This window comes from Pseudomonas sp. NY8896 (genome assembly GCF_039634505.1).
Genome location: NZ_CP132350.1, coordinates 172,268 through 229,938, shown reverse-complemented (window position 1 = coordinate 229,938; position 57,671 = coordinate 172,268). Strand labels below are relative to the sequence as shown.

The window sequence follows — 57,671 nt, the reverse complement described above, 5'->3', positions numbered from 1 at the left end:
AGGCCAATACGAGCACCCGGGGTGAGCTGCAGCTTGACCTTTTCAAGGATGGCCTTGTCGCCATAGCCAAGGCAGCCTTCGGACAGGCTCAGCAACGGGCTGGAAATTTTCTGCGATTCGCGGAAGACAAAGTCGAACGGCGAATCGACATGCGCCGCCGACAACTCCTCCATGCGCTCAAGGGCCTTGATCCGGCTTTGCGCCTGGCGGGCCTTGGTGGCCTGAGCCTTGAAGCGGGCGATGTACTTTTCCATGTGCGCGCGCTGCGCCTGCTGCTTTTCGTAGGCCTGCTGCTGCTGCGCCAGGCGTTCGGCACGGGTGCGCTCGAAGGCGGTGTAGCCGCCTTTGTACAGGTTCAACTTACGCTGCTCGACGTGCAGCACATGGTCGACCACGGCATCGAGGAAGTCACGGTCGTGGGAGATCAGCAACAGCGTACCGGGGTAGCCCTTGAGCCAGTCTTCCAGCCACAGGATGGCGTCCAGGTCGAGGTGGTTGGTGGGTTCGTCGAGCAACAGCAGGTCGGACGGGCACATCAGTGCCTGGGCCAGGTTCAGGCGCATCCGCCAGCCACCGGAGAAGTCGCCGACGCGGCGGTCCATCTGTTCGTTGGTGAAGCCCAGGCCGGCCAGCAACTTGCGCGCGCGGGCGTCGGCGGTGTAGCCGTCGGCGCTTTCCAGTTCACTGTGCAGGCGCGCCAGGGCGGTGCCGTCGTGGGCCTGCTCGGCCGCGGCCAGTTCGGCTTGGACCTTGCGCAGGCGCACGTCGCCGTCGAGCACATAGTCCACGGCCAGGCGGTCGAGGGTGTCGACCTCCTGGCGCATATGGGCGATGCGCCAGTCACCGGGCAGTTGGCAGTCACCGGCATCGGGCGACAGCTCACCGCGCAGCAGGGCGAACAGGCTGGATTTTCCGGCGCCGTTGGCGCCGATCAGGCCGGCCTTGTGACCGGCGTGCAGGGTCATCTCGGCGCCTTCTAGCAAGCGCTGCGGACCACGCTGTAAAGTGAGGTTGGATAGTCTGATCATGATGGTCGCGGAGTCTACCAGCTTCCTCGGCCCATAGCGCGAGTGGAACCATGCACAACGACCTGTGGAGTTACGCCCTGGCCCTGTATGCCAGGCCCGGCGTGGAAGCCGCGTGCCTTGAGCTGCAAGCGCAAGGTGGCGATGTCTGCCTGCTGTTGTGCGCAACCTGGCTGCAGGCACGTGGCGTGGTCCTGCTGGAAGAGCGCGCGCAAGCGCTGCAGGAAGTTGTCGAGCCCTGGCAGCGTGAAGTGGTGGCCCCGTTACGCAGCCTGCGCCAACAATGGCGGGCGGCAGCGTCGCATGATGCGCAACTGGCTGCGTTGCGTGAGCAGGTGAAGGGGTTGGAGTTGCAGGCAGAAAAAACGTTGCTGGAGCGCTTGCAGGAACGCTCGCGACAGTGGCCCGGGGGCTCCCATGAGCCCTCGGACGACTGGCTGGCCCGGCTGGCGCCGGCCCCTGCCCGGCACCACGACGCGCTGGATCAACTGCGCGTCGCGGCGGCTGCGCTTCAGGACGCCGAAGACGGTGCCTGAGCCGGGGTGCTGGCGGGTGTCGACGCGGCTGCCGAAGTGGCCGGGGTCGCCGAGTTGGTTGCAACGGCCGGGGTGCTGGCGGCTGGCGTAGCGGGTTTGGCTTCGGCTGGCTTGCTGGCAACAGGCTTGGCGGCTGGCTTGGTGGCTGTGCGTGCAGGTGCCTTGGCGGTAGCTGGCTTGGCAGCTGGGGCTTTGGCGGCGGGCTTGGCTGCAGGTTTGGCGGCAGCGGTCGCTTTGGCGGCGGGCTTGGCTGCAGGTTTAGCAGCAGCGGTCGCTTTGGCGGCGGGCTTGGCTGCAGGTTTGGCAGCAGCGGTCGCTTTGGCGGCGGGCTTGGCTGCAGGTTTGGCGGCAGCGGTCGCTTTGGCGGCTGGCTTGGCTGCAGGTTTGGCGGCAGCCGTCGCTTTGGCGGCGGGCTTGGCTGCAGGTTTAGCAGCGGCGGTCGCTTTGGCGGCGGGTTTGGCTGCAGGTTTGGCAGCAGCGGTCGCTTTAGCGGCGGGTTTGGCTGCAGGTTTGGCAGCAGCGGTCGCTTTGGCGGCGGGCTTGGCTGCAGGTTTCGCAGCAGCGGTCGCTTTGACGGCTGGCTTGGCCGCAGGTTTGGCAGCAGTAGTCGCTTTGGCAGCGGGCTTGGCCGCAGGTTTGGTAGCACGCAGGTCAAGAGCCTTGGCTGCGGCCTCGCGAACTTTACCTACACCTTGGGCCAGTTTGAGGCTGTCCTGGGCGTCGCGCTTGAGTTGCTGAATGTAAGAACGAGTCTGGGTTTGACGTTCCTTGAGGGCGTCGAGCAACTGTTCAAGTTCGCCAATGGCTTTTTGCGCCTTGGTTTGCGCCTTGGCTTTACCCGCCTTGGCCGCGTCTTGCAGTTTCAGGCGACCGTTGTGCAGTTTTTCCTGCGCCTTGCCACGCTGTTTTTCCAACTTGGCCAACAGTTTTTCCGCATCAGCCAGCGCTTGCGAGCAGGCTTCTTCCAAGTGTTCGAGCAAGCTGCCCGAAAGTTGCTGGAGCAGGTGTAACGGCGTACTTACTGGCTTCTTTTTGGCCGACATGGTTTACCTCCTGGCTGACGAGATTGCGGCTCATACTATGCTTCTGCTGCTACCGCCGCTAGGGCATGTTGACCGTAATATTTACGCCGCGTTGCATGCCTGGGCAAAGTTGTTATCTTGCAGCTGCGTGAAAGTGTAGTTGCTGAATTAATCACTGCTGGTATTTGGGAGTCAGGCGTTGCCTCGATATCTTGTTTTAGGTTTATGCCTGCTGGCCCCCATCGCCTTGGCCGACAGCGACGACCATGACCTGGCCTACAGCCTGGGCGCCAGCCTGGGTGAGCGGCTGCGTCAGGAGATGCCGGGCTTGCAGCTGGATGCACTGGTCGAAGGCCTGAAGCAGTCCTATCAGGGGCAACCCCTCAAGCTCGACAAGGCACGCATGCAGGCGGTGCTCCAGCAGCATGAAGCGCAGGAAGGTGACGCCTCGGTGCAAAAGCTGCAGGCCGCAGAAACACGCTTCATGGCCAACGAGCGTGGGCGTTACGGGGTACACGAACTAGCGGAAGGTGTGCTCTACAGCGAACTGCAAGCAGGTACGGGTGCGCAGCCAAAAGCAGGCGGCAAGGTGCAGGTGCGTTATGTGGGCAGGTTGCCTGATGGTTCGGTGTTCGACCAGAACCAAACGCCCCAGTGGTTCAACCTGGATTCTGTAATCGAGGGCTGGCAGGTGGCCTTGCCGAAGATGCACGCGGGCGCCAAATGGCGCCTGGTGATTCCTTCAGCGCAAGCCTATGGCGCCGAGGGGGCGGGTGATTTGATTGCCCCCTACACCCCCCTGGTGTTCGAGATCGAACTGCTGGCGGTTGGCGACTGACGCCAACCTTCAGGCCTGCACCGCGCCTTCTTCCTTGTGCGCGTTGTGCAGCACCTCGATCAGGCAATCCTCAAGTTCGAAGCGCTCATGCAACAGCCCGCCCAACTTGGCCAGTTTTTCGGCAAAGCGCTCGGTGTCCTTGCACTCACCCTTGGCGCAATGGTCATTGAAGGCCAGTGCGATCTGTGTGCTGTCGTTGATCCGTGGGTTGATTTCTTCGGCCAGCTTCAGCGCCTTCTCGTCCCCGAAAGCCTTGGCCTCGCTGGCCAATTGCTCGCAGACTTCGAAGTGCCACGCCGAAACGTAATCGACCAGGAGCGCGCAAAAGTCCCCGTTGGTGTCCTTGTCGGCAAAGGCTGGCTTCACATCGCGCAGGGCGCGAAAAGCCTGCACCAGTTCCTGGCGCTCCTCCAGCCAACGGTCGATCAGCTTGTGAACCCCACCCCAGCGTTCCTGGGCGTTTTGACAACTATCGAGCATGGCGATCTCTTCCCTTCTGGGTAGATGCCGCTGCACCTCGCACCACGACCGCGCAGCACAAAGGTGTCATCAGCAGGACGGCATCGAGCAGTTGTGTTTTCGGTATGCGTGCTGGGAGATTATTCCCGCGCGTGCTGGCCTTCAAGGTACGCAGCACACAAAGTTCATACAAGTGTTTAATACACTGTTATATCGCCATTGGTCGCGCTAATGGCGCAACCTTGCGCCAAGTCATGTTCTTGCCAGGGTGCGGAAACGATACGCCAGCAGGCAACTCAAGGGCAGCACCGCCAGCAGCAGGAAGGCCAACAGGCTCCACTCCGGCAGTGTCAGGTCGAGAAAGCTCCAGGTAAGCGAGCTGCAATCGGGCCCCCCCAGCAACAGTTGCCGCGCCGCCTCGGCCCAGGAGTGCTCGAACACCCGCCCGATCGGCGCCGGGCACATATGGATGACCCCATGAGCACCCTGCAACCAGACATGCCGCGCGGCCAGCACCGCGCCGGCCAGCGAGCAGCCCAGCGCCACCCGCGCATAACGAAGGGTGCCCCGCGTGCCCGGTGCCTGCAGCACCGCCGCGAGGCACAGCAGCGCGTAAAGGCCAAGCAGTAACCGCTGGCTGAAGCACAAGGGGCAAGGCACCAACCCCAGTGTGTTTTCCAGGTGGAATGAAACAACCAGTACCGCCATTGCAGCCAGGCAGGCAGGAAGAAAAAGGGTGCGCAAATGGGCCGGAAGCATGGGCTGGGTAAGTCCCGGGGAGATGTTGTGGTTTGAAACGGTAGAGGAAAGACACGCTTTGTTTCAAGGCACGACAGCAGCGACAAGTCGCTGAATCGCGTAGGAAATTTCCAGCGATGGAGTGGGAAGCGCCGGAAGGAATGGACTACGGATCTAACTGACAGCAATCGATAAATTACCCGCTCCCGAAGCCCGCACCTTGGCGCGGGCCTTGGGGTGGGTCAGGCGCGTACGCCTTCGGGCAAAGGCAGCGCCAGCAGGCGTTCGTCCAGCAGGCCAAGGCCCTCCTGGAACAGCTGGTTGCTGCGCTCGGTCTCGCCCAGCCCCGCGAGCAAGCGAGCCAGCTCGGCACAGGCCTCGGGGTTGCGCTCCATGCGCAGGCTGCTTTCCAGGTAATCACGCGCCTTGCCCCACAGGCGGTTCTGCAGGCTCAGACGGCCCAAGGTCAGCAGCAGGCTGGCGTCTTGCGGGTGGGCCTTGAGCCAACCTTCTGCGGTTTGCAGCTGACGCGCCGGATCATCACCGCGCACCAAGCCATAAAGGCGGGCCAGGTGGCTTTCGTATTCGCGCTTGAGGGCAGTGCGCAGCACGTGCTCGGCCTCGCTCTGGGCACCTACCTGGCGCAATTGCTCGGCGTACGCCAATACCAGCTGTGGCTCTTGGCGCTGGGCTGCGGTCAGCTGTTGCCAGGCGCGCTCCAGGGCCTGACGTGCAGTTTGCGCGTCCTCGCCACGGGTGGTGGCCAGGCTCAGGTTCTGGCCCCAGGCACGCTGCTCCAGGGCGGCCAGCTCGGCGGGCGGCAACACCTTGCCCTTGCGCAGGTCGGGCAGCAGGCGGATCAGTGCGGACCAGTCGCCGCGCTCCAGGTACAGGCGTTGCAGCAGGCGCAACACCTGGCTGTTGTGCGGGTGGCGCTCCTGCATGGCCAGCAGGGTTTCCAGAGCCCCATCGGTTTCACCACGGTCCATTTGCAACTGGGCATGGGTCAGGGCAATGGCCAGTTCCGCTTGCGGCTGGCGCTCCAAGGCACGCTCCAGCAGGTTGTCGCTGTCTTCGGTGCGGCCTTGCTCGTTGGCAGCACGCGCGGCACCGAGGTAATACAGCAGCGGTTGGCGCTCGGCCTCGGCGGCGCGGTGCAGGTGACGCTGAGCGCTGGCCCAGCGACCCTCGGCGAGATCGAGCTGGCCCTGCTCGATGGCCACGCGGATGCGCCGGCTGCGGTTACGCCGCGACCACGGGTTGACCACACCGCTGGAGGTCAGCACCAGGCCGACCAGGTAGCGCAACAGCCACAACAGCGCGACCACGGCCAGCAAGCCGGCCAGGGCCGCCCACAGCCCCGATTGATAGCGGAAACCACCATAGGAAATCAGCACGTAACCGCTGTGCTTGGCGACTGCGATGCCCAGCGCGGCGGCAACCACGATTGCCAGCACGGCCAGCAGGTAGACACGCTTCATGGCTTGCCCCCTTCAGCCTCGGCCGGCAGATGACGCCGCTGAATGTAGGCCTGCACTGCCGCCAGGCTTTCGCTGAGGTCGGGGGTAACCACGGACACGGGCTGATCGGCCAACGCATTGAGGCTGTCGAGCATGGCCTTGCTTTGCGGGTTGTCGGCGTTGAAGTTCGCCAGCAGCACGCTGCGGGCATCATCCAGCGCCTGTGTGTAGACCTTGGCGTCACCATTGAGCGCCGCCCACTGGGCCTGTTCGATGGTCAGGCTCAGGGCCAGGCGCAGCTGGTTCAGCTGCTGCCCGGCCAGCAGTGGCCGCACGTTTTCATCGGCGTTGAAGTCGATCTGGAAGTACTTGGAGATTTCTGCCCACCACTGCGACAGCCGGCTGGCACCATCACCATCGGCGGTCAGGGCGCCAAGCGCATCGGCATTGGTGTCGAATTCGGGCGACTGGGCGCTTAGCTGCTGTACCAGCTCACGCTGTGCTGCCAGTTTCAGGAACAGGCCAGTACGGTCCGGTTGCTGGGTGCTGCCGAGCGTGGCCAGGCTGCGTGCCAGTTGCTCCCGGGCGGCGAAAGCACCCGGGTCGCTCTGCTCGCGCAGAATTTCGTCGGCGCCTTCGACCAAGGCTTTGGCACTGGTGATGTCCTGCAAGGCCGAAAGGCGCAGGGTAGCCAGGCGCAAGAGGTGCTCGGCTTCTGCCAGGCGCCACTCCTTGCGGCTTTCTCCCAGCACGGTTTCCAGGCGCTGGCTGAGGCGCTGCTGGTCGCCCTGCAATTGCGCCACCAGGCGTCGGCGGTCTTCCAGCTCGCTGGCTGCAGGCAAGCTGGCCAGTTGCGCGCTGATCTGCTGTTCGCGCTGCTGCAGGGCTTCGGCGCGCTGGGTCAGCGCCTCGATGTGCTGGCCCTGGTTGAACTCGCTGCCTTGCAGTTGACGCACCTGCCAGACACCCCAGCCACCTACCGCCACCCCGGCCGCGCCAAGCAACAGGGCCAGCGCTGCCAGGCCACTGCCGGAGCGCTTGGCAGGTGGGGCGGTAACGGGTTCCGCCGGCGTCTGTGCCGACGGCTGATCGTTATTGGACAAGACAGTCTCGCTCACGTATCCATCCTTTGCATGGGGGCGCATCGCGTACAGCTTAGCGCCTTAAGAGGCAGGTGCAGCGCTACGCTGCACGGCTGCCAGCAAGGCCGTGGCACTGGCGCCACGGCAATCCACAACCTGTTGGGCCCCGGCGGCCCTGGCCTGCTCGGCGACCCGTGGGCTGGGCACGAACAGCGGCAGGCGTGCCAGCTGCGGCCAATCCGCACCGGCCAGCTGCTGCAAATGTTCAAAACCCTGCCCACTGCTGACCACCAGGCCATTGAGGCGTTCCGCTTCGATGCGGCGCATCAGCGTACCCGCCGGGTATACCGGCAGGCAGCGACGATACAGTTCCAGATATTCGACACTAGCACCTTGCTCTGCAAGACGCTCTGCCAGCAGTTCGCGACCTCCGACGCCGCGAACGATCAACACACGCGGTGCCGGCGCGGCAACTGCCTGGCGCAGGGCCGGCAGCGCCAGCAAGGCTTCGCTGTCATCGCCACGCGGCGGAGCGCTCACCTCCAACCCCGCCCCCTGCAGCACCGCAGCGGTTGCCTCGCCCACCGTGAACCAGCCTTGGCGTGGCGGCTGAAGGCTGGCCTTGGCCAGTTGCTCAAGCAACAGGCGGGCGGCCGGCTTGCTAACCACGATGATTGCCTGGAAGCCGTGCAGGCCTTCCAGTAACAATCGCTGCGGGGTCTCTAACGTAACGGGCTCAATCGCCAGCAGTGGCAGGCAACTGCTGCCCACGCCCTCCTCCGCCAGGCTTTGCGCCAGTGCCGCGCAGTCCTCGGCAGGCCGGGTCAGCAACAGGCGCCATTGGCTCACGGGTGGCCGGCCTCGCCATAGACTTCCTTGAGGATGGCCTCGGCGCCCTGGCTCAGTAAGTCCTCGGCTACCTGTACGCCCAAGGTTTCGGCAGCAGTGCGAGGGGCGCGGGCATCGGCCACCAGCAGCGTTCCGCCACTCGGCTGGCCGACCAGGCCACGCAGCCACAGCTGGTCGCCTTCAAGCACCGCATAGCAGGCGATCGGCACCTGGCAGCCGCCATTCAGGTGCTTGTTCAGGGCACGTTCGGCCACCACCCGGTCGGCGGTATCGGCATGGTGCAGTGGCGCCAGCAATGCATGAATCTCAACGTCGGCACTGCGGCACTCGATACCCACGGCGCCCTGGCCGCCAGCCGGCAGGCTGTCATCGACGCTGATGGTGGAGGTGATGCGGTCTTCGAAGCCCAGACGGATCAGGCCAGCAGCGGCGAGGATGATGGCGTCGTACTCGCCGGCATCCAGCTTGGCCAGGCGGGTGTTGACGTTGCCCCGCAGAAAGCGGATTTGCAGGTCTGGCCGGCGCGCCAGCAACTGGGCCTGGCGGCGCAGGCTGGAGGTGCCGACGATGCTGCCGGCAGGTAGTGCTTCGAGGCTGTCGAACGTATTGGAAACGAAGGCGTCACGCGGGTCTTCACGCTCGCAGATGCAGTACAGGCCCAGGCCTTCGGGGAAGTCCATGGGCACGTCCTTCATCGAATGCACGGCGATGTCGGCTTCGTTGTCCAGCAGGGCGGTTTCCAGCTCCTTGACGAACAGGCCTTTGCCGCCGATTTTCGCCAGCGGCGCGTCGAGTAGCTTGTCACCACGGCTGACCATGGGCACCAGGGTCACCAGCAGACCCGGGTGAGCCTGCTCGAGACGGGCTTTGACGTATTCGGCCTGCCACAGGGCCAAGGCACTTTTACGGGTGGCAATGCGGATTTCGCGAGTGGACATGGAACGCCCCGATCCAGAGAAATACCACCGATGATAACAGCATCGCCGGTATCGCTTGCAGATACGGATCAACAGGTCATGTGCGGCTTTGTGTGAAAGCGGCCTTGCGGCCCTTTCGCGACACAAGGCCGCTCCCACAAGGGCAGAACCAGGCCACAGGTTTGCGCAGACGGCCTCAGAGCGTCTGCATCATCTTGCGCACCCCAGCCACATGCCGGCGGCTGACGGTCAGGGCGTCGCCGTCCAGGCCTTTCAGGTACAGCTGAAAGTGCCCCAGCGGGGTGCGCTGCAGGCGTTCGATGCGCTCGCGGGCGACCAACGCATTGCGGTGGATGCGCACGAAGCGTTCGCCAAACTCGTCTTCCAGGGCCTTGAGTGGCTCATCGAGCAGTACTTCCCCGGCTTCGTGGCGCAAGGTCACGTACTTGTGGTCGGCGATGAAATAGATCACCTGGGGTATAGGGATCAATTCGATGCCTTTACGTGTACGGGCACTGATGTGGCTGCGTGGGCCACCACCTTCGTTGGCTGGCCGGGTAAGCGCCGCCAATTGGGCACGGTTGGGTTTTTCGGCCTTGCGCAAGGCATCGCGCAACGCCTGGGGCTGGAAAGGCTTGGTCACATGGCTGAGGGTACTGTCCTTGAATGCCTCGGCACCGTATTCATCGTCCCCGGTGCAAAACACCACCGCCGGCGGCGCCTCGCGTTCGCACAGGCGAGCGGCGACCTGCAGGCCATCCAGGCCTGGCATGCCGATGTCCAGCAGGACCACATCGGGCTTGAGGCTTTCGATCAGCGCCAGGGCCTCCTCGCCGTTGGTGGCGCTGGGCTCCAGCACGGTGTAACCCTCCAGTTCGCCGAGCAGCCGGGTGAGGCGTTCACGGCCTTGGGGTTCGTCATCAACGATCAGGACATTCATAATTGCGCTGGATTCCTGAATGAGTCTCGCACAGGTATAGCGTAGACAGGTGTGGTTCGAGCGACACTGCGGTCACGCTCTAGACCGGTGCGATGGCCAAAGATTCACTCGGACGGCAGATTCACCGCCAGTCCCTTGTCCAACTGTAGACGGTCCGTGGAACACTGCCGTTCATTCCTTAAAATCCTTCTCTGCCATTTTCCGGGCATTTCTCTCGACCGGCGCCCTGCGGCAGCCAGCCCAACCCTGCTATTATCGGCGCCACTTTTTCGTTCACGCCTGCAATGAGTGAATCCATGAGCACCGACAAGACCAATCAGTCCTGGGGCGGCCGCTTCAGTGAGCCCGTCGACGCCTTCGTCGCCCGTTTCACCGCCTCGGTCGATTTCGACAAGCGCCTGTACCGCCACGACATCATGGGTTCGATCGCCCATGCCACCATGCTGGCGCAGGTCGGCGTGCTCAGCGATGCCGAGCGCGACACCATCATCGATGGCCTGAAAACCATCCAGGGCGAGATCGAAGCCGGTAACTTCGACTGGCGCGTCGACCTCGAAGACGTGCACATGAACATCGAAGCACGCCTGACTGACCGCATCGGCATCACCGGTAAGAAGCTGCACACAGGCCGTAGCCGCAACGACCAGGTGGCCACCGACATCCGCCTGTGGCTGCGCGACGAAATCGACCTGATCCTGGCCGAAATAACCCGCCTGCAGCAGGGCCTGCTGGAGCAGGCCGAGCGCGAAGCCGAAACCATCATGCCCGGCTTCACTCACCTGCAAACCGCGCAGCCGGTCACCTTCGGCCACCACCTGCTGGCCTGGTTCGAAATGCTCAGCCGCGACTACGAGCGCCTGGTCGACTGCCGCAAGCGCGCCAATCGCATGCCACTGGGCAGCGCGGCGTTGGCTGGTACCACCTACCCGATCGACCGCGAGCTCACCTGCAAGCTGCTGGGCTTCGAAGCCGTGGCCGGCAACTCGCTGGACGGCGTGTCGGACCGTGACTTCGCCATCGAATTCTGCGCTGCTGCCAGCGTGGCGATGATGCACCTGTCGCGCTTCTCCGAAGAGCTGGTGCTGTGGACCAGCGCGCAGTTCCAGTTCATCGACCTGCCCGACCGCTTCTGCACCGGCAGCTCGATCATGCCGCAGAAAAAGAACCCGGACGTGCCAGAGCTGGTGCGCGGCAAGACCGGCCGCGTGTTTGGCGCTTTGACCGGCCTGCTGACCCTGATGAAAGGCCAGCCGTTGGCCTACAACAAGGACAACCAGGAAGACAAGGAACCGCTGTTCGACGCCGCCGACACCCTGCGCGACTCGCTGCGTGCCTTTGCCGACATGATCCCGGCGATCAAGCCCAAGCACGCCATCATGCGTGAAGCGGCCCTGCGCGGCTTCTCCACCGCCACCGACCTGGCCGACTACCTGGTACGCCGTGGCCTGCCGTTCCGTGACTGCCACGAAATCGTTGGCCACGCGGTGAAGTATGGTGTGGACACCGGCAAGGACCTGGCCGAGATGAGCCTGGACGAACTGCGCCAGTTCAGCGACCAGATCGAGCAAGACGTGTTTGCCGTGCTCACTCTGGAAGGCTCGGTGAATGCCCGTAACCACATTGGTGGTACGGCGCCGGCGCAAGTGCGTGCGGCGGTGGTTCGCGGCAAGGCGCTGCTGGCTTCGCGCTGATCAGAGCCTGGGGCCGCTTTGCGGCCCCCGGCCGTTAGCGTTTACCGCTACGAATCATCTCCATGAAGGCCGGCATCGCCGCCTCTTTGTCCGCCACGACCCGCGCCATGTGCGGGTTCTCGCTCATCATCTGCAGCAACGCCTTGGCCTGCGGGAAGTCCGCCAGGAAGTCGATGTTCAGCACCTTCTTGCCCACGGCATACGCCAGGTCGACCGAGAAGCAGAACATCAGGTCTGCCAGCGTCAGTTGCTCACCCGCTACATAAGGTGCGAAACGCCCATTGCGTTTGAGGGTGGCAAAGCCAGCCAGCAGGTCGGCACGGGCTTTCTCCTTGATCAGTGGCTCCACCGACATGCCAAAGAACGCCTCGGCATAGCAGGTTCGTGCCGGCAGTTCGATATACAACTCGATTTCCTTGCGCAGCTCACGCACCTTGGCCTGCCCGAATGGGTCGGCCGGCAACAGCGCCTTGCCCCCCTGGGTCTGCTCGATGTAGTCGAGGATCACACTGGTTTCGCTGAGGAAGCCATGTTCGGTTTCAAGCACCGGCACCTTGCCACGTGGGCTCACTTTCAGTGCCTGTGGCGCCTGGCCGCCATAGAATGTGACTTCCTCGAAGGGCAGGCCTTTTTCCAGCAGGGCCAGTTTGACCATGTTGTAGTAGTTGCTGACCGAGAATCCATAAAGCTTGAGCATGAGGTAACAGCCTCCAGGCCGTAAGGGGTTGGCCCGGCTTTTATAGACCGTACGCCCGCCCCTGACTAGCGTCATGCACCCCATCAATGCCCAGGCATTGCCGCCACGGGCGTGGCACACTGTCGTATCCCATCACAGGAGTACCGCCATGAGCGAGCCCACCGACCTCGACAATGACGACGAAGCCTTCGCCGAGGCAACGCTGACCCAGGCCATCGAAAACCAGATCGAAAGCGGCGAACCGCCAGCGGCCAAAGCCACTTACAACAAGCTGACCCTGGTCGGCTATGAGCGTGAAGACATTCTCAACCTGATGGCCCATGTGCTGGCCTTCGAGATCGACAACATGCTGGTAGAGGACCGCGCGTTCAACGGCGAGTGGTATGAAAACGCTTTGCGGGCGCTGCCGGAGCTGCCGCCTGAGATGGATCAAGGCGAGGACGAATAACCCGACTACACTCGAAGATCAGGCACCGCTGACGGTGCCGCCATCCTTGTCTGGAAGTCAGGAGCTGCCATGCCTTTTACCCCCGATCTGATCGACGAACTGGAAGTACTCGCGCTGTTCAAACACGACAGCAGCCAGGAAGGCATCAAGATTAACAGTACCGCCGCCCCTGCCTTGATCGCGGCAGCGCAACGCCTGCATGAAAAGGGGCTGACCGATCAACCTGATGGCGGCTACCTGACCAGCCTGGGTCATGACGCCGTTGAAAGCGTGCAATTGCTGCAGAACATTCTCAAGGCGCCACAGCCGGCCTGAGCCGAGATTGAAAAGGGGCTGCCATGCAGCCCCTCGCTCAGTTTGCAGTTGCCCTGCGCTTTTCCGCCAGACGCGAACGCCCGTACAGGAACACGATGGCCAACAAGGCCACCGCCTGCGCCGACAACGAGTAGGCGTCGGCATGAATCCCCAACCAGTCGAACTCGAAGAACGCTACCGGTCGTGTGCCCAGCACCCCGGCCTCTTGCAGCGCCTTCACGCCATGCCCGGCGAACACCACCGACAGCGCGCACAGCAGCGCGGCGTTGATGCTGAAGAACAGCGAAAGCGGCAGCTTCGCAGAGCCACGCAGAATCACCCAAGCCAAGCCCACCAACAGCACCAGTGCCGTGGCGCCACCCGCCAGCACAGCCTGATGCCCAGCAGGGCCTGCCTGCAACCACAGGGTTTCGTAGAACAGGATCACTTCGAACAGTTCGCGGTACACCGAGAAAAACGCCAGCAGGGCGAAGCCGAAACGCCCGCCGCCGCTAACCAGGCTGCTCTTGATGTAGTTCTGCCAGGCAGCGGCGTGTCGACGGTCGTGCATCCATACCCCTAGCCACAACACCATCACCGCAGCGAACAAGGCCGTGCAGCCTTCCAGCAGCTCGCGCTGAGCCCCACCCACATCGATCACATAGGCCGCCAGCGCCCAGGTGGCGAAGCCGGCAACCAGCGCCAGGCCCCAGCCTATGTTGACGCTGCGTACCGCCGACTGCTGCCCGGTGTTACGCAGGAAGGCCAGAATCGCCGCCAGCACCAGAATCGCTTCCAGCCCTTCGCGCAACAGGATCAGCAAACCGGAGATATAGCTAAGCGACCAGCTCAGGCCATCGCTGCCCAACAGCTTGGCGGCCTGGTCCAGCTTGCGCTTGGCTTCGGCCAGCCGTTGCTCGGCCTGAGCCACGGGCAACCCGTCCTGCAGCGATTGGCGGTAGGCCATGAGGGATTTTTCGGTGTCCTTGCGCGCCTGGGTGTCGATATTGTCCAGTGAGCTTTCCACCAACTCGAAACCTTCCAGGTAGGCCGCCACCGACAGGTCATAGGCCTGGTCATGGTCACCTGCGCGGTAGGCCGCCAGGCTCTTGTCCAGCGTGCTGGCGGTGTATTCGAGCAGTTGCGCCGGGCCACGTTTGACCTGCGGCGGCTGGGCACGCTGCGCGCGGAATGCTTCCAGCACCGCCGCGCCTTCATTGGCAGCGACCTCAGCCGGGGTCTGGCGGGCCAGGTCGGCGATGTTCCAGGTCTTGTCACCTTTGCCAGCTTCTGGCTTGGCGGTGAAGCTGGCGATATAAGCGGCCACATCCCAGCGCTGGCGGTCGTCCAACTGGTCGGCAAAGGACGGCATTTCGGTACCGTCGATGCCCAGGGCCAGTGTGTTGTACAGGTCGAACAAGCTCAACTGGTCGAGGCGTGCCGCATCACGCAGGTTGGCCGGGGCAGGCTCCAGGCCCACGCCAGCCGGTCCGTCGCCAGCCCCCGTGTCACCGTGGCAGATGGCGCAGTTTTGCGCATACAGCGCCGCGCCACGGGCGGGGTCCGGGGTGATCACCGGGGCCTGACTGACCTCGTAGGCTACAGCCAGGCGCGCGCCCAGCTGGCGGGCCTGCTTGGCGACCGCTGTGCCCTCTTGGCGCTGATCGATGGCCTGGCGCAATGCCTGGACGCCCTGCTCCAGTGCCGCTTGCTCGGCATTTGCGGGAAGGCCTTTGACCAGGTCGCCCAATACCGCGCCAAACTCCTGTTGCTCACGGTATTCACCCTCGTCGATCACCTTGCCTTCTTGAACGGTCGGTGGGTAATCGGCGCCAATGTAGTCCAGCAGGTGCAAGGCTTTTGCGGCCTCGGCGGGCGACTCGGCCAGCGCCAAGGTGCTACACAGCGCCAGCACCGGGCCGAGCAATAGAGCCGGCAGCCAGGTGAGCAGACGGGAACGGGTATTCATGGCCAGTCTCGAAGGGAATGCGAAAGAGAACATTGTTCACTCCGACTTGGCTTCCCTCAAGGGTGCAGGGCGGATTTCATGAAAAATCTTGGTACAAATCAGATGAAGTGGGGCATGAACATCCCCCCCACAAGGATCTCATCAGTGCTTGGCGGTGTCCTTCCAGCCCCCGCCCAACGCCAGGAATACCCCGATTTGCCCCATCGCCACCTGGCTATTGGCCGCCGCCAGCTGAGCACGCATATCAGTGTAAGCCCGCGTCGCCTGCAAATCCGCCAGGAACGACTCACGCCCTGCCTGGTAATAGCGGTGCGTCTGGTCCGCCGCTTCCTTGGCCGATTTCTCCGCCTCGGCCAGCGCATCACGCCGGTCCAGTAAGGCGCTGTACTGCGCCAGGCGCGTCTGAGTTTCGCGAATGGCGTTGAGCACCACCCCATCGAAGTTCGCCAAGGCTGCCTGGGTAGAAGCTTCGGCCATGCGAATGCGCGCGCGGGTACCGTTGGTGGGGATACTCCAGCTGATCTGCGGGCCGAAGCCCCAGCGGTTGGTTGCAGGCTCGCCGAGGTTTTCCAGGATACCGATAGTGCCCACCTGAGCGCCGATGCTGATGTCCGGGTACAGTGCGCCCGTGGCGACGCCGATGGAGGCCGTGGCAGCAGCCAGCTGACGCTCGGCCTGGCGCACGTCGGGGCGGCGCTTGAGCAACGCGGCGCCATCGCCTACCGGAACCAGCTGGTTCAGGTGCGGCAGTTCGGCACAATCGGCGGTGCCTGCAGGCAGCTGGTCGACGGGTTTGGCCAACAGAGCCGCCAGGGTATACATGCCGGTCTCGCGCTCGGCTTTGAAACGTGGCAGTTCGGCGCGCAGGGATTTGAACTGAGTCTGCGAGCGGGTGACCTGGGTTTCATCACCACGCCCGGCATCACGCAGGCGCTGGTTGAGCGTCACGCTCTGTTCCTGCAAGTCGAGCGACTCGCGGGCAATGTGGTACTCCTCGTTGGCCGAGCACACCTGGGTGTAGGCCTTGACCACGTCTGCCACCAAGGTAATACGAGCAGTATCGGCAGCGGCCTGCACTGCGTCGGCGTTGGCCTTGGCCGCTTCGGTGCCGCGCTTGAAGGTGCCCCACAAGTCGAACTGGTACGAGGCGCTGATGATGGCCTCACCGATGTTGGCCACCGGTACTTTTTCCGGCAACAGGAAGGCTTCGCCCGACTCCTGCAGGCGCTGGGCGCCAAGCTTGACGCCACCGTTGAAGCCGCCTTGCGATTCGGCCACCTCCACTTGGGCCCGGGCCTTGGCGATGTTGGCCGCGGCCACGCGCAGCTCGGTGTTGGCACTCAGTGCCTGACGCACCAGCTCGTTCAGCCGTTGGTCCTGATACAGCTGCCACCAGTCTTCGGGCACCGGTGCCGAAACCACGCTGTCGGCATCCTGGCGCAGCGGGCCGTTCAGGTCGCTGCGTTGCACCGCCGCATCCTTCGGCACCTCATAGTCGGGCCCCACCATCATGCAGGCCCCCAACGACAGGCACAGGCCAGCCAGGATCAGCTGTTTCATGGGCGCTGGCCCTCGATGATCGACACCGTGGCAGTACGCCCGGCGATCATGCGGAAGTCTTGCGGCACTTCGTCAAAGGCGATGCGCACCGGAATGCGCTGAGCCAGGCGCACCCAGCTGAAGGCCGGGTTGACGTTGGGCAGCAGGTTGGCACCGCTGCTGCGGTCACGGTCTTCGATGCCAGCGGCAAAGCTCTGTACGTGGCCGCGCAGCCGGGTGTTGTCGCCCATGACGCGGATGTCCACGGCGTCGCCGATTTGGATGCCACCCAGCTTGGTTTCTTCGAAATAACCGTCGACGTGGTATGAGGCACTGTCGACCACCGACAGCACCGGGCGGCCAGCGGTGACGAATTCGTGGTTACGCGGCGCGCGGTCGTTGAGGTAGCCATCCACCGGGCTGCGCACGACCGAACGGTCAAGGTTGAGCTGGGCAGTATCGACCGCCACCTGCGCCTCGCTGACGGCCGAACGGGCGCGGGCCTCGCGAGACTGGCTTTCTTCCAATTGCTCGGCGGCCACCAGGTTGCCCAGCTTGCGGTTGCGCTGCGCTTCGCGCGAAGCCTGGGCCAGGGTTTCCTGGCGTTCGCCGAGGGTTGCCTTGGCCTGGCGCAGAGCCAGGCTGAAGCGGTCCTGGTCGATGGTGAACAGCACGTCGCCGCGCTTGACGGTCTGGTTGTCGCGCACCTCGACCTTCTGGATCAACCCCGACACGTCCGGGGCGATCTGGATCACGTCGGCGCGGATGTGGCCGTCGCGGGTCCAGGGGGCAAACATGTAGTACACCACCATCTGCCACACGAGCACGGCGGCGAAGGTCACTACCAGCAAGGTCAGGACCACACGGCCCAGGGTCAGCAAAGGTTTTTTCATGGCAGCATCAAGTTTCGGCAAAAGTGGTCCACCGCGCCAAGCAGCACGGCATACAGGGCAACGTTGAACAACGCCCGGTGCCAGACCAGGCGGTAGAAGTGCAGGCGCACCAGCACCGCATGCACCCCCAGGAACAGCAGGTAGGTGCCAAACATCATCACCAGCAGCGTAGGCAGGAACACCCCGCTGATATCCAGTTCACCAATCACAGGGGTGCTCCGTCGAGGCCGGGGGGCAGTTGCGGTTGTTCGGCGGGTTCGAGCATCACCTCCACACCTGGCAGCAACGCCAGGCGCAGGCCGCTCAGGGCATGCAGCAGGTGGGTGCGGGCATCGCCGCGCTCGTACAGCTCATCCAGGTTCAGCGCCAGCCGGGCGCGCTCCATGTTGCGCAGCAGCGCGGCTGGTGCGTGCAGGCGCTCGCCGGCACGCAGGCAGGCGGCATAGTGCGCGCCGACTTCCTCGACCACCGTGCTCAGGCGCTCGCGGGCCTGCTGGCCGGCGCGCGGCATATAGGCCAGCAGGTCGAGCAGGTTCAGCCCCACACGCAGGTCACGCAGTGCCACACCACTGTCCTGGCCGGTTTGCGACAGGCGCGGCAGGTGCTGCATCAGGCGGTCGAGCATCTGCACGCCAACCTGGCGGTGTTCGGCCAGGGTCGCCGGCTCGGTCATTTCGACGATGTCACGCCAGGCGAAGCGGGTCATGCGCTTGGCCGCCAGCTCCACGCCGAACGGGCGCATCACCAGGGTCCAGATGAAGGCGAACAACAAGCCAACGGGACCGGCAAGGTTGGAGTTGAGGAAGGTGAAGAAGTCGGCGTCGTAGGCGCCCTGGATGCTGATGAAGGTCGAGGTGTTGACGATGGTCAGCAAGGTGCCCAGGTAAAACCTCGGCTGCACGGTGAGGGTGCCGATGCAGATGAACGGCACGGCGAAAGCCAGCACCAGCATCGGGAAGTCGTGCAGGTTGGGCAACACCAGGAACAGGTACAGGCTGGAGAAGATGACCGACATCAGCGTCCAGAAGAAAAACCGGTAGATCTGCGGCGCCGGGTCGTCCATGGCGGCGAAGAAGCTGCACGACACGGCCGCGAGGATCACCGCGCTGGCGCCGTCGTTCCAGCCCAGGCCGATCCACAGGCCGCAAGCGACGACGATCGCCAATACGGTGGAGGCCACCGAATACAGCATCAGGCCACGGTCGAAGAAGGCCGTCAGGCGGCCCAGGCGCCAGTGGCGGTACACCGCGCGCCAGGGCTTGGCATCATCGGTACGCAGGGCGTGCTGCAGGGTGCAGCAGTCCTGCCACAGGTCAGCCCATTCGGTCAGGCGGTACAGGGCGTTGGACAGCAGCAGCTCGGCGCGCTGGTCTAGGGCCGCAGCACCTGGCTGCAGGCGGTCGATCTGCTCATGCAGCGTGGTCCAGCGTGCGACCGAGGGGCTGTCGGCAGTGCCTTTCAGCCATTCGCGAGCGGCCTCAAGCACAGGTTGAAGCTGAGCGAACTGGGCCGGGGCGCGGCCTTCCAGGGCCACCAAGGCGTCGTCGAGCGCGTCGATCACCGGCAGCAGGTGAATCATCCGCCCACGCAACTCGCGGGCGTTCTTCACGGTATGCGGGCCGGCACCTTCGTGGCCGAGCTGACCGATCATCAGCTCCAGCGAGTTGAAGGTAGCAACCATCGCCCCACGCATACCGCCGATCTTGTCGGCGCTGACCTCACGGGCCAGGTAGATGTCGCTGTAGCGGATCGCCTCGGTGAACCAGTTACTGGTGGCGCCGACCACCACCGGCGCCAGCCGGCGCGGCCAGAAAATGGCCCCGACCACCGCCGCGCAGACGATACCCAGGCAGATTTCCTGGGCGCGAGAAGACGCTACGTCGAACACCGCCAACGGGTTATCCACTACCGCCAGCGCAATCATCGGCAGGGTGTAGCCGGCCAGCATCAGCACGTAGTTGTTGGCCGTGCGCAGGTTCAGCGAAAGGAACAGCAAGGTGCCTGTCCACAGGGCAATGGCGATGCTCAGCAGCAACGGTGACTGCACCAGCGGCGGCACCAGGAAAATGGCCCCACCGGCGCCAAGCAACGTGCCCACGGCGCGGTACAGCGCCTTTGAGCTGGTCGGGCCGACGAACGGGCTGGAGACGATGTACACCGTGGCCATCGCCCAATAGGGGCGCGGCAGCTGCATGAGCAACGCGATGTACAAGGCGATCATGGAGGCAGCGAAAGTACGCACGCCGTAGAACCAGTCGCGGGCCGGGGGAACCGAGCTGAAGAAGCCGTTCATGCCGCCCCGCCCGAGTTGCCCAGGCCTGCAGCCTCGAAGGCGCGCAGCACGCGCAAGGCGGCTTCCAGGTCGGCCTGGTCGATACCGTGCAGCACATCGCGGCGCAGGCGCACCAGTTCGGCCTCGATGGCTTCGGCCAAGGCACGGCCTTCGGCGGTCAGGCTCAGGGCCTTGGCGCGGCGATCCAGTGGATCCTCGCTGCGGCACACCAGGCCGGCCTTGCACAGTTGATCGAGCAGACGCACCAGAGAAGGGCTTTCCAGGCCGGCAGCCTGTGCCACGGCCACCTGGTGCACACCGTCACCCAGGCGCACGATCATCAGCAGCGGCGCGGCGCAGGCCTCGGAAATGCCGTAACCGGTCAGGGCGGTATGGCAGATGCGCCGCCAGTGGCGGGCCGCAACCACCATGCCACTGCTGACTTGCAGGCGCAGGAGATCAAGGGACATGAGGGGAACCAAGCATATTCATAGTTTGCTAACTATCAATATACGCCTTGCCCTCCCCCCGCCGTCAACAGGGGGTGACGAGGGGTATGGATGAATTGTTGTTCATGCTGGAGCTTTTTACCTGCCGGCACAGGCTGCAGACGATCAGGATTGGATCTGATCTTCCAACTTCATGGTCAAAGCCAAGGTGCTACCCATTTGCACTGCCCGGTCCCGCCACTCCTGGTAGCGCACCACGTCACGGCTGCTGAAATGCACTGCCAATTCCTCTGCCGCCTGCACGACTCCCGCCGCTGCCGCCAGCTCCAGCCAGTACAGCGCCGCCTTGAGGTCGGCCTCTACATACAGCCCGTGCATCAACCGGTAGCCCACCTCGAAACGGCAACGCGCCTCGCCCCGCTCGGCCCCGCGCAGGAACCACTGGTAGGCCTGCACCAGGTCTACCTGCCAATCCAGGTCGCCATCGCACACCTCCTCCTCATACAGGTCTCCCAGCGCCGCCGCGGCATGCAGCATCCCGCGCTCGAAGGCCTGGCGGTAGCACTCCGCCGCCTGCACGTAGGAAGGCTCGATGCCCTTGCCGAAGTAGTGCTGCTGCCCAAGGTTGAACCAGGCAGCAGCATTGCCCTGCAGGGCCGCCATGCGCAACAGGTGCCCGGCCAATTCGGTATCGGCGCGCCAGTACTTGCCGTTGAGCCAGATCCAGCCAAGGTCATTCAGTGCCGCCACACTGCCTTGCAACGCCTGACGGCGAAGGTCGACATACACTGCCTGCAGGTCGCTGGCCTCATCCAGGCGGTTGACCAGCAGCGACCGCTGGCTGGGCAAGCCCACACCGGCAAACAGCCGCTGTCGCCTCCCGACGGGAGCCGGTGGGGCGATGACCCGCTCGGGTAGAAGGCGGGCAAGCAGCGAATGGATATTGCTGGCAGCAGACATGTTCATCCTCATTGAACGACGCACAACCCAACCTTCGGTTGTGATGAGGCGTGATTCTGCGTGACGTCACGTCAAAACCTGTCGCGAACGATTCGGCACGAGGCAACCAAATGCGACTTCCTTGATCTGAGCGGGCTGTGGCCAATTGCCACGCCCCTCGCGTGCCGCCATCCTATTGCGGCAAGCCTAGACAAGGACGTTATCTTTTGCCGTTCGCCACCACTCGCGCCACCCTCAGCCGACAGTGGGCGCTGCTGCGCCAGCTGCCCAGCCGCTCTCCAGGCATTACCAGCGCCGAGTTGGTGTGGCGCCTGCGTGACGTGGGCTTTACGGTCAGCAAACGCACCGTCGAGCGCGACCTCAATGAGCTGTCGCTGATCTTTCCGCTGGAACGTAATGACAAGAGTATTCCGTTTGGCTGGCACTGGTCGGCCAGTGCCGTGGGCGAGTTGCGCGGTAACTTCGACTTGCTCACGCATCTGCGAGGGGATGCGTTGCAACCGGCGCAGGGAGAAGGCATGGAGTTGGTGGCACGGATCAGCGATGCACTGGCGCGGCAGTTGCGGGTTGCCCCCTTGAGCAGCGATATGCAGCTGACAGCGCTGGAGCATGGGCATCGGTTACGCGCCACGGTGAGCGATGGTTGGCCATTGCGCTGGTGGCTGTTGAGCCATGGGGATGGGGTGGTGGTGGAGCAGCCTGCTGACTTGCGTGAAGAGATTGGCAAGATCCTGAGCAGTGCGGCGGCTCAGTACCAGAGTAGCCTCTGAGATAGCGCACTGCCCGAGCGGAATGTTGCACGCACTCCCTCAGTACCCGTCTAAAACCGTGCCAGCCCGACATTCCGTACCTAACCGGATAACTGCAGCGCAATCAGCGATTAAAAAGGCAAACCGAAAAACTTCATCACACCATTGAAAAAAGAAACAAGATTGTGAAAATCAACCCGTGGGGAGTGTCACATCCAACGCAACCCCGCTATAGGCACGTGTTTTGGTCTGAACCGCAGTCTTCCACTTCCATGTTTGCGTCACGAGTTCCTTCAAATTATTACCGCCCTTCTAAAAAGAACCGAGAAACAGGAAGACCATAGAAGAGATAAACATTGTGCACCATGCCCCGACCAAAACCCTTTTTATCGAATTTGGAAAATCTCGCAACTGATCCACATCAACCAATCTTCTACGCGCAAATACACCCGGCATCGTCAATACTGTTGATATGGTACAGATACGCATTATTTTTCCTATAACTCCTGCTGGCGCATAGAGTTTTTTGTTCCCGGAAACATAAACACTCTTCGACAGTAACTCTTCAATCTCATCAAGATACCGCACAGCCACGAACACAAGCACCAACAGCGCTGCCATACCCAAGAAGAAGAAACCCACAGCAACTAAGTTCATCTCAAATTGATTCACGATTTTTTATTCTCGTAGATAATTTCCCCGAGCCACTCGCCGCCCTCTTTACCTTTGTCACCGCCTACTTCACCTCCAACAACTCCACCGACAACGGCGCATACTAGAGCACCAGGCCCGCCAGTCGGTAGTCCGAATACTACCGTGCATATCAGGGATGCTGTGGCACCTCCCAAAGCACCCAGCATAGCGCTTCCACCTAGGCCCCCGATTAAGCCACTCCCCTCTATATACTTGGCTTTTCTGCATTCTTCCTCACGCCCAATGGTGCACGCCTTATGAATGGATAAACCTGTCGCGGCCACATCCAATGCAATGCCAATATAGGCTCCTTTCTTGATCAGACTCGCAGCCTTCGCCACTCCCGTTACCTTCTCGGCATATCCGGAAATCTCCCCGGTACTCAGATAGCGCTTGGTGGATAGCTGCAGCATCCGCTTGATCGATCCCTGATTGCGTAGACCAGAACCGTAAGCGGCAGTCTTCCCCAGCTGCTCATCCAACGTCCTGAACAGCGCCGCACGTTTGGCGTAGAACTCTTCTCGTACCCTGAACGCACCACCACTCATATGCACGTGGTGCAGTTGCTCGATCTGCTCCAGCGGTAATCGGCTGTTCATCGATTGCTGATCAGGAATGCTTTGCTGCAGCCGGCAGGGGTCGATACTTTTGGGGCGACTCTTGCTATGTGCAGCACCGGCCAGTGTAAGCTAACGCAAGTACAGCCAGGCGCGGAACACTAAGGAAGGTCTGAAAAAGACTTCCCGAATCTGGTGAAATACGCCGATCCCGCCAGCCGAGTTTTTCCATGAAGCAGATGACCTTCGCCGACGCCGAGTACGCCGGCAAGCGCAAGCAGACCCGTAAGGAATTGTTCCTGATCGAGATGGATCAGGTGGTGCCGTGGAAGGGATTGATTGCCCTGATCGAGCCACACTACCCAAAGGGTGAAGGTGGTCGTCCAGCCTATCCGCTGATGGCCATGTTACGTATCCATCTGATGCAGAACTGGTTCGGCTACAGCGACCCGGCCATGGAAGAAGCGCTCTACGAGACGACCATCCTGCGTCAGTTCGCCGGGCTGAGCCTGGAGCGCATTCCCGACGAAACCACCATCCTCAACTTCCGTCGTTTGCTGGAGAAACATGAGCTGGCAGCCGGCATCCTCGGCGTAATCAATGGCTACCTGGGGGATCGCGGCCTGTCGCTGCGCCAGGGCACTATCGTCGATGCCACACTGATCCACGCACCCAGCTCGACCAAGAACCAGGACGGCAAGCGCGACCCGGAAATGCACCAGAGCAAGAAAGGGAACCAGTATTACTTTGGCATGAAGGCGCACATCGGCGTGGATGATGAGTCGGGGCTGGTACACAGCGTGGTAGGCACGGCAGCCAACGTGGCGGATATCACCCAGGTCGACAAACTGCTGCACGGTAACGAGAACGTCGTCTGCGCCGATGCCGGCTACACCGGCGTCGAAAAGCGCCCCGAACATGCGGGCCGCGAAGTGATCTGGCAGGTCGCAGCACGCCGCAGCACCTACAAGAAGCTCGATAAACGCAGCGCCCTGTACAAAGCCAAGCGCAAGATCGAGAAGGCCAAGGCACAAGTGCGAGCGAAGGTCGAGCACCCGTTTCGAGTGATCAAGCGCCAGTTCGGTTACGTGAAGGTGCGCTTCCGTGGCCTGGCCAAGAACACCGCTCAGCTGGTGACGCTGTTCGCGCTGTCGAACCTATGGATGGCGCGCCGACATTTGCTGACTACCGCAGGACAGGTGCACCTGTAATGCGGAAAATGGCTGCTGCGAGGTGCTCGCGGCGGCCAAAAACGGAGAACTGAGCGGGTTACCTGGTCGATTTTGATCGACGGCCCGCTTTCAAAAGCAGCAAGGGCTGAAGTCGACCGGAAATACAGGGTTACTTCAGACCTTCCCTAACATGGATAGGATTTCGATAGTCAAAGCCAGCCAGAGCCCAATGAGTGTCCGTTTCATTTTTAGTGGGAAATTGTTTACTTCCTTCATGTTGATGAGCCCGCGACGGGCATAAATAGCCGGCATTGTCATCATGCAAGCAATACAGCATGTGCGTAAGACTTTCCCTGGTAGTCCAGCCCGGAGAAAGGTGCTCCTTATTCCTTGTATATAGCTTGATTTTTCTAGTAAGGATTCAATTCGTTCAACGTAAAAATGAGCAATATAAATAAGCAAAATTAGGATTATCAGCCCTGGGCTAAAAACAAGCAGCGCCACCCAACCGGGCTCAATTGGTATCATCTGAGACCTTGCGATAAATCAGATCGCCAATAAATTCTCCACCCGCATTTCCTATTTCGCCTCCAACGGCACCCCCTACTGCTCCGCCCACAACCCCACAGACTAGAGCACCAGGTCCGGTCACTGCACCAAGGACAACTGCGCAACCGGTCGTGGCAATTGCGCCACCGAATGCACCGCCTAGACTGCCTCCCGTCAAGCCTAATACTAATGAGCTACCTTCGACATATTTTGCTCTGGTGCATTCTTCTTCTCGCCCAAGTATACAAGCTTTGTGAATTTCCAACCCCGTAGCGGCGACATCCAATGCGACCCCGAGGTATCCCCCTTTCTTGATCATATCCGCAGCCCTAGCGACTCCGGCTACCTTGTCGGCATATTTTGAAATTTCCCCGGTACTCAAGTAGCTTTTGCTAGAGAGCTGCAACATCCGCTTGATCGACCCATGATTCTTTAGCCCTGTGCCGTATGCAGCGGCCCGCCCGAGCTGTTCATCCAGGGTTCCGAACAACACGCGCGCTTTGCATAAAACTCTTCGCGCTCCCTGAATGCACCCCCGCTCATATGCGCGCGGTGCAGTTGCTCGATCTGCTCCAGCGTCTTCTTGATCGCATCCAGATGCCTGGCCCAGCCATCGCTCGCTGCCCCTGCCCCTATCGACGCATGGGCCAGCAGACTCTGTAGCATCTCGAAGTTTTCCAGCAAGAACCCGTCGACACCGCCACCGTTGAGCATGATGTCGCGGTGGATGCCCGCCGCCTTGGCCATTAGAAAGGCTTCATGGCTGGTGCAGGAGGCAGTGTCGGGATCACCGACGATTACCAGTTCACCGGCCAAGACCACCGTATTGACGATATGCGCATTGAGCACATCGAACTTGGCCTGCTGGTTGGCGCTCATGGGCGTGCCATTTTTCAGGGTCGCGTAGTTCTGCGCCCTTGGATTTATAAAGCTGCGTGCCTCGGACATGGTCGTTCCTCACGCAAACTTCTTGTTGGCAATTCGGTCCCAGCCACCGGTCACATTGCCGCCAGCACTGCCGTCGACGCGCTGCTGCCGGGTGTAGGTAGTCTTGATACGGCCGTAGTTGAGCTGAACGATTTCAGTCGGCACACCGGCATGCGCGCTTTGTGCGTAGTCGGCGATGATCACTTCCTCGAGCACCACTTCGTAGTACTTGAGCTTGTCGCTACCGGCGCGGCAGACGACCAGCTTCACTTCCTTCAGGTGCTGCCCCGCGCAACTGGCTTCGAGCAGTTTGCAACTGGCGTTGTCCAGGTACTTGGTGAAGGTCAGATTGCTCAGCGTGGTGCGCCCGGAAGTGGCGCCGCCTGCAGAACTCGCGGTGACGGAGGTGCTTTGGCTGGCACCAAATGTGTAACCGAGGATCTCGATCCAGTTGCTGTATTGCTCGTCTTTTGCTTCGCCAGCGATTTCCGCGATTTGAATATAGGCATCGAAAGCCATGATTACTGTTCCTTGTAAATGACGGAGCGGAACAGGCTAGGCTCGGGAAAGAACGGCCGCAATCTTTCTATGGAGATCGATGCAAGATTCAGAAGTTTCCTACGAATTTCACGATGTTTTTGGATAACAGATGTTTGAAAGTATTTCTGGATTTGGTTAGCGGCCCGCACGCCGCAACAAACCTGCGTACGGCCGCCATGACGATACCGTTTACCGCTGCATCCCCCAACGCCGCACGGTCAGCCGCTCCAGTGTATTGAACACCAACCCTTCCACCAGCAAACCAATCAGGATCACCACCGCCAACCCGGCAAACACCTTGTCGGTATATAGCTCATTGCGGTTCTGGAAGATGTACCAGCCCAGCCCGCCTTTGCCGCTGCTGGCACCAAACACCAACTCGGCAGCGATCAGCGTGCGCCAGGCGAACGCCCAGCCGATCTTCAACCCCGACAAGATCGACGGCAAGGCTGCCGGCACCAGGATGTGCAGCACTAGCCGCAACCCTTTGAGGCCATAGTTACGCCCAGCCATGCGCAGCGTTTCCGACACACCAAGGAAACCGGCATAGGTATTCAGCGCCAGCGCCCACAGCACCGAATGCACCAGCACGAAGATCAGGCTGTTATCACCCAGCCCAAACCACAGCAAGGCCAACGGCAACAGGGCAATGGCCGGCAATGGGTTGAACATCGAGGTTAACGTGCCCAGCAAGTCCCGCCCCAGTTGGGTCGAAACCGCCAGGCTAGTCAAGCCGAAAGCCAGGACGATACCCAGCACATAGCCCTTGAGCAGTATCACCAGCGAAACCCCGACCTTGGCGGGCAGCTCGCCACTCACAAGGCCGTCCCACAGGGCCGCGGCGGTTTGCAGGAAGCTCGGCAACAGCAGGTCATTATCCTGATAGCGAGCAACGGCCTCCCATAGCACAGCGATTACCAGCAGGATCAGCGCCTTGCGCAGCCAGCCTTGCTGCCACAGGCGTTGGGCCAAGGGGAGTTGGCGTTCCAGGGGCACACTGAGCAGGGGCTCCAGCTGCACCTCGTATTCCTGGCGTACAGGTGTAGTGGTCATGGCTGAAGCTCCTGTCAGTAGGCGATGCGGATATCGTTGAAACCAAGGTCGTCGGGCTGTTCCGGGACGTCTGCCTCATCGAACAGCAAGCGGTGGATACGCCTTGCACTGGCCTGGAAATCGCTGCCGCCCAGGCTGCCCAGATCATATTGATGGCTGTGCACTTCCGCCCTCACCCGCCCCGGGTGCGGCGACAGCAGCAGGATGCGGTTGCCCACTACCAGCGCTTCTTCGATGGAATGGGTAACGAACAACAGGGTGAAACGCACCTCTTCCCACAGCAGCAGCAGTTCTTCCTGCATCTTGCGCCGGGTCAGCGCATCCAGTGCAGCGAACGGCTCATCCATCAGCAGGATCTTCGGCTGGGTGGCCAACGCCCTGGCAATCGCCACACGAGCCTTCATACCACCCGACAGCGTGTGCGGATAAGCATCGGCAAAGGCGGCCAGACCAACCTTTTCCAGGTAATGCAGCGCCCGCTCTTCGGCTTCGGCGCGCTTGAGCTGGCCTGCCACCAGCAACGGGAACATGACGTTCTGCTTCACCGTTTTCCACGGCGGCAGTTGGTCGAACTCCTGAAACACCACGATGCGGTCTGGACCTGGGCCATGCACCGCTTGGCCCTGCAGCAGAATCTGCCCTTCCTGCGGTTGAATGAAACCGGCGACGGCTTTGAGCAAGGTGGACTTGCCGCAACCAGAAGGCCCGAGCAGCACGAAACGGTCGGCACGGTCGACTTCGAAGCTGACCTGGTGGGTGGCCCGCACCACGCGCTGCGCGGTGCGGTATTCGAGGCTGAGGTTATCCACCTTGAGCAAAGGTGGCGTGGCGACACGGCTCAGGTTGCTGGCCGTGTGGCCTGGCAAAGGGGCGGTCATGATCGGTCAGCTCCCCTGCAGCGGGCGTTCGTCCTGGAAGAAGTAGTCCTTCCACGATGCCGGCTTGTTCTTGATAGCGCCTACCCGATAGAGGAAGTCGGCCAGCTTGTAGGTGTTCTTTGGCGTGACGGTGAACTCGTACTGCGGGTTGTCGATCAGCTTGATCAGCGCGTCGCGGTCGATCTTGGCCTTGGTCACACGGATGTAGGTATCGGCTGCGGCGGCTTTGTCCTTCTGAGCGAAGTCTGCGGCTTCGGCCAGGGCGTCGACAAAGGCCTTGTAGGTTTTGGGGTTGTCCTTGCGGAATTTCTCGGTAGCGAACAGCAAGGTCGGCGAGTTGGGGCCAAGCAGGTCGTAGCTGTTGAGCACCACATGCACGTCCTTGTTGGCCAGCACCTGGTCCTGGAACGGTGGGTTGGAGAAGTGCCCGTTCAGCTCAGTGCCACCGGCCAGCAGCGCGGCAGTGGCATCCGGGTGCGGTACTGCCAGGGTGTATTTGTCGAGGCGGTTGTATTCCTTGTCGCCCCACTGCTGGGCGGCGGCGTACTGCAGGAAGCGCGACTGCACCGAAACACCTACCGCGGGCACGGCGATGCGGTCCTTGTCGGAGATGTCGGCGATGGTCTTCACGTTGGGGTTACTGCTGACCAGGTAGTATGGAAAGTTACCCAGCGAAGCCACAGCCTTGACGTTCTGCCGCCCCTTGGTGCGGTCCCACACAGTAAGCAGCGGGCCGACGCCGGCACCGGCGATGTCCACCGAACCGGACAGCAGTGCATCGTTGATGGCCGAACCACCTGACAACTGCGCCCAGTCGACATCGATGTCGATGCCCTGCTCCTTGCCGTGCTTCTCGATCAGTTGCTGGTCACGCACCACGTTGAGCAGCAGGTAAACGATGCCGAACTGCTCGGCGATGCGGATTTTGCCTTCGGCCTGGGCCGCAGCGGGGGCGGCCAGGCTGCCGATGACCAGGCTCGCGCCGAGGCCGATGCTTGCCGCCAAGCGGCTGATGGAATTGCGCATGATGGGGTTCCTCAGTCGTCAGAACGGGGCATCGCCCTGGATGGTGGTGCGGTACAGCTTGCGCCGCAGGTGTGCGGGGCAGCCGGTGGCCAGGTGGATCAGCGAGCGGTTGTCCCAGAAGACCAGGTCGTGGGGCTGCCACTGGTGGCGGTAGATGTTCTTCTCCAGCACGCTCAAGGCGTACAGCTGTTGCAGCACGTCGCGGCTTTCGTCGTCTGGCAGGCCGACGATGCGGGTGGTGAAGCCTTCGCTGACGAACAGGGCCTTGCGGCCGTTTTCCGGGTGGGTGCGGACCACCGGGTGGATGACTTCCTGTACCTGCGCCAATTGCTCGGCGGTCAGGGTCGGGCGCCAGTTGCCTTCGAATTTGGTCTCGGCGTAACGGGCGGTGTAGGAGTGAGCAGCGCTGCGGCCCTCAACCACTTTGCGCAAGGCGTCGGGTACGGCGTCCCAGGCTTTGTGCATGTCCGCGAACAGGGTGTCGCCGCCTTCGCTGGGCAGCTCCTGGGCATGCAGCATGGAGCCGAGGCTGGGCAGCGCTTTGTACGACAGGTCCGAGTGCCAGAACTTGCCGGCATCACCCAGACCAATGTTTTGACCGTTTTCGACGATGTTGGAAACGATCAGGATCTCGGGATGGCCTGTCAGCAGGAACTGCTTGAGCACATGGATCTGCAACTCACCGAAGCGGCGGCTGAACGTAATCTGCTGTTGCGGGCTGATGCGCTGGTCGCGGAACACCAGTACATGGTGGTCGAGGTGGGCGCGATGAATACGGGCGAAATCCTCGACGTTGACCGGTCTGGCCAGGTCCAGGCCGATGATCTCGGCGCCGACGGCACCGGAGAACGGGCGGATTTCGAAGCATTGCGGCTGGGCGCTGTCGATGGTCGACAAGGCGTTCGAGGCGGCTGACATTTTTCACTCCCACGCAGTGCGCGACTTCAACGACGCGCAACGATCAGAAACGCACGGGGATTTCCCGTGTGGGTTCAAGTCGTGCGGCGCATCGATTGGTCGACGGGTACGCAGTGGAAGTGACTATAAAGTCATAAGAGCTATATTTTAAATACCTTTAAAGAATAACCATAGCACTGGGATTTGCTCGGTTCGCAATCAGATCAGCCCGCCCTGCTCTTCTTCATCGATGAGGTTGTTCAGGCTGCTGAGTGCCTTGCGCGCCGTGGAGCGGTTGAGCAGCTTGGCCTGGGCACCGGCGGGTAGGTCAGTGATCTTGAATACGCCTTTGGCAGTCAGCACATCGATCAGGTCCTCAAGCACGCGGATCATGTCCAGGTCGCTTTGCTTGAGCTGGTTGAGGCTGTTTTCCACGACGTCGTCGGCAAACCACTCCTGGATATCGGCATGGTCGGCAGGGAGCATTTCGGTGAACTGGTCAAAGGCGGCTGCTTCTACCCGCAGCAACTGGCCGGCAGCGTCGCGTTGCACGTAGAACATGGCGGTGTCCCTCGTCACGTTGGTTCCTTGTTGGTAGACAGCAGCATAGGCAAAGATCGCCGGGCACGCAGGCCCGGCGCCAGAGTATGCGCTGTTGGCGAAAGGCAGGAAAGAGCCGGGGCCGCTACGCGGCCCCGGGTTCCATCAGTTGTCCTTGTTGTGAATGATGATGGTCGGGTCAGCACCGCTGATCAACGAATTGATCGTGGTGTTGGACCAGTTCACCCCTTCCAGCTTGATGGTCACATCGGCATTTGCCAGGCCACCGGCGGCGTTGAGCTTGCCTTCGCTGCTGACCTGCAGCGTCGTCGTGCCGTCCACCGTAGTGAGCTTCAGGTAATTGTCGATGGTGCTGCCTTTCTCACCCTGCAGCAGATCGCTCAAGTCGATCTTGTCCTTGTCGCTCAGCTTGAAGTCCTTGATGACGTCGTTGCCGAAGTCGCCAGCCTTCCAAACGAAGGTGTCGGCACCGCTGCCACCGATCAGGATATCGTCGCCGTGGCCACCGATGAGGGTGTCATTGCCACTACCGCCCAGCAGGATGTCGTTACCTCTGCCACCATCGAGGGTGTCGTTACCACCTTGGCCGAAGAGGATATCGTTGCCGTTGCCGCCGGACAGAATGTCATTGCCGTCTTTGGCACCGGAGATATCGAACTCGGTGTAGTGCTCGGTGATGTACTGGTGGACATTGCTGGTGGTGACGGAGCTGACCTCGACACCGCTCTTCTGCGCAACGTAGGTCTGCAGGGCCTGGTAGCCCTCGCTGACAACGCCGTTGAGGGTGATCAAGTCACCGAAGATGATGTCGTTGCCGTTGCCACCGTCGATGGTGTCGGCACCTGGCACCGTTGCTTCGGAGTGGCCAAGAATCGCCTTCGCCAAGTCGGACGGATCGATGTTGGTCTGTGGCTTGCCAGCGCTGTCGTAAGGTTTCAGGTCGTTCAGCGTGACATCGCTGTTCAGGCCGATGGCCTGCACCTTACTCAAGCCGTTGGTGCCGCCCAGCACTGCGAAACTCGCAGTGGAACCCGCCGCCGAATCCACGTAGTTCCAGTAGTCGGCGTAGCCAGTACCACCCAGGCTGGAGAATTCATAGGTGCCATCCCCCTGTGCATGCAAGGTGCCAACCGTCTTGGTGGAGTCATACACCAACTCGCCTTTTTTCTCGGTGTAGGTCAGCACTTTGACTACGCCACTGCTACTGATCTCGACCTTGTGAGTGCTGTCGGCCCAGGCACTGAAGGTATCGCCCATCTTGTAGTTGTTGACGTTGACCACATCATCCAGGTTCTTGCCATTCTTCCACAGGCTAGGGTTGGTGGACTCCCCGCTCTGGTAATAGGTTGGCTTACCGTCGGTGATGAAGTAGGTCAGGTTCTCCGCACCTTTGTTGCTGGTGGCCATGGTGCTGTTGAAGAAGTTGGACGTGGTCTTGAACGCGTCTTCATAGTTGGTGCCGCCACCGTAGTAGCCACCCACCATCGAGTTCAATACCGCCTGCAGCTTGCTCAAGGCATCAGGGTCGGCAAGGTTGACCGCCACGTTCTTGTTCACCTGGGTATCGAAGTCCACCAGGAAGATGTTCACGGTACCGGAGGTGTCGGAACCCAGGCTGGCCTTGAGCGAATTGAACACCGAGGCCAACTGCGTCTTCGCATCGGCAATCGACTTGTCACTCATACTGCCCGAGCTGTCGACCATGAAGGCAATGTTGTAGTTCTTGCCCTGCACCACGTTCAGGCCCGACACGTCGGCGACGATGATGTCGTTGCCTTCGCTGCCGATCATGGTGTCATTGCCCGTGGTACCCACGCTGGCCTTGTAGGTCGCAGCGTATACCGTCACCGGGATGTTGCCGGTGGTGATGGCTGACCCGCCCAGGCTTTCGGTGGCCGTCGAGGTGACAGTGATGTCGAACGAGCCTTTGTAGTAGGCCGGCGGCGTGAGGGTCAACCCGCTGAGTTTCCAGCCAGTCACATCGACCGGGGTGCTGCCTACTGTGACGGTATGGCCTGCACCGTCACTCAGCACGGTACCTTTCGGAATACCGCTGAGGGTCACGTTCAGGGTTTCGGAGCCATCGGTATCGGTCAGGGCGGTGGTAATGCCGACCAGTTTCACCGAGCCACCTTCCGGCCCTTCGTTGAGTTTGTAGCCGTCGTAGTAGCTCTGACCATTGACGGTATGCAGGTCGGACACGCCCAGGCCAGCGTTGGCCATCTCGGTCACGTTCTGGTACATCTTGACGTTCGAGCTGCTCAGGTCGGTGACAGCACCCGAGCCTACCTGGATGTTCAGGTCATAGCTGCCTGGACCAGACTGGTTGGCATGGTAGACCTCGATCGGGTAGTAGCCGCTGGTATTCGGAGTGAAGGTGCCCGAAACCTGGCCACCCGCGCCCCAGGTGGCCGTGACCACAGTCTTACCACCGATGGTGACCACGAAGCTGTCGTCAGCCGTACCGCTGAAGGTGTAGGTCTTGCCGGCTTCCAGGTAGATCAGGCCCGACGTTTTCGAGCCGGTGCCAGCGGTGACGCTGCCATCGGACTGCACATTGGTGGTGGTGCTACTGGAGTTGGCATTGCCAGAGTTGGCAAATACTGCCTTCAGGTCCTCGCCGGTTATGCCATTGCCGCCCGTACCCAGGCCTTTGAGGCTGGTCCAGACTTCCTTGGTCAGGCCTTTGGAGTCGATATCCGCACTGCCGAAGCTCAGGGTCGGTTTATCGGCAACCGGGCTGATGTCGACCTTCATGGTCACTTCGCTGCCCAGGTTGGTGCCATCGTTCGGCTTGAACTTGAACTGCGCGTAGTCAGCCTGTTGGTTACCTACACCATTACCACCGTAGTTGTCCGCACCCGACTGGTTGAGGGCCGGGACGAACTTGAGGTTATTGGCAGTAATGTCAGCCTGGCTGATCACCTGGTTGACGGCCACATTCACCCACGCAGTACCGTTGAAGAACTGCAGGCTGCCAGCGGCCGGGAGTGAGGTAATGGTCACGAACAGGCCAGTGTTGCCATCGGCATCAGTGACTTTGAAATCGCTCCAGGCGAACACGTAGTCGGTGTCCTCCACGCCAAATACCGCACCGCCAGGCGAAACAGGCAGGTGGTCGTTGTCGAGGATGGTGGTCGTCACGCTCGACTTGCTGCTATCGACCTGCAGGTTCTCGAAGTTGCCACCGGTGGCAGTTTCGATTTTCACCACGAAGTTCTCGGTACCTTCGACCAGCTTGTCGTCGATGGTAGCGATGTTGAACGTCGTACCGGTGCTGTTGGCCGGGATCTTCACGGTGGTGACACCGCTGAAGTCCTCACCGTTTTTGGCGGTGCCGCTGTAGCTGAGGGTGATGGTGACTTCGGCCTTGGACGCGTTGCTCAGGGTCAGCGTGTACTGGCCGGTTTCGCCTTCGGTCAGCGAAGAGGTGCCAGTGATGCCAACTGTGGTGACGTCGCCCTGGTTGCCGGTACCCGGAGTACCCGAACCTGGCTCGTCGGTGACGCTGGTCGTGACCGAAGTCTTGTCCAGGGTCAGCTTCTCGAACTTGTCCACATCCGCCCCACTGACCGTAGCAATCGACTTGATCACAGGGTCGTTGGCACCGACGTAGACGTTGTCCGGGGCAATCACGGTGGCAGTGCCCACGGTACCGTTGGCCGGCACGGTGATGGTGGTCTTGCCATCGCTCAGCGTGAAAGTCAGCGCCGAGTGGTTGTTGATCGGCAGGCCGTCTTTATTGGTCAGCGTCACGGTGTAGGTGATCACGCCGCCTTCGGTGACCGATGGGGTCGCGGTCAGTTTCGCGATCACTTCATCGGTGGTGTCGGTGACACTGACCTTCGCCGCGTCGCCCAGTTGCAGGTTCTCGAACGGACGGTTGCCGATGTCAGCGGCCGACTTGATGCCCAGGCTGATTTCACCGGCATCTTTGTAGACGTCGTCGCCCTGCGCCGCGTGCTCGTACTTGACGCTGGTGTCGCCGGCTTTGATGGTGACCTGAGCGTTGTTGCTCAGGGTCACGACCAGGTCGTGGTCCAGTGGCTGGTTGACGTGCACGGTGAACGTCGGTTTGACGTTCTCGGCCACCGAGGCTTGGTCGGCGGTGATGGTGACCTTGACCAGGTCGCCCTGGTTGTTGTCGCCAGGCACACCCGAGCCAGGCTCGTCGGTTACCGAGGTGCTGACCGAGCTCTTGTCCAGGGTCAGCTTCTCGAACTTGTCCACATCAACGCCGCTGACCGTGGCGATCGCTTTGACGATCGCTGGGTTGGTGCCGACGTAGACGTTGTCCGGGGCGGTGACCGTGGCGGTGCCAGAAGTACCGTTGGCTGGGATGGTGATGGTGGTTTTGCCATCGTCCAGGGTAAAGGTCAGCGCTGCGTGCTTGTCGATCGGCAGGCCGTCTTTGTTGGTCAGCGTCACGGTGTAGGTGATCACGCCGCCTTCGGTGACCGATGGAGTCGCGGTCAGTTTCGCGATCACTTCGTCGGTGGTGTCGGTGACATCTACCTTCGCAGCGCCGCCCAACTCCAGGTTCTCGAAGGTGCGACCGTCGACGTCCACAGCCGACTTGATGCCGAGGCTGATTTCGCCGCTGTCCAGGTAGACGTCATCACCTTGCGCTGCGTGCTCGTACTTGACACTGGTGTCGCCCGCTTTGATGGTGACCGTGGCGTTGTTGCTCAGGGTCACGACCAGGTCGTGATCCAGCGGCTGGTTGACGTGCACGGTGAACGTCGGTTTGACGTTCTCGGCGACCGAGGCTTGGTCAGCGGTGATGGTGACCTTGACCAGGTCGCCCTCGTTGGTGCCGCCTGGGTTGCCTGGGGTACCTGGCTCGTCAGTAACAGTGGTCTTGACCTCGGTTTTATCCAGGGTCAGCTTCTCGAACTTGTCGACATCCACGCCTTCAACGGTTGCGATCGATTTGACCACAGGGTCGTTGGTGCCGGTGTAGACGTTGTCCGGCGCGATGACCGTGACCGAACCGGTGGTGCCGTTGGCCGGCACGGTGATGACGGTCTTGCCGTCGCTCAGCGTGAAGGTCAGCGCGCCGTGGTTATTGATCAGCAGGCCATCTTTGTTGGTCAGGGTGATGGTGTAGGTAATCTCGCCGCCTTCGGTGACCGATGGAGTCGCGGTCAGTTTCGCGATCACTTCGTCGGTGGTGTCGGTGACATCCACTTTCGCCGCGCCGCCCAGCTCCAGGTTCTCGAAGGTGCGACCGTCGATATCCACCGCCGACTTGATGCCGAGGCTGATTTCGCCGCTGTCCAGGTAGACGTCATCGCCTTGCGCTGCGTGCTCGTACTTGACGCTGGTGTCGCCCGCTTTGATGGTGACCGTGGCGTTGTTGCTCAGGGTCACGACCAGGTCGTGGTCCAGTGGCTGATTGACGTGCACGGTGAACGTCGGTTTGACGTTCTCGGCGACCGAGGTTTGGTCGGCGGTGATAGTGACTTTGACCAAGTCGCCTTCGTTGGTGCCGCCTGGGTTGCCTGGGGTACCTGGCTCGTCGGTAACGGTGGTTTTGACCTCGGTTTTATCCAGGGTCAGCTTCTCGAACTTGTCGACATCCACGCCTTCAACGGTCGCGATCGATTTGATCACAGGGTCGTTGGTGCCGGTGTAGACGTTGTCCGGCGCGATGACCGTGACCGAACCGGTGGTGCCGTTGGCCGGCACGGTGATGACAGTCTTGCCGTCGCTCAGCGTGAAGGTCAGCGCGCCGTGGTTGTTGATCAGCAGGCCATCTTTGTTGGTCAGCGTGATGGTGTAGGTGATCTCGCCGCCTTCGGTGACCGAAGGCGTAGCGGTCAACTTGGCCACGACTTCGTCAGTGGTGTCGGTGACATCTACCTTCGCCGCGCCGCCCAACTCCAGGTTCTCGAAGGTGCGACCGTCGACGTCCACAGCCGACTTGATGCCGAGGCTGATTTCGCCGCTGTCCAGATAAACGTCATCGCCCTGCGCCGCGTGCTCGTACTTGACGCTGGTGTCGCCGGCTTTGATGGTGACCTGAGCATTGTTGCTCAGGGTCACGACCAGGTCGTGATCCAACGGCTGGTTGACGTGCACGGTGAACGTCGGTTTGACGTTTTCGGCCACCGAGGTTTGGTCGGCGGTGATGGTGACCTTGACCAGGTCGCCTTCGTTGCCCGGAGTACCTGGCTCGTCAGTGACAGTGGTCTTGACCTCGGTTTTATCCAGGGTCAGTTTCTCGAACTTGTCGACATCCGCGCCTTCAACGGTTGCGATCGACTTGACGATCGGGTCGTTGGCACCAACGTAGACGTTGTCCGGTGCAGCCACGGTGACCGAACCGGTGGTGCCGTTGGCCGGCACGGTGATGACGGTTTTGCCGTCGCTCAGCGTGAAGGTCAGGGCGCCGTGGTTGTTGATCAGCAGGCCATCTTTGTTGGTCAGCGTGATGGTGTAGGTGATCTCGCCGCCTTCGGTCACGGACTCGGTGGCCGTCAGTTTCGCGATCACTTCGTCGGTGGTGTCGGTGACATCGACTTTCGCAGCGCCGCCCAACTCCAGGTTCTCGAAGGTACGACCGTCGACGTCCACAGCCGACTTGATGCCGAGGCTGATTTCGCCGCTGTCCAGATAAACGTCATCGCCCTGCGCCGCGTGCTCGTACTTGACGCTGGTGTCGCCGGCTTTGATGGTGACCTGAGCATTGTTGCTCAGGGTCACGACCAGGTCGTGATCCAACGGCTGGTTGACGTGCACGGTGAACGTCGGTTTGACGTTTTCGGCCACCGAGGTTTGGTCGGCGGTGATGGTGACCTTGACCAGGTCGCCTTCGTTGCCCGGAGTACCTGGCTCGTCAGTGACAGTGGTCTTGACCTCGGTTTTATCCAGGGTCAGTTTCTCGAACTTGTCGACATCCGCGCCTTCAACGGTTGCGATCGACTTGACGATCGGGTCGTTGGCACCAACGTAGACGTTGTCCGGTGCAGCCACGGTGACCGAACCGGTGGTGCCGTTGGCCGGCACGGTGATGACGGTTTTGCCGTCGCTCAGCGTGAAGGTCAGGGCGCCGTGGTTGTTGATCAGCAGGCCATCTTTGTTGGTCAGCGTGATGGTGTAGGTGATCTCGCCGCCTTCGGTCACGGACTCGGTGGCCGTCAGTTTCGCGATCACTTCGTCGGTGGTGTCGGTGACATCGACTTTCGCAGCGCCGCCCAACTCCAGGTTCTCGAAGGTACGACCGTCGACGTCCACAGCCGACTTGATGCCGAGGCTGATTTCGCCGCTGTCCAGATAAACGTCATCGCCCTGCGCCGCGTGCTCGTACTTGACGCTGGTGTCGCCGGCTTTGATGGTGACCTGAGCATTGTTGCTCAGGGTCACGACCAGGTCGTGATCCAGTGGCTGGTTGACGTGCACGGTGAAGGTCGGTTTGACGTTCTCGGCGACCGAAGTTTGGTCGGCGGTGATGGTGACCTTGACCAGGTCGCCTTCGTTGCCCGGAGTACCTGGCTCGTCGGTAACAGTGGTCTTGACCTCGGTTTTATCCAGGGTCAGCTTCTCGAACTTATCGACATCCGCGCCTTCAACGGTCGCGATCGATTTGATCACAGGGTCGTTGGTGCCGGTGTAGACGTTGTCCGGCGCGATGACCGTAACCGAACCGGTAGTACCGTTGGCCGGCACGGTGATGACAGTCTTGCCGTCGCTCAGCGTGAAGGTCAGGGCCCCGTGGTTATTGATCAGCAGGCCATCTTTGTTGGTCAGCGTGATGGTGTAGGTGATCTCACCGCCTTCGGTGACCGATGGAGTCGCGGTCAGTTTCGCGATCACTTCGTCGGTGGTGTCGGTGACATCCACTTTCGCCGCACCGCCCAGCTCCAGGTTCTCGAAGGTGCGACCGTCGATATCCACAGCCGACTTGATGCCGAGGCTGATTTCGCCGCTGTCCAGGTAGACGTCATCGCCTTGCGCCGCGTGTTCGTACTTGACGCTGGTGTCGCCGGCTTTGATGGTGACCTGAGCATTGTTGCTCAGGGTCACGACCAGGTCGTGATCCAACGGCTGGTTGACGTGCACGGTGAAAGTCGGTTTGACGTTCTCGGCGACCGAAGTTTGGTCGGCGGTGATGGTGACCTTGACCAGGTCGCCTTCGTTGGTGCCGCCTGGGTTGCCTGGGGTACCTGGCTCGTCGGTAACGGTGGTTTTGACCTCGGTTTTATCCAGGGTCAACTTCTCGAACTTGTCGACATCCACGCCTTCAACGGTTGCGATCGACTTGACGATCGGGTCGTTGGCACCAACGTAGACGTTGTCCGGTGCAGCCACGGTGACCGAACCGGTGGTGCCGTTGGCCGGCACGGTGATGACGGTTTTGCCGTCGCTCAGCGTGAAGGTCAGCGCGCCGTGGTTATTGATCAGCAGGCCATCTTTGTTGGTCAGGGTGATGGTGTAGGTAATCTCGCCGCCTTCGGTGACCGAAGGCGTAGCGGTCAACTTGGCCACGACTTCGTCAGTGGTGTCGGTGACGTCGACTTTCGCAGCGCCGCCCAACTCCAGGTTCTCGAAGGTGCGGCCGTCGATATCCACAGCCGACTTGATGCCGAGGCTGATTTCGCCGCTGTCCAGATAAACGTCATCGCCCTGCGCCGCGTGCTCGTACTTGACGCTGGTGTCGCCGGCTTTGATGGTGACCTGAGCATTGTTGCTCAGGGTCACGACCAGGTCGTGATCCAACGGCTGGTTGACGTGCACGGTGAACGTCGGTTTGACGTTCTCGGCGACCGAGGCTTGGTCGGCGGTGATGGTGACCTTGACCAGGTCGCCCTCGTTGGTGCCGCCTGGGTTGCCTGGGGTACCTGGCTCGTCGGTAACGGTGGTTTTGACCTCGGTTTTATCCAGGGTCAACTTCTCGAACTTGTCGACATCCACGCCTTCAACGGTTGCGATCGATTTGACCACAGGGTCGTTGGTGCCGGTGTAGACGTTGTCCGGCGCGATGACCGTGACCGAACCGGTGGTGCCGTTGGCCGGCACGGTGATGACGGTCTTGCCGTCGCTCAGCGTGAAGGTCAGCGCGCCGTGGTTATTGATCAGCAGGCCATCTTTGTTGGTCAGGGTGATGGTGTAGGTAATCTCGCCGCCTTCGGTGACCGAAGGCGTAGCGGTCAACTTGGCCACGACCTCGTCAGTGGTGTCGGTAACGTCGACTTTCGCCGCGCCGCCCAGCTCCAGGTTCTCGAAGGTGCGACCGTCGATATCCACCGCCGACTTGATGCCGAGGCTGATTTCGCCGCTGTCCAGATAAACGTCATCGCCCTGCGCCGCGTGTTCGTACTTGACGCTGGTGTCGCCGGCTTTGATGGTGACCTGAGCATTGTTGCTCAGGGTCACGACCAGGTCGTGATCCAACGGCTGGTTGACGTGCACGGTGAACGTCGGTTTGACGTTTTCGGCCACCGAGGTTTGGTCGGCGGTGATGGTGACCTTGACCAGGTCGCCTTCGTTGCCCGGAGTACCTGGCTCGTCAGTGACAGTGGTCTTGACCTCGGTTTTATCCAGGGTCAGTTTCTCGAACTTGTCGACATCCGCGCCTTCAACGGTTGCGATCGACTTGACGATCGGGTCGTTGGCACCAACGTAGACGTTGTCCGGTGCAGCCACGGTGACCGAACCGGTGGTGCCGTTGGCCGGCACGGTGATGACGGTTTTGCCGTCGCTCAGCGTGAAGGTCAGGGCGCCGTGGTTGTTGATCAGCAGGCCATCTTTGTTGGTCAGCGTGATGGTGTAGGTGATCTCGCCGCCTTCGGTCACGGACTCGGTGGCCGTCAGTTTCGCGATCACTTCGTCGGTGGTGTCGGTGACATCGACTTTCGCAGCGCCGCCCAACTCCAGGTTCTCGAAGGTACGACCGTCGACGTCCACAGCCGACTTGATGCCGAGGCTGATTTCGCCGCTGTCCAGATAAACGTCATCGCCCTGCGCCGCGTGCTCGTACTTGACGCTGGTGTCGCCGGCTTTGATGGTGACCTGAGCATTGTTGCTCAGGGTCACGACCAGGTCGTGATCCAACGGCTGGTTGACGTGCACGGTGAACGTCGGTTTGACGTTTTCGGCCACCGAGGTTTGGTCGGCGGTGATGGTGACCTTGACCAGGTCGCCTTCGTTGCCCGGAGTACCTGGCTCGTCAGTGACAGTGGTCTTGACCTCGGTTTTATCCAGGGTCAGTTTCTCGAACTTGTCGACATCCGCGCCTTCAACGGTTGCGATCGACTTGACGATCGGGTCGTTGGCACCAACGTAGACGTTGTCCGGTGCAGCCACGGTGACCGAACCGGTGGTGCCGTTGGCCGGCACGGTGATGACGGTTTTGCCGTCGCTCAGCGTGAAGGTCAGGGCGCCGTGGTTGTTGATCAGCAGGCCATCTTTGTTGGTCAGCGTGATGGTGTAGGTGATCTCGCCGCCTTCGGTCACGGACTCGGTGGCCGTCAGTTTCGCGATCACTTCGTCGGTGGTGTCGGTGACATCGACTTTCGCAGCGCCGCCCAACTCCAGGTTCTCGAAGGTACGACCGTCGACGTCCACAGCCGACTTGATGCCGAGGCTGATTTCGCCGCTGTCCAGATAAACGTCATCGCCCTGCGCTGCGTGCTCGTACTTGACGCTGGTGTCGCCGGCTTTGATGGTGACCTGAGCATTGTTGCTCAGGGTCACGACCAGGTCGTGATCCAACGGCTGGTTGACGTGCACGGTGAACGTCGGTTTGACGTTCTCGGCGACCGAAGTTTGGTCGGCGGTGATGGTGACCTTGACCAGGTCGCCTTCGTTGGTGCCGCCTGGGTTGCCTGGGGTACCTGGCTCGTCGGTAACGGTGGTTTTGACCTCGGTTTTATCCAGGGTCAGTTTCTCGAACTTATCGACATCCACGCCTTCAACGGTTGCGATCGACTTGACGATCGGGTCGTTGGCACCAACGTAGACGTTGTCCGGTGCAGCCACGGTGACCGAACCGGTGGTGCCATTGGCCGGTACGGTGATGACGGTCTTGCCGTCGCTCAGCGTGAAGGTCAGCGCGCCGTGGTTGTTGATCAGCAGACCGTCTTTGTTGGTCAGGGTGATGGTGTAGGTGATCTCGCCGCCTTCGGTCACGGACTCGGTGGCCGTCAGTTTCGCGATCACTTCGTCGGTGGTGTCGGTGACGTCGACTTTCGCCGCGCCGCCCAACTCCAGGTTCTCGAAGGTGCGACCGTCGATATCCACAGCCGACTTGATGCCAAGGCTGATTTCGCCGCTGTCCAGATAAACGTCATCGCCCTGCGCTGCGTGCTCGTACTTGACGCTGGTGTCGCCGGCTTTGATGGTGACCTGAGCATTGTTGCTCAGGGTCACGACCAGGTCGTGATCCAACGGCTGGTTGACGTGCACGGTGAAGGTCGGTTTGACGTTCTCGGCCACCGAGGTTTGGTCGGCGGTGATAGTGACTTTGACCAAGTCGCCTTCGTTGCCCGGAGTGCCTGGCTCGTCGGTTACCTGGGTGCTGACCTCGGTCTTGTCCAAGTTCAGGTTTTCGAACTTCCACGCATCTGCACCGCTGACTGCGTCAATGGCATTGACCACTGGCGGGTTAGCGCCGACATAGACGTTATCCGGCGCGATTACAGTGGCGGAACCGGTGGTGCTGTTGGCTGCGACGACGACAGTCGTACCATCGGTCAGCTTGAAGTACAGCTCCGAGTGGTTGTTGATCGGCAGGCCGTCTTTGTTGGTCAGGGTGATGGTGTAAGTGATCTCGCCGCCTTCGGTGACCGAAGGCGTGGCGGTCAGTTTGGCTACCACTTCGTCGATGGTGTCGGTCACTTTGACCGAAGCATCACCACCCAACTGCAGATTCTCGAAGGTAGCGCCCGTGGCGTCCACCGCCGACTTGATGCCCAGGCTGATTTCGCCAGCGTCTTGGTAGACGTCGTCACCTTGTGCAGCGTGCTCGTACGGCGCACTGGTCTCCCCAGCCTTGATGGTGACCGTGGCATTGTTGCTCAGGGTCACGACCAGGTCGTGATCCAGCGGCTGATTGACGTGTACGGTGAAGGTCGGCTTCACGTTCTCGGCGACCGATACCTGGTCAGCCGTAATGGTGACCTTAACGATATCGCCTTCGTTGCCTGGCGTACCTGGCTCATCAGTGACCTGGGTGCTGACCGGAGTCTTGTCCAGGTTCAGGTTTTCGAACTTCCACGCATCTGCACCGCTGACCGCATCGATGGCGTTGACCACTGGCGGGTTAGCGCCGACATAGACGTTATCCGGCGCGATTGCAGTGGCGGAACCGGTGGTGCTGTTGGCTGCGACGACGACAGTCGTACCATCGGTCAGCTTGAAGTACAGCTCCGAGTGGTTGTTGATCGGCAGGCCGTCTTTGTTGGTCAGGGTGATGGTGTAAGTGATCTCGCCGCCTTCGGTGACCGAAGGCGTGGCGGTCAGTTTGGCTACCACTTCGTCGATGGTGTCGGTCACTTTGACCGAAGCATCACCACCCAACTGCAGATTCTCGAAGGTAGCGCCCGTGGCGTCCACCGCCGACTTGATGCCCAGGCTGATTTCGCCAGCGTCTTGGTAGACGTCGTCACCTTGTGCAGCGTGCTCGTACGGCGCACTGGTCTCCCCAGCCTTGATGGTGACCGTGGCATTGTTGCTCAGGGTCACGACCAGGTCGTGATCCAGCGGCTGATTGACGTGTACGGTGAAGGTCGGCTTCACGTTCTCGGCGACCGATACCTGGTCAGCCGTAATGGTGACCTTAACGATATCGCCTTCGTTGCCTGGCGTACCTGGCTCATCAGTGACCTGGGTGCTGACCGGAGTCTTGTCCAGGTTCAGGTTTTCGAACTTCCACGCATCTGCACCGCTGACCGCATCGATGGCGTTGACCACTGGCTGGTTAGCGCCGACATAGACGTTATCCGGCGCGATTGCAGTGGCGGAACCGGTGGTGCTGTTGGCTGCGACAACGACCGTGGTGCCATCGGTCAGCTTGAAGTACAGCTCCGAGTGGTTGTTGATCGGCAGACCGTCTTTGTTGGTCAGCGTGATGGTGTAGGTGATCTCGCCGCCTTCGGTGACCGAAGGCGTTGCGGTCAGCTTGGCTACCACTTCGTCGATGGTGTCGGTCACTTTGACCGAAGCATCACCACCCAACTGCAGGTTCTCGAAGGTAGCGCCCGTGGCGTCCACCGCCGACTTGATGCCCAGGCTGATTTCGCCAGCGTCTTGGTAGACGTCGTCACCTTGTGCCGCGTGCTCGTATGGTGCGCTGGTCTCGCCCGCCTTGATGGTGACCTGGGCATTGTTGCTCAGGGTCACGACCAGGTCGTGATCCAGCGGCTGATTGACGTGCACGGTGAAGGTCGGCTTCACGTTCTCGGCGACCGATACCTGGTCAGCCGTAATGGTGACCTTAACGATATCGCCTTCGTTGCCTGGCGTACCTGGCTCATCAGTGACCTGGGTGCTGACCGGAGTCTTGTCCAGGTTCAGGTTTTCGAACTTCCACGCATCTGCACCGCTGACCGCATCGATGGCGTTGACCACTGGCTGGTTAGCGCCGACATAGACGTTATCCGGCGCGATTGCAGTGGCGGAACCGGTGGTGCTGTTGGCTGCGACAACGACCGTGGTGCCATCGGTCAGCTTGAAGTACAGCTCCGAGTGGTTGTTGATCGGCAGACCGTCTTTGTTGGTCAGGGTGATGGTGTAAGTGATCTCGCCGCCTTCGGTGACCGAAGGCGTGGCGGTCAGTTTGGCCACGACTTCGTCGAGGGTGTCGGTCACTTTGACCGAAGCATCGCCGCCCAGTTGCAGGTTTTCGAAGGTACGGCCATCGACATCCACGGCCGACTTGATGCCGAGGGTGATTTCGCCGCTGTCCAGATAGACGTCATCGCCCTGTGCCGCGTGCTCGTAAGGCGCGCTGGTCTCGCCAGCCTTGATGGTGACCTGGGCATTGTTGCTCAGGGTCACGACCAGGTCGTGCGCCAGGGCGGTGTTGATGTGAACGGTGAAGGTCGGCTTGACGTTCTCGGCCACCGAAGCCTGATCGGCTGTAATAGTGACCTTGACCAAATCGCCTTCGTTGCCCGGAGTACCCGGTTCGTCGGTGACGGTGGTGCTGACCTGGGTTTTATCCAGGGTCAGTTGCTCGAACTTGTCGACGTCTGCGCCTTCAACGGTGGCGATGGACTTCACGACGGGGTCATTAGCACCGACATAGACGTTGTCAGGCGCGGTGACGGTGACCGAAGCCGTGGTGCCGTTGGCCGGGATGGTGATGACGGTAGTGCCGTCGCTCAACGTGAAGGTCAGGGCGCCGTGGTTGTTGATCGGCAGACCGTCTTTGTTGGTCAGGGTGATGGTGTAGGTGATCTCACCGCCTTCGGTGACCGAAGGCGTAGCGGTCAGCTTGGCCACGACTTCGTCGGTGGTGTCGGTCACCTGAACCGAAGCATCGCCGCCCAGTTGCAGGTTTTCGAAGGTACGGCCATCGACATCCACCGCCGACTTGATACCCAGGCTGATCTCGCCCGAGTCTTTGTAGACGTCGTCGCCCTGTGCATCGTGGGTGTACGGCGCGCTGGTTTCGCCCGCCTTGATGGTGACCTGAGCATTGTTGCTCAGGGTCACGACCAGGTCGTGCGCCAGGGCGGTGTTGATGTGAACGGTGAAGGTCGGTTTGACGTTCTCGGCCACCGAGGTTTGGTCGGCGGTGATAGTGACTTTGACCAAGTCGCCTTCGTTGCCCGGAGTGCCTGGCTCGTCGGTTACCTGGGTGCTGACCTCGGTCTTGTCCAAGTTCAGGTTTTCGAACTTCCACGCATCTGCACCGCTGACTGCGTCAATGGCATTGACCACTGGCGGGTTAGCGCCGACATAGACGTTATCCGGCGCGATTACAGTGGCGGAACCTGTGGTGCTGTTGGCTGCGACGACGACAGTCGTACCATCGGTCAGCTTGAAGTACAGCTCCGAGTGGTTGTTGATCGGCAGACCGTCTTTGTTGGTCAGCGTGATGGTGTAGGTGATCTCGCCGCCTTCGGTGACCGAAGGCGTTGCGGTCAGCTTGGCTACCACTTCGTCGATGGTGTCGGTCACTTTGACCGAAGCATCACCACCCAACTGCAGGTTCTCGAAGGTAGCGCCCGTGGCGTCCACCGCCGACTTGATGCCCAGGCTGATTTCGCCAGCGTCTTGGTAGACGTCGTCACCTTGTGCCGCGTGCTCGTATGGTGCGCTGGTCTCGCCCGCCTTGATGGTGACCTGGGCATTGTTGCTCAGGGTCACGACCAGGTCGTGATCCAGCGGCTGATTGACGTGCACGGTGAAGGTCGGCTTCACGTTCTCGGCGACCGATACCTGGTCAGCCGTAATGGTGACCTTAACGATATCGCCTTCGTTGCCTGGTGTACCTGGCTCGTCAGTGACCTGGGTGCTGACCGGAGTCTTGTCCAGGTTCAGGTTTTCGAACTTCCACGCATCTGCACCGCTGACCGCATCGATGGCGTTGACCACTGGCTGGTTAGCACCGACATAGACGTTATCCGGCGCGATTACGGTGGCGGAACCGGTGGTGCTGTTGGCTGCGACGACGACCGTGGTGCCATCGGTCAGCTTGAAGTACAGCTCCGAGTGGTTGTTGATCGGCAGACCGTCTTTGTTGGTCAGGGTGATGGTGTAGGTGATCTCACCGCCTTCGGTGACCGAAGGCGTAGCGGTCAGCTTGGCCACGACTTCGTCGGTGGTGTCGGTCACCTGAACCGAAGCATCGCCGCCCAGTTGCAGGTTTTCGAAGGTACGGCCATCGACATCCACCGCCGACTTGATACCCAGGCTGATCTCGCCCGAGTCTTTGTAGACGTCGTCGCCCTGTGCATCGTGGGTGTACGGCGCGCTGGTTTCGCCCGCCTTGATGGTGACCTGAGCATTGTTGCTCAGGGTCACGACCAGGTCGTGGTCCAGTGGCTGATTGATGTGCACGGTGAAGGTCGGTTTGACATTTTCAGCCACCGAAGCTTGATCGGCCGTGATGGTGACCTTGACCAGATCACCTTCGTTGCTGCCGCCTGGGTTGCCTGGAGTACCAGGCTCGTCAGTGACGGTAGTGCTGACCGGGGTCTTGTCCAGGGTCAGCTGTTCGAACTTGCCGACGTCGGCGCCGACAACGGTCGCGATCGACTGCACCACTGGGGGGTTGCTGCCGACGTAGACGTTGTCCGGGGCAGTCACGGTGATCGAACCGGTGGTGCTGTTGGCCGGCACGGTGATGACGGTCTTGCCGTCGCTCAACGTGAACGTCAGGGCGCCGTGGTTGTTGATCGGCAAGCCGTCTTTGTTGGTCAGCGTGATGGTGTAAGTGATCTCGCCGCCCTCGGTCACCGAAGGCGTGGCGGTCAGCTTGGCCACAACCTCACTGATGGTGTCCGAAATTTCAACAGTGGCCGGGCCACCCAAGGCCAGCTTCTCGAAGGTGGCACCCGGAACTGTAGCGTCGGTAACGCTGAGGGTGATGGAGCCGGCGTCGTGATAGACGTCATCGCCCTGAGCCGGAGTCTTGTACTCGACTTCGGTCTTGCCAGCTTCGATCGTCACTGTGTCGCCGTTCGACAGGGTTACGGTCAACGGACGGTCCAGCGCCTGGCTTACTTTCACCGTAAAGGAAGGTTGCTGGTCTTCGGTCACATTGCCATTGCTGACGATGCTTACGGTAACAGTGTCGATGCTGTCATTGATGACAGTCGAGGCTGGGGTCGGGTTCGGCGTCAACTGCTCGAAGTTACCGCCCGTGGCGTTCTCGATGGTGACGCTGACGGTCGAGCCGTTGTTGTAGACGTCGTTCGCCGGGGTCTGGAAGTCGACACTGCCCTGGGTCTTGCCCGCTTCAACGGTGATGGTCTGGCCGTTGGACAGGGTCACGGTTACCGGAGTCTGGGCAGGGTTGCTCAGGGTCACGGTGTAGGTGATCACGCCGCCTTCGGTCACCGACGGGTTCGCCGTCAGGGTCGCGGTAGTGGTGTCGACCGAATCGTTGATCGTGGTCTGAGCCGGGGTCGGATTCGGGGTCAGCTGCTCGAAGTTACCGCCCGTGGCGTTCTCGATGGTGACGCTGACGGTCGAGCCGTTGTTGTAGACGTCGTTCGCCGGAGTCTGGAAGTCGACGCTGCCCTGGGTCTTGCCCGCTTCAACGGTGATGGTCTGGCCGTTGGACAGGGTCACGGTTACCGGAGTCTGAGCAGGGTTGCTCAGGGTCACGGTGTAGGTGATCACGCCACCTTCGGTCACCGACGGGTTCGCCGTCAGGGTCGCGGTAGTGGTGTCGACCGAATCGTTGATCGTGGTCTGAGCCGGGGTCGGATTCGGGGTCAGCTGCTCGAAGTTACCGCCCGTGGCGTTCTCGATGGTGACGCTGACGGTCGAGCCGTTGTTGTAGACGTCGTTCGCCGGGGTCTGGAAGTCGACACTGCCCTGGGTCTTGCCTGCTTCAACGGTGATGGTCTGGCCGTTGGACAGGGTCACGGTTACCGGAGTCTGGGCAGGGTTGCTCAGGGTCACGGTGTAGGTGATCACGCCGCCTTCGGTCACCGACGGGTTCGCCGTCAGGGTCGCGGTAGTGGTGTCGACCGAATCGTTGATCGTGGTCTGAGCCGGGGTCGGATTCGGGGTCAGCTGCTCGAAGTTACCGCCCGTGGCGGTCTCGATGGTGACGCTGACGGTCGAGCCGTTGTTGTAGACGTCGTTCGCCGGGGTCTGGAAGTCGACACTGCCCTGGGTCTTGCCCGCTTCAACGGTGATGGTCTGGCCGTTGGACAGGGTCACGGTTACCGGAGTCTGGGCAGGGTTGCTCAGGGTCACGGTGTAGGTGATCACGCCACCTTCGGTCACCGACGGGTTCGCCGTCAGGGTCGCGGTAGTGGTGTCGACCGAATCGTTGATCGTGGTCTGAGCCGGGGTCGGATTCGGGGTCAGCTGCTCGAAGTTACCGCCCGTGGCGTTCTCGATGGTGACACTGACGGTCGAGCCGTTGTTGTAGACGTCGTTCGCCGGGGTCTGGAAGTCGACGCTGCCCTGGGTCTTGCCCGCTTCAACGGTGATGGTCTGGCCGTTGGACAGGGTCACGGTTACCGGAGTCTGAGCAGGGTTGCTCAGGGTCACGGTGTAGGTGATCACGCCACCTTCGGTCACCGACGGGTTCGCCGTCAGGGTCGCGGTAGTGGTGTCGACCGAATCGTTGATCGTGGTCTGAGCCGGGGTCGGATTCGGGGTCAGCTGCTCGAAGTTACCGCCCGTGGCGTTCTCGATGGTGACGCTGACGGTCGAGCCGTTGTTGTAGACGTCGTTCGCCGGGGTCTGGAAGTCGACACTGCCCTGGGTCTTGCCTGCTTCAACGGTGATGGTCTGGCCGTTGGACAGGGTCACGGTTACCGGAGTCTGGGCAGGGTTGCTCAGGGTCACGGTGTAGGTGATCACGCCGCCTTCGGTCACCGACGGGTTCGCCGTCAGGGTCGCGGTAGTGGTGTCGACCGAATCGTTGATCGTGGTCTGAGCCGGGGTCGGATTCGGGGTCAGCTGCTCGAAGTTACCGCCCGTGGCGGTCTCGATGGTGACGCTGACGGTCGAGCCGTTGTTGTAGACGTCGTTCGCCGGGGTCTGGAAGTCGACACTGCCCTGGGTCTTGCCCGCTTCAACGGTGATGGTCTGGCCGTTGGACAGGGTCACGGTTACCGGAGTCTGGGCAGGGTTGCTCAGGGTCACGGTGTAGGTGATCACGCCACCTTCGGTCACGCTAGGCGACGCAGTCAGGGTAGCCGTGGTGGTGTCGATGGTATCCGTCACCTGGGTAACCGCAGGCGTTTGCGGCAATGTTACCGTCAGCCCGCCACCACCGGTGCTACCTGTCACGGTCGCCGAAATCTGGCCACCGTCGATATATGGGGTGTCATTCGCCGGGACCACGACGTTGACGCTACCGCTGGTCTGCCCGGCCGGAATGACGATCACAGCACCATTGGACAGGGTAACGACCAGGTTGGTGGTCGGTGCCTGGCCAACCGTGGCGGTATAAACGATTACGCCACCCGCCTCGCTGATCGAAGGGGTAGCGCCAAGAATCAGGTCCGTAGCAACGTTGGTGTCCGTCGTCGGTGGGATCACCAGGTTGTTGCCGTTGGTGTCCAGCAGGCCCACTTCCTCGCTATCGAGCGCAGCGGCAAAGCCCAAGCCGTCAGTCGGGAAGCCAACCGTCGGGTCGACCCGGCCCGCCGTTTCTTCGAGCATCACGAAGCTATGACCACCGCCCAGCGCACCACCACCGCCCGCTGCCGACGGGCCAGCTGCGGTAGCTTCAAGCTCTGTAGTCGGGTCGACACCCGCAGCAATCGCCTGCTGCAGCTCTTCCACCGACGGCGCAGCCTGGGCAGTCGCCTGGCTCAGATCGGTGCTGCTGTCAGGTGCTTCAGCGCTCCATTGGCTATCGCGACCCAGATCGAGCAGACGGCCATCAGCCAGTTCCAGAGTAACCGCGCCACCAGGACCAGTGAGCACTTCTTCACCGGTCAATAGACGGTCACCCTCGATGAGTACACGCCGGATGCCCTCTGGGGATACCGCAATAACCTGGCCGACAATACTTTTGACGATGGCTACAACGCTGCTCATTGGACTCTCCGTGTGACCCGATGGGGTACTTCCCTGCCAGAGCGGCGCTTGCTAGCCACTTCAGGCGGAACTATGTAGATGATCTCTTGACGTTTTTTGACGTCAATATTCCGTCTATAACTATTTGGAATTGCTTAACTGCCAAACTATTGACCTTATACATGCCATCCTAAACAATCGGCAATGTAATGTCACATTGATATTTGTACCTTAGCCAAGCGTTTCTCAAGGACAAATGTCGTACATCATCTAAAGCCTGTTTATCCCTCGATCCAGGTACTTATTTACACACCTGGGCCGCCATGGATGATGCGGCGAGGCCATCGTTCATCGGGCGCGGTCAGTGTTATTGGCGTCAACATTCAAACCACTGTCAATCGCCCCGGCACTGCATGTCCATAAAGCACAAACCTTGCCGGGTTGCGGCTTGCCAGCGGACTGAAAGCAGGTTGAATCGCGAATGCGTTGCACGCTCAAGCCGCACAGGTTTTCAATTGTGCATACACCACGAGCAGCGAATTGTCGCAAATCAAAGAGATGCTGCACGGGTGCGCCAATACTGCCGCCCCACTCATGGGAAACCGCTTGCGATTATCGAACGCTGACGGCCCAGGGATCTGCTTTCTATAGATGAATTTTGACTAACAAGTTACAACCAAGCGCCAATTAACCAGCGCCTGTTTACTGACAATGACTAAGCTGGATATCGAAGCCCCTGCCGCCGCAGGCTGGATGGCAGGCTATGCTGCAACTTGGCGCCAAGCCTAATGGCTGGATCAAAAATGAAACATTCATAGCGCCGCTACGTCTGGTAAAAATGAAGCACCTAGAATTGTTTACTCAACACCGATTCAGGGCGACCATTGGCCAGTTGCACAAGCCTCAGGGTGTCATAGCCCTTATCCGCACAGCTTGGTAGCACCATAGATTGCCAGGGTGAGCCGGCCTGACCTTTGACGGCGGCACACCTACCCCACCCACCACAAGGATGAAGAGAGCGCCGCGTGGAATCCGAAGTCAGTCGAGTCCAACTCAGCCACGATCCACGCAGTCAGCATGACGATCCCCTGCTGGATAGTCTGTTGAGCCTGTGTGTGCTGCACCAGAAACCCGCCAGCCGGGTCATGTTGACCACAGGCCTGCCGCTGCCCGCCCAGCGCCTGAGCCCCGAGCTGCTGCCCCGTGCCGCCGCCCGGGCAGGCCTGCAAGGGCGCCTGCTGCAGCGCAAGCTGGAGCAGATCCCGAGCATCGCCATGCCGGCCATGCTGCTGCTCAAGGAAGGCCGCAGCGCCGTTCTGCTGGGCTGGGAAAATGAGGACACCGCACGCCTGCTGCTCAGCGAGAGCGATGGTGGCGAGGTGCACGTCAGCCGTGAAGCGCTGCAAAGCGACTACAGCGGCCGCGTGTTCTTTGCGCAGCCGCAGCACAAGTTCGACGTCAACCACGGCAACCTCATCCCACGGGCGAAGTCGTGGTTCCGCGACACCCTGCTGCGCAGCAAGTGGCTGTACATCGACGCGATCGCCGCCAGCCTGGTGATCAACCTGATCGCCCTGGCCGCGCCGCTGTTCGTGATGAACGTGTATGACCGGGTGGTGCCCAACCAGGCCACCTCGACGCTCTGGGTGCTGGCCATCGGTATCGCCGGCGCGTACATCTTCGACCTGATACTCAAGGGCCTGCGCGGCCTGTGCCTGGACCTGGCCGGCAAAAAGACCGACCTGATCATCTCGGCAACGCTGTTCGAGCGCATCGTCGGCATGTCGATGAAGTACCGGCCTGCACGGGTCGGCAGCTTTGCTCAGAACATTCACGAGTTCCAGGGCCTGCGCGACTTCCTTGCCTCGCTGACCCTGACCAGCCTGATCGACCTGCCTTTCACCATCCTCATCCTGATCGTCATCGCCATCATTGGCGGCCACCTCGTATGGATCCCGATTATTGCCTTCCCGCTGGCCCTGGGCATCGGCTACGCCCTGCAACGGCCGCTGATGGCGACCATGGAACGGACCATGGCCCTAGCCTCTGAGCGCCAGTCCAGCCTGATCGAGACACTGGCCGGCCTGGATGCGGTGAAGGTCAACAACGCCGAAAGCGAGCGTCAGTACATGTGGGAGCAGACCCTCGGCACCCTCAGCCGCCTGGAACTGCGTGTAAAGGTGCTGTCGAGCCTGGCGATGAATATCACCCTGCTGATCCAGCAACTGGCAGGCGTGGCAATGATCTGCGTCGGCGTGTACCTGATCATCGACGGCAACCTGAGCATGGGCGGCCTGGTGGCCTGCTACATGCTCAGCGGCCGCGCCCTCGGCCCGCTGGGCCAGCTCAATGGCCTGCTCGCCCGCTATCAGCAAGCCAAGGTGACCATGGTCTCCACCGACCATATGATGGAGCTGCCGCAAGAGCGCAACTTCGAAGAGCGCCCGCTGAGCCGCAAGGTGCTGCAGGGTAGCGTCGAGTTCCGTGGGGTCGACTTCACCTACCCGAACCAGCAGAACCTGGCCCTGAAGAACATCAACCTCACCATCCGCCCTGGCGAGAAGGTCGGCATCATCGGCCGCAGCGGCTCGGGCAAGAGCTCGCTGGCCAAGCTTATCGTCGGCCTGTACGAGGCCGATGGTGGCTCACTGCTGGTCGATGGCGTGGACATTCGCCAGATCGATGTCAGCGAACTGCGCCACAATATCGGCTACGTCCCGCAGGACATCCAGCTATTGGCCGGCACCTTGCGTGACAACCTGGTCAGCGGCGCCCGCTACATCGAAGACGAATTGATCCTGCAAGCCGCCGAACTGGCGGGCGTGCATGAGTTCGCCCGGCTGCACCCGGACGGCTATGAGCTGCAAGTGGGTGAACGCGGTCAGAACCTGTCCGGCGGCCAGCGGCAGAACGTCGCCCTGGGCCGTGCGCTGCTGCTCAACCCACAGATACTGCTGCTGGACGAGCCGACCAGCGCCATGGACAACACCGGTGAAGAACGCCTCAAGCAGCGCCTGCAAGCGGTGGTGGAAGGCAAGACGGTGCTGCTGGTCACGCACCGTGCCTCGCTGCTGTCGCTGGTGGACCGGCTGATCGTGATCGATCGCGGGCAGATTGTCGCCGACGGCCCGAAAGCCGCGGTCATGGATGCGCTGAAGAAGGGGCAAATCAGTGTTGCATAAGCTGGATATGGGGCAGTTCAAGGACGGCCTGCGGCGCTATTTCAAAGGCAGTGACTCGCTTGGCGGCCAGCCGCTGCCGGAGGTCAACAAGGCCCTTATCGAGGATGCGCCGCGGGTGGTGCGGCTGACCATTTGGGGCGTGATCCTGTTCTTCGTGTTCTTGATCGTGTGGGCCAGCGTTGCGCCCATCGACGAAGTCACACGGGGTGAAGGCAAGGCCATTCCGTCGTCCAAGGTGCAGAAGATCCAGAACCTGGAGGGCGGCATCGTCGCTGAAATTTTCGCAAAGGAAGGGGAGATCGTCGAAGTCGGCCAGCCATTGCTACGCCTGGATGAAACCCGCTTCGCCTCCAACGTGGGTGAAACCGAGGCCGACCGCCTGGCCATGGCCCTGCGGGTCGAACGCTTGAGCGCCGAGGTCCAGGACAGCCCGCTGAAGATCGACGAAGAACTGCGCAAAGCCGCGCCAAGCCAGGCGGCCAGTGAAGAGTCGCTGTACCAGAGCCGGCGCCAGCAACTGCAGGATGAAATTGGCGGCCTGCAGCAGCAGCTGGTCCAACGCCAGCAGGAACTGCGCGAATACAGCTCCAAGCGCGCCCAGTACGCTAACAGCCTTGAGCTGCTGCGCAAGGAAATCGGCATGTCCGAACCGCTGGTGGCGACCGGCGCGATTTCCCAGGTTGAGGTGCTGCGCCTGCGCCGTGCTGAAGTGGAAAACCGCGGTCAGCTGGACTCCACCGCACTGGCCATCCCGCGTGCCGAGGCTGCCATCCGCGAGGTGCAAAGCAAGATCGAAGAGACCCGTGGCAAGTTCCGCAGCGAAGCGCTAACCCAGCTGAACGAAGCGCGCACCGAACTGAACAAGGCCACCGCCACCAGCAAAGCGCTGGACGACCGGGTTCACCGCACCATGGTCACTTCGCCGGTGCGCGGTATCGTCAAGCAACTGCTGGTGAACACCATTGGCGGTGTAATCCAGCCTGGCAGCGATATCATCGAGATCGTGCCACTGGACGACACGCTGGTCATCGAGGCGAAGATCCTGCCCAAAGACATCGCCTTCCTGCACCCTGGCCAGGAAGCGACAGTCAAGTTCACGGCGTATGACTACACCATCTACGGTGGGCTGAAGGCCAAGCTTGAGCAGATCGGCGCCGACACCATCACCGATGAAGACAAGAAGACCACTTACTACCTGATCAAGCTGCGCACCGATCGCAGCCACCTGGGGACGGACGAGAAGCCGCTGCTGATCATTCCGGGGATGGTGGCGACGGTGGACATCATGACCGGCAAGAAGACCATCATGAGCTACCTGCTCAAGCCGATCATGAAGGCGCGTTCGGAAGCGCTGCGCGAGCGCTAGAAGGCAGACTCAAGGCCGCGTGCTTTCTCTGTGGGAGCGGCCTTGTGTCGCGAAAGGGCCGCAACGCGGCCCCGGGATTTTCGCATTACTGCATAAACTACTGGGGCTGCCATGCAGCCCTTTTCGCGACACAAGGCCGCTCCCACATGCACAGCGTCAGGCCTGGGAGTCAGATCAGGCAACTGGCAGTAAAGCTCTTTAGCGCCAGGGCGCAGGCTCACCAACCAGCTGGCCCTGAATCCCACCTACCCCCATCTCCTGCAACACCCGCCGCTCCCCTTCGGTCTCGACCCGCTCGGCAATCAGCGGCAAATCGATGCTGTGGGCCGCACGCTGAATCGCTTCGATGAACAACCGCTTGTGCTGCTCATGGTCGATGTTGCGGATGTAGCTGCCGTCAATCTTCAGGTACGCCAGGCCCAGGTGCGCCAGGTTGCCGATCATGCTGAAGCGCCCGCCAAAGCGCTGCAGCGCCAGGCCGAAGCCAAGCCCGTGCAGGCGCCGGGTGAGCTGCTCCAAGGCGGCCTGTTCAGGCAACTGCTCCTCGCCAATTTCAAAAACCAGCCGCGGGCCGAGCGCCGCGTTCTGGCCCAGCAGCTCGAAGACGCGCTGCAGGGCCTTGGGGTCGGCCAGGGTGGCGGCGGACAGGTTCAGCGCCAGCACCTGGTCGTGCCCTCGTAGGTGCGCCAACACTTTCTCCAGCACCAGCACATCCAGCCGTGGCATCCAGCCGAAGCGCTCCAACCAGGGCAGGAAGCGGCCCGCTGGCAACGCCTCGCCCTGGCCATCCTGCAAACGCGAAATCACTTTGTGGTGCAGTACCCGTTGCGCTGAAGCACAATCCACCACGGGCTGGAAGAACAGCTCGAAATGCCCATTGCCGAATGCCTGATCGAGCCGCTCGTGCCAGGCATGTTGGCTGTCCCCAGCCACTGCGGCAACGCCTTGTTCAAGGCACACCCAGCCCGGCGTTGGCTGGTTCTCGGCACGGGCCAGCGCCTCGTCGGCGAGTTTCAGCAACGCCTGCGGTGAGTCACCGGGGCTGAACGGCGCCAGGCCGATACAAGCGACCGGGTCGATATCACTGGCACCCGTTTCGTGCAGGCTCTGCAGCGTCGCCTCCAGGGCCTGGGCAAGTTGCACGGCCTCTTCATGCACCATGCCCGGCGCCAGCACGGCAAACTCGCCACCGCGGCTGCGGGAAATCAGGTCATTGGTTTCCGGGTAGCTTGCACAGGTGCGGCGCAACTGTTCGCCTACTGCCTGCAGCAACTGGTCGGTACGCTGGCCGCCAAGGCGGGCATTCAGGCCGGCCAGGCCCTGAACCCGCAGCAACAGCAGGTAGCCGGCGCGCGCCTCTTCCAGGTTGCTCACCCGGGTGTTCAGTTGCATTTCGAAATACCGGCGGTTGGACAGCCCGGTCAGGCTGTCCTGGTAGGACTCGGCACGCAGCCGCTCACTGCGCTCGGCCTGCTCGGTGAACAGCGCTTTGAGTTTCTCGACCATCTGGTTCATCGCCTGCACCACACGGCGTAACTCTGGCGTGCGCGGCAGCTCTGGAAGGCTGAGGAATTCGCGGCGGGCAATCGCGTGGGATTGCTCAACCATATAGTCCAGCGGCCGCAACTGGCGGCGCAACAGCAATGCACCGAGCACAGCACTGGCCGCACCACACAACAGCAACCAACCCAGGCTGCCCAGAGCACTTTGCCAAAGTTTGGCAATGGCGAACATCGGGTGGCTGATCACTTCAACGCGCGCGGCCTGTTGCCAGCCACGGCTGACGATGGCATCGCCACCAGCAGCCTCAAGGCCGATCAAGTGCACGAACCATCGCGGTACGCCACCTGGGTCCGGCTCAGCGTGGCGCTCCACCAGCACAGCATTGGAGCCCAGGTCGACGACCTTGATGCTTGCATAGTAACCACTGTCGAAGATCGAGCTAACCATCAGTTCGACCATCGCCGGGTCGTCGATATTCGGCGTCAGCGACAGCGCCAGCGCGGTCGCCGCGTCCTGGGCGTGCGAGCGCAACTGGTTGACATACTGGCTGCGCGAGCTTTCCAGGCTGACCATGAAACTGCCACTGAAGGCGACCACCAGGAACAGGCAAATGGCCAACAGCAATTGTTTGAACAGTGACATCTGTGCTCCTTCAGTAAACCGGCTCGGCCGGGAACCCTTCGGCCTGCATTTTCTTCAACAAATCCTGCCAGCGTGACAGCCGCTTGGTATCGCCGACCTTCTTGTTCCCGGCAGCGCCCGTCAGCCACAGCCCCTCGCCATTGAAGGCGTACACCGGCAACAGGTCGGTACGTTGGCTTGCCGGCTTGATGGCGTCCATCAGGCTGTCGAGCACCAAAGGCTGGGCCTGTGGGCTTGAATAATAGGTCAGGACCATGTGTGCCCGGTTCTGTCGCAGCGCCTTGACGTAGGTAATGCGCAGTTTTTCACTGGGGATACCCATGCGCCGCAGGCTGAAATATTTGGCGATGGCGTAGTCCTCGCAATCCCCTGCACCTTTGATCAGTGCCTGCACAGGCGTGGCCCAGTAATCGACTTCATGCCACAGGTCGATGTCTTCGACATAGCGCAATTGCTGGTTGAAGAAGCGGTTGACCACTTGCAGCCGCTCAAGCTCAGTCCCCTGCTTCTGCGTAGCCATCAGGTTCTGCCAGGCATCGATACGGCCCTGCCCGGCACCCAACGGTCCGTAGAGCGCCTGCGACTTGCGGCTGATCTGGGAAAAATCCCAATCCGCGTGCAAGCCGCCCAGCA

General features: G+C 61.3%; 37 protein-coding genes and 1 pseudogene (2 of these 38 running past the window's edge). 9 read left to right on the top strand and 29 right to left on the bottom strand.

What is annotated here, in order from left to right; translation table 11 throughout:
* Positions 1–1,028, bottom strand: partial view of an ATP-binding cassette domain-containing protein gene (locus tag Q9451_RS01010; protein WP_041166349.1) — the 5' portion only. Its footprint begins 883 nt before the window's first position; only the first 1,028 of its 1,911 coding nucleotides appear in the window; the start codon lies at positions 1,026–1,028; its stop codon lies off the left edge, out of view.
* A 50-nt stretch (positions 1,029–1,078) separates the two neighbouring features.
* Here Q9451_RS01010 and Q9451_RS01005 point away from each other — a divergent pair, with 50 nt between their 5' ends.
* Complete coding sequence (locus Q9451_RS01005) at positions 1,079–1,561, top strand: TIGR02444 family protein (protein WP_012270002.1); 483 nt, start codon at positions 1,079–1,081, stop codon at positions 1,559–1,561.
* Here the strand turns inward: Q9451_RS01005 and Q9451_RS01000 are convergent.
* Positions 1,537–2,604, bottom strand: coding sequence for an AlgP family protein (locus Q9451_RS01000; RefSeq protein WP_012270001.1), 1,068 nt, complete (start codon positions 2,602–2,604; stop codon positions 1,537–1,539). The two genes, Q9451_RS01005 and Q9451_RS01000, sit on opposite strands and share 25 nt — an antisense overlap.
* A 178-nt stretch (positions 2,605–2,782) precedes the next feature.
* On the opposite strand from Q9451_RS01000, the gene Q9451_RS00995 reads away from it, so the two are divergent.
* Positions 2,783–3,421 carry an FKBP-type peptidyl-prolyl cis-trans isomerase gene (locus Q9451_RS00995; RefSeq protein ID WP_012270000.1) on the top strand — a complete coding sequence of 213 codons (639 nt, stop codon included), beginning with the start codon at positions 2,783–2,785 and terminating at the stop codon, positions 3,419–3,421.
* 9 nt (positions 3,422–3,430) lie between these two features.
* Here the strand turns inward: Q9451_RS00995 and Q9451_RS00990 are convergent, their stop codons facing one another.
* The 7 genes from Q9451_RS00990 to Q9451_RS00960 all read right to left on the bottom strand — a co-directional run bounded on the left by Q9451_RS00990 (position 3,431) and on the right by Q9451_RS00960 (position 9,866).
* Positions 3,431–3,901 carry an Rsd/AlgQ family anti-sigma factor gene (locus Q9451_RS00990; RefSeq protein WP_012269999.1) on the bottom strand — a complete coding sequence of 157 codons (471 nt, stop codon included), beginning with the start codon at positions 3,899–3,901 and terminating at the stop codon, positions 3,431–3,433.
* A gap of 231 nt (positions 3,902–4,132) precedes the next feature.
* Positions 4,133–4,639: a disulfide bond formation protein B gene (locus Q9451_RS00985; RefSeq protein ID WP_012269998.1), complete on the bottom strand. Its 507-nt coding sequence runs from the start codon at positions 4,637–4,639 to the stop codon at positions 4,133–4,135.
* A 221-nt stretch (positions 4,640–4,860) separates the two neighbouring features.
* Positions 4,861–6,099, bottom strand: a complete 1,239-nt coding sequence (locus Q9451_RS00980) for a heme biosynthesis protein HemY (RefSeq protein WP_012269997.1) — start codon at positions 6,097–6,099, stop codon at positions 4,861–4,863.
* Positions 6,096–7,196: a uroporphyrinogen-III C-methyltransferase gene (locus tag Q9451_RS00975; RefSeq protein WP_012269996.1), complete on the bottom strand. Its 1,101-nt coding sequence runs from the start codon at positions 7,194–7,196 to the stop codon at positions 6,096–6,098. Before Q9451_RS00975 ends, Q9451_RS00980 begins: the two co-directional genes overlap by 4 nt.
* Before the next feature lie 45 nt (positions 7,197–7,241).
* Positions 7,242–8,009, bottom strand: coding sequence for a uroporphyrinogen-III synthase (locus tag Q9451_RS00970; protein ID WP_012269995.1), 768 nt, complete (start codon positions 8,007–8,009; stop codon positions 7,242–7,244).
* Positions 8,006–8,947, bottom strand: coding sequence for a hydroxymethylbilane synthase (hemC, locus tag Q9451_RS00965; RefSeq protein WP_012269994.1), 942 nt, complete (start codon positions 8,945–8,947; stop codon positions 8,006–8,008). Before hemC ends, Q9451_RS00970 begins: the two co-directional genes overlap by 4 nt.
* Before the next feature lie 175 nt (positions 8,948–9,122).
* A complete protein-coding gene (locus Q9451_RS00960; RefSeq protein ID WP_012269993.1) occupies positions 9,123–9,866 on the bottom strand; it encodes a LytTR family DNA-binding domain-containing protein in 744 nt (247 codons plus the stop codon).
* Positions 9,867–10,162: 296 nt separating this feature from the next.
* On the opposite strand from Q9451_RS00960, the gene argH reads away from it, so the two are divergent.
* Entirely contained in the window at positions 10,163–11,557 is a 1,395-nt protein-coding gene (gene argH, locus Q9451_RS00955; protein WP_012269992.1) for an argininosuccinate lyase, read from the top strand.
* Positions 11,558–11,591: 34 nt separating this feature from the next.
* On the opposite strand, the gene Q9451_RS00950 is transcribed toward argH, so the two are convergent.
* Positions 11,592–12,254: a glutathione S-transferase gene (locus Q9451_RS00950; RefSeq protein ID WP_012269991.1), complete on the bottom strand. Its 663-nt coding sequence runs from the start codon at positions 12,252–12,254 to the stop codon at positions 11,592–11,594.
* 148 nt (positions 12,255–12,402) lie between these two features.
* Here Q9451_RS00950 and Q9451_RS00945 point away from each other — a divergent pair, with 148 nt between their 5' ends.
* Both Q9451_RS00945 and Q9451_RS00940 read left to right on the top strand, forming a co-directional pair.
* The gene (locus tag Q9451_RS00945) at positions 12,403–12,702 is read left to right on the top strand and encodes a hypothetical protein (protein WP_012269990.1); all 300 of its coding nucleotides are present in this window, start codon (positions 12,403–12,405) and stop codon (positions 12,700–12,702) included.
* Between the two features lie 69 nt (positions 12,703–12,771).
* Complete coding sequence (locus Q9451_RS00940) at positions 12,772–13,017, top strand: TIGR02647 family protein (protein ID WP_012269989.1); 246 nt, start codon at positions 12,772–12,774, stop codon at positions 13,015–13,017.
* Positions 13,018–13,054: 37 nt separating this feature from the next.
* On the opposite strand, the gene Q9451_RS00935 is transcribed toward Q9451_RS00940, so the two are convergent.
* From Q9451_RS00935 to Q9451_RS00905, 7 genes are all read right to left on the bottom strand, one after another.
* Positions 13,055–14,998, bottom strand: coding sequence for a cytochrome c/FTR1 family iron permease (locus Q9451_RS00935; RefSeq protein ID WP_012269988.1), 1,944 nt, complete (start codon positions 14,996–14,998; stop codon positions 13,055–13,057).
* A gap of 108 nt (positions 14,999–15,106) precedes the next feature.
* Entirely contained in the window at positions 15,107–16,525 is a 1,419-nt protein-coding gene (locus Q9451_RS00930) for a TolC family protein (RefSeq protein WP_012269987.1), read from the bottom strand.
* Complete coding sequence (locus tag Q9451_RS00925) at positions 16,522–17,397, bottom strand: HlyD family secretion protein (RefSeq protein WP_012269986.1); 876 nt, start codon at positions 17,395–17,397, stop codon at positions 16,522–16,524. The genes Q9451_RS00930 and Q9451_RS00925 overlap by 4 nt, the downstream gene beginning before the upstream one ends.
* A complete protein-coding gene (locus Q9451_RS00920) occupies positions 17,394–17,606 on the bottom strand; it encodes a DUF1656 domain-containing protein (protein WP_003255905.1) in 213 nt (70 codons plus the stop codon). Before Q9451_RS00920 ends, Q9451_RS00925 begins: the two co-directional genes overlap by 4 nt.
* A complete protein-coding gene (locus Q9451_RS00915) occupies positions 17,603–19,690 on the bottom strand; it encodes an FUSC family protein (RefSeq protein WP_012269985.1) in 2,088 nt (695 codons plus the stop codon). Before Q9451_RS00915 ends, Q9451_RS00920 begins: the two co-directional genes overlap by 4 nt.
* Positions 19,687–20,139, bottom strand: coding sequence for a MarR family transcriptional regulator (locus Q9451_RS00910; protein ID WP_012269984.1), 453 nt, complete (start codon positions 20,137–20,139; stop codon positions 19,687–19,689). The genes Q9451_RS00915 and Q9451_RS00910 overlap by 4 nt, the downstream gene beginning before the upstream one ends.
* Positions 20,140–20,283: 144 nt before the next feature.
* On the bottom strand, positions 20,284–21,078 hold the full coding sequence (locus tag Q9451_RS00905; RefSeq protein WP_012269983.1) for a tetratricopeptide repeat protein: 795 nt from the start codon (positions 21,076–21,078) through the stop codon (positions 20,284–20,286).
* A 206-nt stretch (positions 21,079–21,284) separates the two neighbouring features.
* Between Q9451_RS00905 and Q9451_RS00900 the strand changes: the two genes are divergently transcribed.
* Complete coding sequence (locus Q9451_RS00900) at positions 21,285–21,848, top strand: WYL domain-containing protein (protein ID WP_012269982.1); 564 nt, start codon at positions 21,285–21,287, stop codon at positions 21,846–21,848.
* 291 nt (positions 21,849–22,139) lie between these two features.
* On the opposite strand, the gene Q9451_RS00895 is transcribed toward Q9451_RS00900, so the two are convergent.
* On the bottom strand, positions 22,140–22,499 hold the full coding sequence (locus Q9451_RS00895) for a hypothetical protein (protein ID WP_223296394.1): 360 nt from the start codon (positions 22,497–22,499) through the stop codon (positions 22,140–22,142).
* A complete protein-coding gene (locus tag Q9451_RS00890; RefSeq protein WP_012269980.1) occupies positions 22,496–23,119 on the bottom strand; it encodes a hypothetical protein in 624 nt (207 codons plus the stop codon). Before Q9451_RS00890 ends, Q9451_RS00895 begins: the two co-directional genes overlap by 4 nt.
* A gap of 188 nt (positions 23,120–23,307) precedes the next feature.
* Between Q9451_RS00890 and Q9451_RS00885 the strand changes: the two genes are divergently transcribed.
* Complete coding sequence (locus tag Q9451_RS00885; RefSeq protein ID WP_038410028.1) at positions 23,308–24,288, top strand: IS5-like element ISPa16 family transposase; 981 nt, start codon at positions 23,308–23,310, stop codon at positions 24,286–24,288.
* Between the two features lie 475 nt (positions 24,289–24,763).
* On the opposite strand, the pseudogene Q9451_RS00880 reads toward Q9451_RS00885, so the two are convergent.
* The 8 genes and pseudogenes from Q9451_RS00880 to Q9451_RS00845 form a co-directional block, all read right to left on the bottom strand.
* Positions 24,764–25,746: pseudogene (locus Q9451_RS00880) on the bottom strand (hypothetical protein).
* A gap of 9 nt (positions 25,747–25,755) precedes the next feature.
* Positions 25,756–26,244 carry a type VI secretion system tube protein Hcp gene (locus Q9451_RS00875; RefSeq protein ID WP_012269978.1) on the bottom strand — a complete coding sequence of 163 codons (489 nt, stop codon included), beginning with the start codon at positions 26,242–26,244 and terminating at the stop codon, positions 25,756–25,758.
* 210 nt (positions 26,245–26,454) lie between these two features.
* The gene (locus Q9451_RS00870) at positions 26,455–27,318 is read right to left on the bottom strand and encodes an ABC transporter permease (RefSeq protein ID WP_012269977.1); all 864 of its coding nucleotides are present in this window, start codon (positions 27,316–27,318) and stop codon (positions 26,455–26,457) included.
* Positions 27,319–27,332: 14 nt separating this feature from the next.
* Positions 27,333–28,196, bottom strand: coding sequence for an ABC transporter ATP-binding protein (locus tag Q9451_RS00865; RefSeq protein WP_012269976.1), 864 nt, complete (start codon positions 28,194–28,196; stop codon positions 27,333–27,335).
* A gap of 6 nt (positions 28,197–28,202) precedes the next feature.
* Complete coding sequence (locus Q9451_RS00860; RefSeq protein ID WP_012269975.1) at positions 28,203–29,222, bottom strand: ABC transporter substrate-binding protein; 1,020 nt, start codon at positions 29,220–29,222, stop codon at positions 28,203–28,205.
* An 18-nt stretch (positions 29,223–29,240) separates the two neighbouring features.
* The gene (locus Q9451_RS00855; RefSeq protein WP_012269974.1) at positions 29,241–30,140 is read right to left on the bottom strand and encodes a TauD/TfdA family dioxygenase; all 900 of its coding nucleotides are present in this window, start codon (positions 30,138–30,140) and stop codon (positions 29,241–29,243) included.
* Positions 30,141–30,338: 198 nt separating this feature from the next.
* Positions 30,339–30,680, bottom strand: coding sequence for a hypothetical protein (locus tag Q9451_RS00850; RefSeq protein ID WP_012269973.1), 342 nt, complete (start codon positions 30,678–30,680; stop codon positions 30,339–30,341).
* Between the two features lie 144 nt (positions 30,681–30,824).
* Positions 30,825–50,366, bottom strand: a complete 19,542-nt coding sequence (locus Q9451_RS00845) for a retention module-containing protein (RefSeq protein WP_345960880.1) — start codon at positions 50,364–50,366, stop codon at positions 30,825–30,827.
* Positions 50,367–51,370: 1,004 nt separating this feature from the next.
* Here Q9451_RS00845 and Q9451_RS00840 point away from each other — a divergent pair.
* Positions 51,371–53,527, top strand: coding sequence for a type I secretion system permease/ATPase (locus Q9451_RS00840; protein WP_012269971.1), 2,157 nt, complete (start codon positions 51,371–51,373; stop codon positions 53,525–53,527).
* Between the two features lie 7 nt (positions 53,528–53,534).
* Entirely contained in the window at positions 53,535–54,893 is a 1,359-nt protein-coding gene (locus tag Q9451_RS00835; protein WP_069943456.1) for an HlyD family type I secretion periplasmic adaptor subunit, read from the top strand.
* A gap of 198 nt (positions 54,894–55,091) precedes the next feature.
* Here Q9451_RS00835 and lapD read toward each other — a convergent pair whose 3' ends face one another.
* Together lapD and lapG are read right to left on the bottom strand one after the other, a co-directional pair.
* Entirely contained in the window at positions 55,092–57,038 is a 1,947-nt protein-coding gene (gene lapD, locus Q9451_RS00830; RefSeq protein WP_012269969.1) for a cyclic di-GMP receptor LapD, read from the bottom strand.
* Between the two features lie 10 nt (positions 57,039–57,048).
* Positions 57,049–57,671, bottom strand: partial view of a cysteine protease LapG gene (lapG, locus tag Q9451_RS00825; protein WP_171577298.1) — the 3' portion only. It continues 139 nt past the right edge of the window; 623 of the gene's 762 nt are visible here — the last part of the coding sequence; its start codon lies beyond the right edge, outside the window; the stop codon is at positions 57,049–57,051.

What these genes read in the sequence shown, in the direction of transcription:
- hemC (WP_012269994.1), bottom strand. Translation starts at nt 8,947, where the DNA reads ATGTCCACTCGCGAAATCCGCATTGCCACCCGTAAAAGTGCCTTGGCC.
- Q9451_RS00940 (WP_012269989.1), top strand. Translation starts at nt 12,772, where the DNA reads ATGCCTTTTACCCCCGATCTGATCGACGAACTGGAAGTACTCGCGCTG.
- Q9451_RS00875 (WP_012269978.1), bottom strand. Translation starts at nt 26,244, where the DNA reads ATGGCTTTCGATGCCTATATTCAAATCGCGGAAATCGCTGGCGAAGCA.
- Q9451_RS00905 (WP_012269983.1), bottom strand. Translation starts at nt 21,078, where the DNA reads ATGTCTGCTGCCAGCAATATCCATTCGCTGCTTGCCCGCCTTCTACCC.
- Q9451_RS01005 (WP_012270002.1), top strand. Translation starts at nt 1,079, where the DNA reads ATGCACAACGACCTGTGGAGTTACGCCCTGGCCCTGTATGCCAGGCCC.
- Q9451_RS00985 (WP_012269998.1), bottom strand. Translation starts at nt 4,639, where the DNA reads ATGCTTCCGGCCCATTTGCGCACCCTTTTTCTTCCTGCCTGCCTGGCT.
- Q9451_RS00860 (WP_012269975.1), bottom strand. Translation starts at nt 29,222, where the DNA reads ATGCGCAATTCCATCAGCCGCTTGGCGGCAAGCATCGGCCTCGGCGCG.
- Q9451_RS00980 (WP_012269997.1), bottom strand. Translation starts at nt 6,099, where the DNA reads ATGAAGCGTGTCTACCTGCTGGCCGTGCTGGCAATCGTGGTTGCCGCC.
- Q9451_RS00960 (WP_012269993.1), bottom strand. Translation starts at nt 9,866, where the DNA reads ATGAATGTCCTGATCGTTGATGACGAACCCCAAGGCCGTGAACGCCTC.
- Q9451_RS00930 (WP_012269987.1), bottom strand. Translation starts at nt 16,525, where the DNA reads ATGAAACAGCTGATCCTGGCTGGCCTGTGCCTGTCGTTGGGGGCCTGC.
- Q9451_RS00850 (WP_012269973.1), bottom strand. Translation starts at nt 30,680, where the DNA reads ATGTTCTACGTGCAACGCGACGCTGCCGGCCAGTTGCTGCGGGTAGAA.
- Q9451_RS00890 (WP_012269980.1), bottom strand. Translation starts at nt 23,119, where the DNA reads ATGAACAGCCGATTACCGCTGGAGCAGATCGAGCAACTGCACCACGTG.
- lapD (WP_012269969.1), bottom strand. Translation starts at nt 57,038, where the DNA reads ATGTCACTGTTCAAACAATTGCTGTTGGCCATTTGCCTGTTCCTGGTG.
- Q9451_RS00915 (WP_012269985.1), bottom strand. Translation starts at nt 19,690, where the DNA reads ATGAACGGCTTCTTCAGCTCGGTTCCCCCGGCCCGCGACTGGTTCTAC.
- Q9451_RS00950 (WP_012269991.1), bottom strand. Translation starts at nt 12,254, where the DNA reads ATGCTCAAGCTTTATGGATTCTCGGTCAGCAACTACTACAACATGGTC.
- Q9451_RS00865 (WP_012269976.1), bottom strand. Translation starts at nt 28,196, where the DNA reads ATGACCGCCCCTTTGCCAGGCCACACGGCCAGCAACCTGAGCCGTGTC.
- Q9451_RS00925 (WP_012269986.1), bottom strand. Translation starts at nt 17,397, where the DNA reads ATGAAAAAACCTTTGCTGACCCTGGGCCGTGTGGTCCTGACCTTGCTG.
- Q9451_RS00855 (WP_012269974.1), bottom strand. Translation starts at nt 30,140, where the DNA reads ATGTCAGCCGCCTCGAACGCCTTGTCGACCATCGACAGCGCCCAGCCG.
- Q9451_RS00845 (WP_345960880.1), bottom strand. Translation starts at nt 50,366, where the DNA reads ATGAGCAGCGTTGTAGCCATCGTCAAAAGTATTGTCGGCCAGGTTATT.
- Q9451_RS00990 (WP_012269999.1), bottom strand. Translation starts at nt 3,901, where the DNA reads ATGCTCGATAGTTGTCAAAACGCCCAGGAACGCTGGGGTGGGGTTCAC.
- Q9451_RS00945 (WP_012269990.1), top strand. Translation starts at nt 12,403, where the DNA reads ATGAGCGAGCCCACCGACCTCGACAATGACGACGAAGCCTTCGCCGAG.
- Q9451_RS00910 (WP_012269984.1), bottom strand. Translation starts at nt 20,139, where the DNA reads ATGTCCCTTGATCTCCTGCGCCTGCAAGTCAGCAGTGGCATGGTGGTT.
- Q9451_RS00870 (WP_012269977.1), bottom strand. Translation starts at nt 27,318, where the DNA reads ATGACCACTACACCTGTACGCCAGGAATACGAGGTGCAGCTGGAGCCC.
- Q9451_RS01000 (WP_012270001.1), bottom strand. Translation starts at nt 2,604, where the DNA reads ATGTCGGCCAAAAAGAAGCCAGTAAGTACGCCGTTACACCTGCTCCAG.
- Q9451_RS00935 (WP_012269988.1), bottom strand. Translation starts at nt 14,998, where the DNA reads ATGTTCTCTTTCGCATTCCCTTCGAGACTGGCCATGAATACCCGTTCC.
- argH (WP_012269992.1), top strand. Translation starts at nt 10,163, where the DNA reads ATGAGCACCGACAAGACCAATCAGTCCTGGGGCGGCCGCTTCAGTGAG.
- Q9451_RS00835 (WP_069943456.1), top strand. Translation starts at nt 53,535, where the DNA reads ATGGGGCAGTTCAAGGACGGCCTGCGGCGCTATTTCAAAGGCAGTGAC.
- Q9451_RS00885 (WP_038410028.1), top strand. Translation starts at nt 23,308, where the DNA reads ATGAAGCAGATGACCTTCGCCGACGCCGAGTACGCCGGCAAGCGCAAG.